We start from the raw sequence: 57,671 nt of genomic DNA, 5'->3' as shown, positions 1-57,671 counted from the left end.
TCATCAACATGTGAATGTCCATCGACCAGCAGCCCGTCGACCGGAATGTGGGCACCGGGTTTGACGCGCAGCAGATCGCCGACCTGAACTTTGTCGAGTGGGATTTCAGTTTCGTTGCCATCGGCGGCAATGCGTATGGCTGTTGCCGGAGTCAGTGCCAGCAAAGATTTGATGGCCTGATTTGTTTGCGAGCGAGCGCGTAACTCCAGCACCTGGCCCAGAATAACGAGACAGATAATGACGGCGGCGGCTTCAAAATACAGTGGTGCCATGCCATCCATCTTGAATGCATCTGGCAAGGCCTGCGGAAACAGCAGCGCAAACAGGCTGAACAGATACGCCGCCGCAGTGCCGACGCCGATCAGGCTGAACATATTCAGATTGCCGCTTTTGAACGAGGCGATCGCCCGTTCAAAAAATGGCCGCCCCAGCCATACGACAACAGGTGTTGCCAATGCAAACTGCAGCCAGTAGAAGATACGCATTCCCAGTAAATCATGGAAAGAAATACCGGGCAGCATGTCGCCCATCGTCAGCAGTAACAAGGGCAGGCTGAGGGCAACGCTGATTTTCAGGCGCCTGCTCATATCGAGAAGTTCGCTGTTATCTTCCTCGATAATGGCTTCTTTCGGTTCTAGTGCCATACCGCAGATAGGGCAGATACCAGGGCCGATTTGCTCAATTTCCGGGTCCATCGGACAGATGTAAATCGCATCTTTGGCAACCGGTTTTGCCGCAGGTGCCTGCTCCGGATTTAAATATGTCTGCGGATTTTTACTAAACTTCTGTTTGCACGAGTCGCAGCAGAAATAATAGGTTTGACCAGCGTGCACTAACTGATGCTGGCTATTCTCATTGACCGTCATTCCGCAGACCGGATCTTTATGCGCGCCTTGCGGAGCCGCGTGGCTGCCGCCGCAACAGGAATTGCCAGTCGTTGGTTTAACACGGCTGACCTCACGTACCACCGGGTCTGACGCCGCCGCAACATTTGCAGTAGTTACAGACGCAGATGTGGAAGCAGCAGATGCTGCCGGAACGCTGCCCATACCGATGACGCGTTTGGCTTTGACATAATTTTCAGGTGCAGCCGTGAATTTGCTCACGCATGACTGACTGCAGAAATAATAGGCGACGCCCTGGAAGCGCGCAGTTTTTTCAGTATTCTTCGCCACCTGCATGCCACATACGGGATCGGTATATTTTTTTTCTTCCGGCGCTGGTGCTGACGACGGTGACGACGCAGGCGTTGATGCAGATTGTCCGCAGCAATTGCCGCTATGTTGATGTTTGTCGGTCATGACTATTCTCCTTAATCGACTATCCGCTGTATCATAGACTCCGTACCTGAGAACAGAGTCAAGGACTTTTTATTTATGTCTGCTTCAGATCAATTCACCATAGGACAATTGGCCAAAGCCGCCAGCGTGGGCGTCGAGACTATACGCTACTACCAGCGCCGGGGCTTGCTGGCAGTACCCGATGTGAGCTCTGGATTTCGCACCTATCCTGTGGCGGATGCCGAGCGCATCCGCTTCATCAAACGGGCGCAGGAACTGGGATTTTCTCTGGAGGAAATTTCGCATTTGCTGATGCTGGAAGACAGTAACGATAAACCAGCGATACGGGATATTGCCAGTGAGCGCCTTGATCAGGTACGCGCCAAGCTGGCGGATTTGCAAAAAATGGAAACGATGCTGGCGCAACTGATTGATGCCTGTGCGTCGGCACCGCAGCAGGCTCAGTGCCCGATTATCAAGGCTTTGGGTCATTCCAGTCATTGCCATAAAACTTCAGGTACATAAGCAGCCTGAATGTCCACAAGGTGTCCGGTCACTTTATTTTATTGTCCGGACTATCACTTTTATTCAGGTCCGTTGAATTAAATCTGAATAAAATCAAGGGCTTAAAGTTTTCTGTTTTGTGGCACGCTTTCTGCAATACCTCTGGCAACACAGAGGAGGAAGGTGATCATGAGAGACGCAGCGAAAACAAATGTCAGGCCGCAACGCTGGCTCTGGTTGTGCCAGAGATCGACAGAGTTGGTGTGCGCGATCGCTTTGTTATTGTTGTCGCTGGTATTGCTGAGCCCCGATCAGCGAGAGAGTATCCGCCGCGTCGAATTTAAAGAGATCACCAGTCTGCATACCGCAGACGTTTGCCGTGGTTGCGGTGTGCAAGCCGAGTTGTCGTTGGATCACTTTCAATTTCAAATTCAATTTCAAATTCGTATACAGCCGTGGGCCGGACTGACCTTGGATTACCGCACCAGCGGACTCTGGTCATTCGGTCTGCTGGATTGGGTGAAGACACTGTCCGCGCTGCCGCTGCCGGACAAACAATGGACAGTCGCCGGACACTTCCCAGACACTCAGTATTTTTCCGCTTCATGCAGGCACTTGCCGCTACTGCAAACGGCCGACAACCGCCGCGCGATAGACCGTGAAATCTTCAGCAAGACAATAAGCTGATTCCTCGCTGAGGAGATGCGCGTCATTTACTTGATATTCACATTCGTTTTAACGTTGTTCATCCGTTGTTTGTTCACGTTTCACTCTTCAAAAATATACCGACTATGTCTATACGCGACACATCACAACAAGACACACCGATTGCTGCCTTACCGTTCTGGCGGCAGTCCAGATGGCTCTGGCGCATTCTTGCCGCGCTATTGCTGATCATTGTCGCTGTTTATGCATTATTGCTGTGGATGGGAAGCAGCCAGTCTGTATCGATGTCCAGATTGAGCATGGCGACGGTTGCCAAAGGAACGCTGGTGCGGGATGCGGCAGTGAATGGCAGGCTGGTGGCCGCCAACAGCCCCAGCCTGTATTCGAGCACCGCCAGCACCGTCAGTTTTCTGGTGAAAGCCGGAGATAAAGTAAAAAAGGGCGATGTCGTCGCTGAGCTGGATTCACCCGATCTGGTGTCAGAGTTGAAGCGTGAACAAGCCTTGCTTGAGCAATTGGAAGCGGAAATTGCCAGGCAAAAAATTCTGGCGCGTAAGCAAAAAATGCTGGCGGTCCGTGATGCCGAGCAAGCTGAAATTGAACGTGTATCAGCCGAACGCGCATACCAACGCATAGAAAAAGCTGGCGTCAGCGGCGTGGTGCAGAAAAACGAATTCTTACGTGTTCAGGATGCATTGAAAAGCGCCGAGATACGCGCCCGTCATGCTTTACAGGCCAGTTCTCTGGAAAGCGAAGATGTTGATCTGGGATTGAAATCGAAGTTGGCGCAACTGCAGCAACAACGTCTGCTCAAAGATAATTTGCAAAGACGAGTGGATGAGTTGCGTTTGCGCGCACCGGTAGATGGTGTCGTTGGCACACTGGCAGTAGCGAACCGTACGGTGGTTGCACCGAATACGGCACTGATGACACTGGTCGATTTATCGCAACTGGAAGTCGAGCTGGAAATTCCGGAAAGTTATGTCGCAGAGCTGGGATTGGGAATGGCGGTTGATCTGGAAATCAATGGCGTCAAGGCACGCGGTATTTTGTCAGCGATGTCGCCTGAAGTCGTCAGAAATCAAGTGCTGGCACGGGTGCGCTTTGATGGCAAGGTGCCCGCTGGATTGCGGCAGAGCCAGCGTGTCTCAGCGCGTATGCTGATCGAAGAAAAGCCGGATGTTTTGCTGGTGCAGCGTGGCCCCTTTGTTGAAAGCGATGGCGGTCATGTCGCTTACCTTCTGCGCGACGGCATCGCTGTGCGCACACCTATCGTCCTTGGCGCAACAAGTTTACATGCAGTTGAAATCAGAAGTGGCTTAAAAGCCGGAGACAAAATCATTATCTCTGGGACTGAACTGTTTGAAAAAAACGAACGGATCACCATCAATCAATAGGAGTTTGTGATGTTAAGAATGCAGAATTTAAATAAAGTCTACCGCACACATTTAATCGAAACCCATGCATTGCGCGGCTTTGAAATTCACGTCAGAGAAGGTGAATTCGTGACGGTGACAGGCCCGTCTGGTTCAGGTAAAACCACATTTCTGAATATCGCCGGTTTGCTTGAAGAACTGACTGATGGTGATTATTTTCTTGATGGCGTGAATGTCAAAGGACTGGATGACAACGCCCGCACGCGTTTGCGCAATGAAAAGCTGGGTTTTATTTTTCAGGGATTTAATCTGATTCCAGATTTGAATCTGTTTGATAACGTTGATGTTCCACTGCGTTATCGTGGCTTGCCTGCGAAAGAACGCAAGGAGCGGATTGAAGATGCGCTGGCTCAGGTTGGGCTGGCCGCACGCATGAAACATTATCCTGCTGAACTATCTGGCGGACAACAACAGCGGGTCGCGATTGCGCGCGCGCTGGCAGGCTCGCCCAAGTTGTTGCTGGCGGATGAACCGACCGGGAATCTCGATACCCAGATGGCGCGCAGCGTCATGGAATTGCTGGAAGAAATCAATGCACGAGGCACGACGATTTTAATGGTGACACATGATCCTGAACTGGCAATCCGCGCACAGCGCAACGTGCACATCATCGACGGACAAGTGGCGGATCTGGTGCGTCAGACACCATCGCTGGCGACGACGACAGCTCATTACGCCTGAACGGGAGCGCTTATGTTTTCTTACTATTCATGGCTGGGCTTTCGCAGCCTGCGCAGAAATCCATGGCTGACGGGACTGATGATATTGATTTTATCGGTCGGCGTGGCCGCAAGTGTGTCCACACTGACGATACTGCACATGATGTCCGCAGATCCTATACCTGAAAAGAGTACGAAACTTTTTATTCCTATTTTGGATAATGGCCCGGCCAATGACTATAAGCCTGGTGACCGCTATATCGACGAGCAGATGAGTTACCGCGATGTGCATGCCTTACTCAATAGCGCGATAGGAAAGTACCGTACCGGCTTGTATGGCATTTCTGCACTGATAGAAATGCCGCGTAAAGACCTGGGTGTGATAGAGGTGGAGGGCATGGCTGCGTCACGCGACTTTTTCCCTATGATGCAGGTGCCGATGTTATATGGCGAACGCTGGTCTGTCGCAGATGAAAAAAACGGGACCGATGTGGTTGTTCTGAGCCGCAAAACATCAGAAAAAATGTTTGGCAAAGAAAATCCGGTAGGTCGCATGGCAACGATGTGGGGACGCAGTTATCTGATCGCCGGGGTGATGGACACCTGGCGCCCGCTACCGCGGTTTTATCGCTTCAATGGACGTGGCGGCGCATTCATGAGCGAAGAGAGTTTTATCGTTCCATTTGAAAGCGCGATACGCAATCAGACACCGCATTCCGGCGGAATGAGCTGCACTGAACGAAGCGGCCCCGGCTGGCAGGCGCTGCTTGATTCCGAATGTACCTGGCTGACTTTCTGGGTTGAGATGAACAGCGCTTCAGAACGCGCACAGTTAGCGTCGTATCTGGATGCATACGTGAGCGAGCAGCAAAAAATGGGACGTTTTCAGCGGCGCGCTCCTAATCTTTTGTTTGATGTACATGGCTGGTTGCAGGAACTGAAGATCGTCGGAAATGACGAAAAAATGTCGGTCTGGCTGGCGTTGGGATTCCTGATGCTTTGTATGGTGAATACGATAGGTTTACTACTGGCAAAATTTTCCGGGCGGGCGGCAGAAATCGGTGTGCGCCGCGCACTGGGCGCTTCGCGTCGGCAGATTTTCTTTCAAGCCTTGGTCGAAACTGGCGTTGTCGGTATGGTCGGTGCGTTCAGCGGTATCTTGCTGTCGGTACTGTTTCTGAAGCTGATCAGTTTGCAGGCGGGCTATCTGAAAGCGGTTGCCCGCATGGATTGGGAAATGCTGTTGCTGACCGTTGTCATGTCGGTTGTCGCAGCGTTGTTGGCCGGCTTATTGCCGACCTGGCGCGCCTGCCAGATTACGCCTGCTATACAGTTGAAATCACAGTGAGGATGTATGACACAGCTATTTCCTTTTAAGCCGGTGTTACTGGCGATGTTGAAAAATAAAACGGGGCCTTTGCTGGTGGCTTTGCAAATTGCCCTGAGCCTGGCGATATTGTCGAACGCCGTCTATCTGGTGAATCAGCGACTCAGCAGCTCGGAGCGTTCCAGTGGCATCGGACACGAAGAGCAGGTGTTCAGCCTGTTTGTAAAAAATCAAAAATCCGGCGGGCATGAAGAGCAGCTTGCTGCACAAAAGAGACAAGAGCAGGTGATGAAATCGGTGCCGGGTCTGGTGAGTCTGGCGCGGGTGAATTCGATACCGATGTCGCAGTCTGGCTGGAACCGAAGCATTGCTGCAGATCGAAAACAAATATCGCCAACCGGCAACGCTGCGATTTATATTTCTGCCGGTTCGCTGGTGAGGGTCTGGGAGCTGCAATTGCTTGAGGGGCGCGATTTTACGCCCGAGGAGTTTCTGGAAATAGATCAGAGCACGGCACGGAATAGCCCTGATGTTGCGATCGTTAGTAAAGCCACGGCGCGTGCTTTGTTTCCCGATGCCAGCAGTTATGCCGGACGCGAGTTTTACTTTGGTACTGGGGACGGTGCGGAGTCGGTACGTATTGTTGGTGTCGTCGATACTTTGCAGACCGCCGGCGCGCAGGACGGAGTGCGTGGCGAGATGTCAGTAATGCAGCCAGCACGGATGACGAATGATGCTTATTCCGGATACACCCTGCGTGCCGCTGCCGGTAAGCGCGAGCAGGTGATGCAGGACGTGGAAAAAGCCTTGCGCGCGGCTTCTCCTGAGCCTTTAAACATCCGGATGCAGGCGCAGACAAGTATCCGGGAAGATCGCTACCGCAATGACAAAGGCTTGTCCTGGATGTTGCTGACGGTGTGCGGATTGCTGATCATGATTACGGCCAGCGGCATCGTCGGCATGTGTAGCCTGTGGGTGACACAACGTACCAAGCAAGTCGGCATACGCCGCGCGTTAGGGGCGACACGACTGCATATTCTGATGCATTTTCTGACTGAAAATCTGTTGATTTCCACGCTGGGTATTGTGTTGGGATGCGTGCTCGCGCTGGGCTTGAATCAATTGCTCGTGACGCAGTTTGATATGCGCAAATTGCCGCTGTCTTATTTGTTGTGGTCGCCGTTGTTGTTCTGTTTGCTGGGTATGGTGGCCGCGCTGGCACCTGCATGGCGGGCGGCCAGAATTGCTCCGGCAACTGCGACCCGCAGCGTCTGATGAAATGGTTTGCCGCAGGATGTCTGTTTATCTGATAATGCAGGCACCCTGTCTTTGGCCAATACCGACGATGCTTTTGCACCTGATCGCCAACAGCCTTGAATTGATTGGCCTGCAGCCCTGTGACCCAGAATGAAAAATTAATACGGACATGCCTAAAGTTTTAATCATTGACGATAATCCCGCTGTTGCTTTGGCACTCGAAGTGCTGTTGTCGCTGCATGATATTGAGAGTGTGACCGCGACTACACCGGACATCGGGCTGACGTTGTTATCGCAGCAGGTGATTGATCTGGTGATACAGGATATGAATTTCAGTGCGGATACGACTTCTGGTGAAGAGGGCATGGAATTGTTTCGTCAGATTCGCCAGCGTTGTCCTGATATGCCGGTGATTTTGCTGACTGCGTGGACACATCTGGACGCTGCCGTCGGTTTGATCAAAGCCGGGGCGGCAGATTACATGGGAAAACCCTGGAATGACCAGCGTCTGCTTACTGTGGTGCGTAACCTGATCGAATTAGGGCAGGCCAATCGTGCACTGCAACGCCGCCTGCAGCGCGAGCGTCAGCGTAAGCAAGCACTGGAAACACAATTTAATCTGTGTGGACTGGTGTGGCAGGATAGTGCGACTGAAAAAGTGTTGGAAATTGCATGCCAGGTTGCGCGTTCGGATGCGTCAGTCCTGATCACAGGCCCCAATGGCGCGGGCAAAGAACGTATCGCAGAAATTGTACAAAAAAATTCCAGCGTAAAAGAGGGACCTTTCATCGTCCTCAATTGCGGCGCGATTCCGGCCGAGCTGATCGAGGCTGAATTATTCGGCGCTGAGGCCGGTGCCTATACCGGCGCCGGAAAATCGCGCGAAGGTAAATTTGAAGCGGCCGATGGCGGCACCTTATTTTTGGATGAAATCGGCAATCTGCCATTGGCCGGGCAGGTGAAGCTGTTACGCGTGCTGGAGACCGGGCGTTTTCAGCGACTGGGATCAAACCGCGAAAAACAGGTGAAGGTGCGCATCATCAGCGCGACCAATGCCGATCTTCCGGCCATGATACGGGTTGGGCAGTTCCGCGAAGATTTGTATTACCGGCTGAATGTCATACAACTGAATTTGCCAGCGCTGGCAGAACGCCCGGAAGATATTTTGCCGCTGGCGCAGGCGTTTCTGGATAAGGACAAACAACTGGATGCAAACGCCAAAGCCACATTGCTGGCGCATACCTGGCCGGGTAACGTCCGCGAATTGAAAAACCTGATGCACAGGGCACAGTTGCTCGCGCGTGGTGAGCAGATCGGTGTCGGTGATCTTGGGTTGCCTGCAGCACCGGCTTTGCGTCTGAGCAGCGATGCGGAGCCGGATAAAGCAGCAGTCGAGTCGGCGTTGCTGCGGGCGCATGGCGTTATCGCGCAGGCCGCATCGGCATTGGGCCTGAGCCGCCAGTCACTGTACCGGCGCATGGACAGGTTTGGCATTGCCAGACCGGGTCAGGAATGAGCGTGCCGGCAAGCAGGCGCATTTCTTTGCTATGGCGATTCTGCCTGCTGGCAGGGGCGCTTATCTTGGGCAGTGTGCTCGGCAGTGTGTGGCTGATGCGCTTGCCGGGCGCTTATCGTGCGTGGGCGTTGGTGGCATTCACGTTGATGATGCTATTGCTGAGTGCATGGCTGATGTATCGCCAACTGGCACCCATGCTGGCCTTATTCCGCGCCGTGAACGGTACCGTCATCGGTTATCAGGATGGTGATTATTCTTTTAGTCTGCACTGGCCATACAAGGATGAGCTGGCCGAACTGGCTGAGGTACACAATGCACTCGGCAATACGTTGCGTGAACAGCGACTGAATCTGGTACAGCGCGAGCTCTTGCTCGATACCATGGTGCAAAACACACCGGTGGCAATGTTACTGGTCGCCGATAATAAAACCATCGTGTTCGCGAATATCGCGGCCCGCCAGCTTCTGCATCATGGGCGTCAACTCGAAGGTTTCAGCTTGCAGGACATTTTGCAAGGCCTGTCACCGGCAGTAAAGGAAGCGATAGAAAAAGGTGGCGACGGATTGTTCACTGTTGCTGCGGGCAGCCAAAGGCAAGCCGCCGTTGCTGACATCTGTGTCGAGACGGCGCAGATCCAGCCTGAGGAGGATGATGACGGTGACGAGGTTTATCATCTGGCGCGGCGCAGTTTCAGCCTGAACGGGAAATTGCACACCTTATTTTTATTGCGGCATCTGACAACCGAGCTGCGCAGGCAGGAAGTGCAGACCTGGAAGAAGGTGATACGTGTCATCAGCCACGAGCTGAATAATTCACTGGCACCACTGACCTCGCTGGCGCATTCCGGTCAGGAACTACTCAGGCGCGGAGATGCCACACGTCTGCCGCAAATTCTGGAAACAATCGCGGATCGCAGTCGTCATCTTGAAACTTTTATTCACGGTTACGCACGTTTTGCCAAATTGCCTGCTCCTCTTTACACCACAGTAAGCTGGCACGATTTGCTGACCGCTTTACAAGCGCAGATACCGTTTCAACTCGCGGTGTCAGAACATGACACGGTGTTGCAGAAAGAGGCGCGGATGGATCGCGCGCAAATGGAACAGGCCTTACTGAATTTACTCAAAAATGCGCATGAATCCGGTGCCAGTGAGGATGGCGTCAGCTTGCAGGTGCGGGCAATTCATGATGGCTGGCGTCTGGACATAACCGATAATGGTAGCGGGATGAGCGATACCGTGATGGCGAACGCGCTGGTACCTTTTTATTCGACGAAACGACACGGTACCGGACTTGGGTTGGCGCTGACCAGAGAAATTATTGAAGCGCACGGCGGACGTATTTTGCTGAGCAACCGTCAGGAAGGCGGCCTGCAAGTGACACTGATCTTACCCGCGTGAAGAGTGGCTTGATATCGTAAGCATCTGATATAAAAAGCGGAGTAAAGAGACAAAAAAAAGGCAGACGAAGGTCTGCCTTTTTTGATGAGTCACTGAAGCCCTCGGTCACCATCCGGATACGATGGCAACTGATCTGGTATAGCAATATTACAAAGTCGGATAATCGGTATAACCTTTTTCTTCGCCACCGTAGAATGTGCTGCGGTCTGGTGTGTTCAATTCTGCGCCAGCAGCAAAGCGTTCAACCAGATCCGGGTTAGCGATATAAGGACGGCCAAATGCCACCGCATCTGCCAGACCGCTGTTGATCAGTGCTTCTGCTTCCGCTGCACTGTAGCCGCCGCAACAAATCAGCGTTCCCGGGAAAGCTGCGCGTAATTCTTCGCGGAAGCTTTGTGTCAGTTCGGCGCCACCGACCCAGTCTGGCTCTGCAATATGCAGATAAGCAATACCACGGGCGGTAAATGCTTTCGCTAAATACAGTGCCGTTGCTTCCGCTTCGGTATCCGCAATCCCATGTGCCACAAAATTTGGTGAGATACGAACACCGACACGATCCGCACCCATTTCAGCGATGGCCGCATCGACTGCTTCCAGTGTCAGGCGAGCGCGGTTTTCCAGGCTGCCGCCGTAAGCATCGGTACGCAGATTGCTATTGGTGGACATGAACTGTTGCAGCAAATAGCCGTTTGCCGCATGCACTTCGACCAGGTCAAAGCCCGCGCGTTTGGCGCGTATGCTGGCTTGACGATACTGATCGACGATGCCGGGAATTTCTTCGGTGCTCAATGCGCGTGGTTCTGCTGTCGGTACATTCGCAGGAGTGCCATCCGGCTGGACAACGAAACACTGGCTGTTGGCGGCTTGCAGTGCTGACGCTGATACTGGCGCTGCGCCGTTTTCCTGCAACAGATTATGCGAGATGCGGCCAACATGCCACAGTTGCAGGGAAATTTTTCCATTCTTCGCATGTACTGCATCGACGACATTTTTCCAACCGGCTTCCTGCGCATCGGTATAAATTCCCGGTGTCCATGCATAGCCCTGACCCTGGCGTGAAATCTGGCTCGCTTCGGTCACGATCAGTCCGGCACTGGCGCGCTGCGCATAGTATTCGACGTTGAGTGCGCGTGGCACGTCACCGGGTTGGCCTGCACGCGAACGAGTCAGCGGCGCCATGACGACGCGATTTTTCAGTAAGGCGCTACCTGCCTGTACGGGGGAGAGCAATTTTTCCAGCATACGATTTCCTTTTAAGATTAGACCGGTCGTCTAGTTGTTGCTTCAAAAAAATGGGCAAATGCCCACGTTAAGAATCTAATAATCAGGACTTACTCAATTTGCCCCAGCAAGGCACGGCAACGAAGGCAGTAGAATAGTGCAGCCATGAGCCATAACGCCGCTGGGGCAGTTTTGCGTAAGTTCTACTAATGTCTGCATTACCTTGTTGCTGGCAGCAGAAGTTCAGTTTGTTTCATTGCCTGTGTCAGCGGTTGTAACTCGTGATGCACTTTCGCCAGTAATGAAGCACCCACCCACATGCTATACAAGGATGTGGCAGACTCCTCTGCATTGAGTGCAGCAGAGACACTGCCTTCTGCCTGCGCCAGCCGTATCGTGTCGGCAATCTGCGCGCAGATGCCGCGCATGCCGACCGACAGCACAGCACGCATCGGTTCCGATAAATCGGATACCTCTGCCGCCAGCTTGACTGCGAGACAAAATTTATGACATCCGCCATTTTCTGCGGTTTCTTGCCAACTGGCGAAATACCTCAGCAAGCGCTCACGTGCTGAATGACTCTGATCAGAGAACTGCGATGTCAGCCGCTGCTGATAGTCGGTGAAGTAGCGTTCCAGCATCGCAACGCCAAAACCTTCTTTCGATTGAAAATAATGATAGAACGAGCCTTTCGGTACGGCCGCAACTGCCAGAATTTCACTTAATCCCAAAGCGCTGAAACCCCGACCCAGTATCAATTGCTCGCCAGTCGCCAGAATGCGCTCGCGGGTATCTTGATAGGTATGTGGACGTTCTTCATATTTTTGCATGGAATGGATTCTAATAGACCAGTCGTCTAATGTCAATTAAGTGGAAAGCGCAAGGCGACAGCAAGGTCAATGTGTTTCTTTTGTGAAATAATTGTAACAGTTGCTGTTGAGTAAGTTTGGATTATGAGAAAATCACTGTTTGCGCTTGAAAATTTATTTTCATTTTTCTTGATTTATCCTTACTTTCCAGATTGTTGACGATGATGTTTCGCTGGCTGTTCCCAAATGAGAATGCTCTCACGCCCGCTGAAAACGCCGCCTGGAAACTGAGCGCATTACGCATCATTCTGGTTTCGGGCTTTTTGCTCGAAATCTGGATAGCCGTACACACTTCCGCGTCCGCTTTCGCCAGCGGTAACTACAAAGTCATTTGGGCGGTCGGTCTGTTGTATGTGATCAAGTCAGTTGCCATTTATTATTCCACCCGTTCCGTCAGAGCCAGTGCAGGTTTGCTGATTCTGAATATTTACGGCGTCACCCTGGCGGTTGTCACTCTCATTCAGGATCATCAGATCGCCGCGCTCGGTTATATTCTGGTCTATGCCGCGCCCCTGATTGCCCGATTATTTCTGGGACTGAGGCTGGCTTTGTGGCTGATGTTCTTTAATATTTTCCCGTTTTTATTTCTGATTTCCCGGCCTGATCAATACGGCTGGCTCGATCTGCAGGTTTCTCTGTCAAGTGTGCAGACAGATGTACATGCATTAATTTTTCTGTTTTTCAATTTTTGCCTGCCTCTCGCCGTGTTCCGGGTGTTGCATGAGCTTGATTCGACGCTGACCCAGTTCACCCGCGCCAGCAAGGCGCTGAAGTTAAGTCATGCGCAATATCAGGAAATTTTCGAAAATGCGGGAACCGCATTGATACTGACAGATCCTGCCGGACAAATATTACAAGCGAACAATCAGGCAAACACCTTACTTGGCCGGCACTTGCACGGCGAGCAATCTCGCGATCTGTTCAGTTGGTTGTTGATGGAAAATAGTGTTCGCTTGCAAGACAAATACGGTCAGGATACAGATGAACTGCGCCTGTCCGCGTACCAGACCCGCGACGGGAAAATGGTTGTGATGAACAATATTTCGCAGACTTCAACCGGCGAATTTATTGTTGCGCTGAGCGATGTTTCATCTTTTTACGCAATGCACAATGCACTGCAACTCAGTATTGAACGTGAAGATTACCTGAGTAGTCATGATTTGCTGACCAATCTTCCTAACCGGGACATGTTGCGCCAGCATCTGACTTCTGTGCTGGCGAATCAGGACGGGATTCATGTGACGGCACTGGTATCGTTCCGGCTCAACAGCATACGTCACGCCAACCAGCAATTTGGCGCACCTGCCGGCGATACCTTATTGCGGCGCTTTGCGGACGAACTAGGTGCTGTTCTGCCGGAAAACAGTTTTTGCACACGGTTGCGGAGCATCGTATTTTCGTTTGTACTCGAACGCTTCCAGACGCCGGGCGATGTGGTGCTGTTTGTTGAGCAGATCCGCGAAAAAATGCCGAAGGAAATCGAGATTAATGGCGAAATGCTGCAGGTGCAGTTCTCTGCCGGAATTGCTCTGCTGCGCAACGGCGAAAGCGAGCCGGACGATCTGATCCGCCGCAGTGAAATGGCGCTAGATGCCGCCCGGAAATCGAGTGACCAGAGCACCAGCTTGTTTGATGACGCTGAAGCCCAGGAAATCCGGCGGAATATTGAAATTGAGGTCGGTATTATCAGTGGCCTCAAACACAACGAATTTCATTTGATGTATCAGCCCAAGATTTGCCATCAAGGCAAGCTCGCAGGCGTTGAGGCGCTGTTGCGCTGGGATTCAGCGAGCCTGGGCAGAGTCTCTCCGGCAGAGTTTATTCCGGTGGCCGAACATTCGGGTCTGATACACCATATCAGCGATTTTGTCCTCGACGCGGTGTGCGCACAAATCCGCTTATGGCTGGATACCCATGGCGAAAGCCCGGTGGTCGCGCTGAACCTGTCAGTGATTGATCTTGCCCGTACCGATCTGATTGAACTGATTGAAGAGCGTTGCCAGCACTACCGGATCGAAACCCGTTATCTGGAGTTGGAAATCACAGAAACAGGTCTGATCGCGAACGAGGCAATATCGATTCAGCATTTGAATGCACTCAAAAAGCGTGGCTTCAGTATTGCGATTGATGATTTCGGCACGGGTTATTCCTCATTGTCCAAGCTCAGTCATTTCCCTGCACATACGGTCAAAATTGATCGCTCATTTGTCGCCCAGATAGGCTACAACCCCAAGAGTGAAATGATCATCAAAGCGATCATTTCACTGGCAGAGATTTTGTCCTGTAAAACAGTCGCGGAAGGTGTAGAAAACGAAGACCAGGAAAGTTTCCTGAAGCAGGTCGGCTGTGATTTCTTTCAGGGATATTATTTCTACCATCCGCTGAACCGGCGCGATATGAGTGATTTGCTGGTCAGTAATCTACCGTTGTTGCAACAGGCAAGTTAGTCGTCACTCGTCATGCAAATACCATGTCGTCAATGGTTTTTGCGGCAAACTGTCGTGCGGGGCGGACTGCCGGAGGGAAAAGCGTAGCCGCGCTATCCGGCTTCAGATAGAATCAAATGAAGACTACCCTGATGGAGACTGCATATGTATCTGGATCACCCAAAAATTTCTGCAACGAACAGCGAAACCGAACCAGACCGGATCGAGCGTCTGAGCCGTGTCTACGGCTATGCGATGGGGCTGGCGGACATCGACCGTAATACTGCCTGCATTACCAAGCTGGCAAAAATCCATGACCACAAAGGAACCCTGATGGTGATCTGGCACGAAACGCCAACGCCGACAGAGAAAAATTACTTTATGCGTGCCTGGCAAAGCCGCATCGGTGACGAATCCGATCAGGTTGAGCACGCATTGATACTCAATGAGCCAGTCGGCGAGACAGCTCAGACATCTTTACCTGCATAACGGGATAGCCGCACACCATTGAGCACCACCAGCAGGCTGGTGCCGGTGTCGGCAAAGACCGCCATCCATAAACTCGCATGTCCGCTCAGCGCGAGTGCAAAAAATATCAGTTTGACTGCCAGTGCAAAGCCGATGTTTTGCCATAAAACCTGACTGGTTTTGTGCGAAATACGGATGAATTCCGGCAATTTGCGTAAATCATTCTGCATTAAAGCGACGTCTGCGGTTTCTAATGCGGTGTCGCTGCCGGCGGCCATCGCAAATCCTATATGCGCCGTGGCGATGGCCGGTGCGTCGTTAATACCGTCGCCAGTCATGCCAGTGACGCCTTGTGCACGCAGAGTTCTGATCACATCGAGTTTATCTTCCGGCAGCAACTGGCTGCGTACATCGCTGATGCCGGTTTGTGCCGCAATTGCCTGTGCGGTCGCGGCATTGTCTCCGGTCAGCATCAGGGTGGTAACGCCAAGTGCGTGTAACTCGGCAATCGCCGCCTGACTGCTTGCCCGAACCTGATCTGAGATTGCAATCAATCCGAGCAATTGCTGTTGGCGGCACAGAAAAATCACGGTATTTCCCTGTTGTTCGAGCGCCTGCACTTGCGCATCCAGATTTTGCCAGCCAACGCCAGGTGCAACGATGCTCAGTGCCTCAAGCATCGCGCGGTTGCCGAGGTAGCAGCGCTGGCCATCGATTTCGCCGCTGACACCGCGGCCACGCTGTACTTCGTATAACTGGGCATTCGTGACGCCGGATAATGCTTCGTTGCAGGCAGCGGTGAGCGCCATTGCCAGCGGATGGCTGGAACCTGCATCCAGACTGGCGGCGAGCCGCAGAATTTCTTTCTCATCCAGATCACTGACACTGCGTATCAGATTGACGCCAGGTTTTCCTTCCGTGAGCGTGCCGGTCTTGTCGAAGGCCAGTGATTTCAGCAGTTTGCCTTGCTCCAGAAACAGCCCGCCTTTGACGACGATACCGTGGCGCGCAGCCAGCGCCAGGCCACTGACGACAGTGACGGGAGTTGAGATCACCAGCGCACAAGGGCAGGCAATCACCAGCAGCACCAACGCCCGATACAAGCTTTCATGCCAGTCTTGTTGTAGAAACAGCGGCGGCAGGATCGCTGTCAGCAAGGCCAGCACAAACACCACTGGTGTGTAGATGGCGGCAAAGCGATCAACGAAACTTTGCGTCGGCGCGCGCTGGCTTTGTGCTTCCTGTACCGAATGGGCAATGCGTGCCAGCATGCTCGCGTTCGCCGGAGCCGAAACGCGTATCTGCAAAGTGCCGGATTGATTCAGCGTGCCGGCATAAACGACGTCGCCTTGCTGTTTGTCGACCGGCATGCTTTCGCCGGTGATGGCTGCCTGATTGACGCTCGATTGTCCGGATTCAATGATCCCATCCAGCGCAATTCTGTCACCCGGACGACACTGCACCAATGCGCCGATGGCGATGTCACGGGTACTGACTGCCAGCCAGCTGCCATCGGCCTGCTGCACCTGTGCCGTTTCTGGCGCTTGTTCCAGCAAACTGCTGATCGCATTGCGGGCATGAATCAGGCTGGCTGCTTCTATCATTTCTGCGACGGCGAACAGAAAAATCACCATCGCTGCTTCCGGCCACTGACCGATGGCGATTGCACCGGCCACAGCCGCCGTCATCAGCAGATGAATGTTGAGGGTGAAATGGCGCAGCGCGATCCAGCCTTTTTTCAGGGTAGGGATGCCGCAGATCAGTATCGCAAACAGTGCCAGTACGCCTATCATTACAGAGTTTTCTTTGCCGCTGATCCAGGCGATGACTTCGGCACTGAAAGCGGCGATTCCGCCCAGCGCCATTTTCCAGTATTGGCTGCGTGACGGTTTTTCAGTCAGCGCCGCATGTGATTGCCCGACATCCAGCTGCGTGCCGGACATGCCGACGGCTTTCAGTTTGCTGTGAATATCGGCAATATTTTGCTGGCGGTGATGGACGGTCAGAATCCGGTTCAGTAAATCAAAATCCAGTCGCAATACATCAGGCAAGCCTGACAGCGAACGACGGATCAGCGCTTCTTCGGTCGGGCAATCCATCTGTGCGATATGCAAACGCAGACGTTGCGCATCCTCCGGCAGATCTGGCTGAGGTTCTTGTGCTGCTACTGATTCCGCCGCTGCTGTACATTTTTCATGCCCATGCCCGCACTCACTTTGCTTGCCTTCATGGGCGTGCGCGTGTGCATGCGGCTCTGGCTGAGCGGATTTTTCCGGTGTGTGGTCGTGGCCACAACAAGCAATTTTCTCTGCCATATCACATCCTGATGTTTTCATTTATGTTTAGTGTAGACTCTGGAGTGGCTACGGGGTCAAGAATTTTTTTGAGGATATTTTTCCGCACTTGTTCCGATAGGGATATTGCCCGGAAAACATGGTGGCAGCGACTTAAAAGCAGCATCAGAAAAGACGTCAATACAGGCAAATATTCATATACTCCCCCCTGTTTTTAGAAAAATCGCCTTATTCTCAGCAGAAACAAAGGGGCTTTTTATATACCCGGGGGAGTATTAATTAATCATGAATACATCTTCATCAATCCATCATCATTCAGCGTGAGTGAAAAAATGCGTATCAGTGAACTGGCGAGAGCGACGGGAGTGGATCTGGAAACCATCCGGTATTACGAAAAACAAGGCTTGTTACCGGCGCCAGAGCGAGAGGAAAACGGTTACCGCAGCTACACCGGCGAGCATCTGGAGCGGCTGTCGTTTATCCGTCATTGCCGGGCGCTGGATATTCCGCTGGCCGATGTGCGCAGGCTGGTGGCCTTCATCGCAAGTCCGGCGGAAGATTGTGGCGATATTAATCTGCTCATCGATCAGCAGATTACACGCCTCAAAGCCAGGTTGAAAAGCATGCGGGCGCTGGAGAAGCAACTCAGTCAGTTACGTGCGCGTTGTGACGACCGACATCATGGAAAAGAGTGCGGTATCTTGCACGAGCTGGTGGCAGCAGCGCATGGCGAAGCGTGTGCCTGCCATGCGGAGAATCAATAAAATAGATGTCGCCTGAAGAATCAGCGCAGACGTACATCCGCAATCAGATCGGATACACCTGCCCAGCCGATTTCAATACCGATACAGACCAGAATAAACGCGGATAATCGCATGAGTACCGTGGCGCCGATATCGCCGAGGAAACGTTCCATATTCCGCGCAAAGCGATAACACAGATACACCACAATGGTTGTCAGTAACACGCCCATCGCAGAGGCGATACTGGTCAGCAGCCAGTCGATAGGCTTGTGCGGCATTTGCGTACCCAGTGTGACGGATGCTGCAATCGTGCCGGGGCCGACGGTTAATGGAAAGCTGAAAGGGTAAAAACTGCGGCGGCGTAATTCTTCGCGGCTCCATTGTCCGCCGTGCGAGGCGGCAACCGAATTCAGCAATTTATCCTGACTCTGGTCATTCAGTAATTTCCAGCCGGCCATACCGACCACGATGCCACCGGCAACGCGCACGATAGGCAGCGAAATGCCGAAAAAATCCAGCACATACGAGCCAATAAAAATCGCGCCCATCAGCAGGAAAAAACAATTGATCGCAATGCGTTTCGCCAGCCGGTTAGCGATTTCCGGTTCTATCGGCCCTGTCATCGACAGAAAGATAGGCGCAATCGCAATCGGATTTAAAATTGGCAATAAAGTGATAGGCACCACCAGCAACGCCTTGAAGAAGACGATCATCGCCATACTCATAAAAACTCCTGAAAAAATAGAGTGCCCGATTATGCAACAGAATATCTAGGAAATATCCGGTTTCTGGTTTTAAATGAAGCAACTTTGTTGCCGTATGTTAAATGTGGATTAATAATTTTAATTATGTCAGAAAAATCCCCGTTCCCTTTGATTCAGACACAGCAGTTTTTGCTAAGGCAAATTGTGGCGGCTGACCTGCCCCACATTTTTCGCGGCATGTCTGATCCGCGTGTCACCGAGTATTACGGTATCAGTTATGAGACGCTGGAATTAACGCAGGCGCAACTCGATTGGTTTGAATTGATTTACGAAACCGGCACCGGAATCTGGTGGGGCATCTGCCGTCGCGACGAACCGCAGCATTTGATCGGCACTTGCGGTATCAATGAGTGGGAACAGGATGATCATTGCGCCGAAGCCGGATTCTGGATTTTTCCTGAACACTGGGGTAAAGGCGTGATGCTTGAATGTCTGTCGGCCATGCTCGATTACTGTTTTACGAAACTCAGTCTGCATCGCATGCAATCGATGGTCGAACCCGATAATCCGGCAAGCTGGAAGCTGATTGAAAAACTCGGCTTTCAACTCGAAGGAATTTTGCGCGAATGTGAACGCAAGGACGATCGCTATGTCGATCTGCGATGCTATTCCTTACTCGCGCGCGAATGGCGGAACAGAGCGCAGCCGCAAGCGGCCATCGTTCATTTTCCCACATCCACTTAGTGGTACGAAATATACTCTGTGAAATGGTGTTTTACACACAGCAGTGCACCCAAATTTTTACTTCCTCCCTATCCTGATATGACTATTTTTTCTTATGCCGTAACGCTGGCCTTACTCGGACTGACTACTTTCAATGTGAGTGCGCAGACAGCGACACCTGCTAACGTGATCAGCGAGCCTGTGCTGCGCTCACATCTTTCTTTTCTCGCCGATGATCTGTTGGAAGGGCGTGGCACCGGACAGCGCGGTGGTGATCTGGCGGTTCGTTATCTCGAAACCCAGGCCGCCATTATTGGCTTACAGCCGCTGAAGTCGGCGGCGGTAGTTGGTTATCGGCAGTCAGTGCGGATTATCGGTAGCCAAACGCTGCCTGAGAGTCGCATCAGTTTTCAGACAAACGGTCGTACGATAACGCCGACGCTGGGCAGCGAGATCGTGTTCGGCTCTTCCGGTGGCAAGGAGAAAGTTGCACTGGATACGCCCGTGGTATTTGTTGGCTACGGTATCCGCGCACCGGAAGAACAATGGGATGATTTTAAGGGCATTGATGTCAAAGGCAAGCTGCTCATCATGATGGTGAATGATCCCCATCCGACGAAAGAAGAACCGCAGCGCTTTGCCGGTGAGGCGCTGACGTATTACGGTCGCTGGACATACAAGTTTGAAGAAGCGATGAGGCAGGGAGCCGCAGGTGTCTTGCTGATCCACACCACGCCATCGGCCAGTTATGGATGGAATGTGCCGCAAACCAGTTTCAGCCACGAACGCTTCAGTTTGCCGGGAATGGGAAATGCAGTCGAGGGTTGGTTACAGGAAGAAAACGCTCGCACTTTGTTTGCCGCCGCCGGTTTTGATCTTGATCGCTTGCGTGCGAGCGCCGAACAGCGTGATTTCAAACCTGTTGATTTGCACATCAAGGCTCAGGTCAATATACAGAATCAGGTAAGACAGGTCGAGCAGTTTAATGTGCTGGGGATGGTGCCTGGAACCGATCCCAAACTGGCGACAGAGGCCGTGATTTATTCTGCGCACTGGGATCATCTTGGCATGGAAAAAACTGCTGATGGCAAAACCCATATCTGGAACGGTGCGGTGGATAACGCTTCTGGCAGCGCAGCCTTGCTGGCAATGGCACAGGCTGCAGTCAGACAACCGGCAAAACGCACGCAGATATTTTTATGGCCTTGTGCAGAAGAACAGTATTTACTGGGCAGCCAGAGTTACGTCAGCAATCCACCTTGGCCGTTGGCGAAAACGGCCGCCGACCTGAATCTCGACAGCATGAATTTTGTTGCAGCCACACATGATATCGGCGTGGCCGGCAGCGAACGCAGCAGTTTGTACGAAAGTGCGGCAAAAGTCGCCGCGCAAATGCATTTGCAACTCGCGCCGGCGGTACCCGATCTGGGTGGCGCGTATTTCCGCGCAGATCATTTCAATTTTGCGCGGGCAGGCGTGCCTGCATTCAATGTTGGTTCGGCCGTTTTTTCCGGTGATGGGCATTTCCATTTTGCGAAACAGCCAGAACAGGCGCTGAAAGAACAGATGAAGAGTTTCAAAGCGGACTATCACACCGAACGCGATATATATCATGTGCAATGGGATTTAAGTGGTATGGTGCAGCAGGCACAGTTTACGTTGAACCTCGGATATGAGGTCGCGAATGCAAAAGCGATGCCGGTCTGGAAAAAAGGTGAGGCGTTTGCGAATGTGAAGCGTCATTAGTATTTTTCTGTGCCTTCCATCATCTCTGATGATCCGCCCGTGATTGCATCTGAATAATGGCGTTTGTCTGATCAGAAGCAATAATCCGTCACAAAGCGATACACACGTATCGCTTTGTGAACGCCGACGTAGCGCTACAATTTGTGCTGAAATTACTATCAGGTTTGATGGCTTAATGAAACACAAGAAAAATGCTATGAAGCGCAAAATTTGCCTGCTGTTCCTGCTGTCACCTCTGGCTGCATGCGTCTCTTCCGGCGCACCGCCATCGACAAGCACGATCACCGGCGTTGAGGTTCCTGCCGCGTGGTCTGATGGCATGCGGGTTGTCAGTGCAAAAGGCACTGTGCCATCGGCGAGTGTGCCGCACACCGATATCTCCGTCTGGTGGCAGCGCTTTCAGGATCCGCTGTTAAATCAGCTGATCTCACAATCACTGCAAGCCAACACCAGTGTTCAGAGCGCACAAGCGGCTTTACGTCAGGCGCGTGCTTTGCGTGATGTCAGTGCGGCGGCTTTATCTCCCAAAATCAATGCCTCTGCTTCGGGGCAGCGCAGTAAAGCGGGCGATATCGCGCCTGCAAATTCGTTCTCGACGGGATTTGATGCCAGCTGGGAGCCAGATGTTTTTGGTGCTAACCATCAGGCACTGGCTGCTAGTGAAGCAACTGCCCGCGCCAGTGCCGCCAGTCTGGGCGACGTGCAGATATCCGTTGCTGCTGAAGTCGCGGTGAACTACATACAATTGCGGACGACTCAGGTTCGTCTGGCAATCGCGAGGGCGAACGTCGCGAGTCAGGCTGAGACTTTGCAAATTACGAATTGGCGCGTACAGGCAGGCTTGTTGACCTCGCTTGAAGGTGAACAGGGGCGCGCCGCCAGCGAACAGGCGCAGGCACAAATTCCGTTACTGGAAACCACGGAAGCGCAGAATCTGCACAGCCTCGAGGTGTTGTGTGGGCAGACACCTGAATCTCTGCGTCAACAACTGCAGAGCCGCGCTGCGAAGACTGGCGACATGATGAGCACTGCCAATATTCCTCAGGCCGACGACAATCTGGCGCTGAGCCTGCCTGCGGAAACTTTGCGCCAACGCCCCGATATCCGCGCGGCTGAACATCAGATCAATGCCGCGCTGGCGCGGGTGCGGCAGGCCGACGTCGCGAATTATCCCAGCTTTAATCTGAGTGGCTCTCTCGGTCTGCGCGCGCTGACGGTCGGTGCGCTTGGCGGCAGTGGCACTTTGCTCAGCAGCGTATTGGCGAGTGTTTCGTTACCAGTGTTGGATGGTGGTGCGAACCGGGCGCAGTTGCAGGCGCAGCAGGCCGCACTTGAGCAGACGCAGCTCACGTATAAAGCCGCTGTGCTGACGGCCTTACAAGATGTGGAAAATGCGCTGGTCGCACTGAAGAACGACAGGGAACGTCTGCAACGTCTGCGCAACGCTGCCGATGCTGCCAACAATGCAGCTTTGTTGGCTCGTCAACGCTTTGCCAGCGGTCTCATCGATTTCCAGACCATCCTTGAAACACAGCGTACTTTGTATAGCGCGCAGGATGCCGTGGCCAGTACCAGCAACGATCTGGCCGCAGATTACGTGCGCCTGTATAAAGCGCTGGGCGGCGGCTGGCAGGCCGATCAGGATGAATCCGGCAGCACGCGCGACAGCCGTAACCAGAGCTAACCAGAACAGTAATTAAACTGAAAAAATGATGACTACACCTCCCGTGATGACGACGAAAACCGGAGCGGAAGCGCTCAATTTGCTTGACGACCCGCATGCCCGCGTCTGGTGGCGCCGGCCTGCGTTTTGGCTGATTGTTGTGCTGACGACTGTGCTGCTGGCAGCCTGGTTTTTCTGGAGTAAAAATCAGGCGAATCAGGCCGCGCCCGTGTTTGTTACCACGCCGCTGGCACGTGGCAACCTGACCTTATCCGTGATGGCGAATGGTACTCTGCAACCGACACGCTCGGTCAGCATAGGCAGTGAATTGTCCGGTACAGTCAGCCGTGTACTGGTCGATGTGAATGACAAAGTCAAAAAAGGGCAGGTGCTGGTGGAGCTTGATACTGCCAAGTTAAACGATCAGATTGTCCGTTCGCGGGCGGCGCTGGATGCCGCCAGAGCCGCTTTGGCACAGGCCAATGCGACGGTTAAAGAGTCGCAGGCGAATTTCGATCGTTTGCAGGAAGTAGCCCGTTTATCCGGCGGCAAAGTCCCATCGAAAGCCGAACTCGACACCGCTGCTGCGACGCTGGATAGGGCGAAAGCCACGGTTCTCAGTGCAGATGCGAATGTGCTCAGCGCGAAGGCAAGCTTATCGACCGATGAAACCAACTTAGCGCGCGCCTCTATCCGCTCACCTATCGACGGCGTGATACTGACGCGCTCGGTTGATCCCGGGAATGCGGTGGCGGCATCACTGCAAGCTGTCACCTTATTTACGATAGCAGAAGATTTGACGCATTTGCGTTTGCAGGTGAATGTCGACGAGGCCGATGTCGGTGCCGTGCAGCTCGGGCAGAAATCCAGTTTTACCGTCAGCGCTTATGCAAATCGCCAGTATCCGGCCACGATTACCCGCGTCGCGTATGGCTCTACGATTACCGACAATGTGGTGACGTACATCACCTATCTGGATGTGGATAACAGCGATCTTAGTCTGCGTCCCGGAATGACGGCGTCGGCCACGATCACTGCGAAGGAAAGAAACGATGTGTTGATCGTACCGAACACGGCTTTACGTTTCACTCCATCGCACGGCGGCACAGCTGCGGCGCCGGGTAAGAGCGGTCTGATGACGAGTCTGATGCCACGCCCGCCTGGTCAGGCAGCGCGGAAGTCGGCCACAGAATCGGCGAATGGCAAAAAAGTGCAGCAGATATGGATATTACGTGACAATGCGCCGGTCGCGATTGCGGTGACGCGCGGCATCAGCGACGGCAAAATGACAGAAGTCAGTGCGCCGGAATTGCAGGCGGGGGTGCAGGTCATTACTGAACAACGTCAGATTGCCGCAAAATGAGTTCTGAAATGAGTTCGGATATCCCAGCTATAACGAAGGCGGCACCAGTGCCTGAGACGAAGATCACCGATGCGGACGCTGATGCTGCACTGCCCTTGATACGCTTGCGTGGCGTCACGAAACAATATGGCAGCGGGCAAGCGGCATTGATGGCGCTCAAAGGCGTCGATATTGACATCCATGCCGGTGAATTTGTCGCGATTATGGGGCCCAGCGGATCGGGTAAATCGACTGCGATGAATATCATTGGTTGTCTCGATACTCCATCCGGCGGTGAGTATTTATTTCAGGGCATGCATGTTGAAGCCTTGTCGCGCGATCAGCGCGCCCGCTTACGGCGGCGTTATCTCGGCTTCGTGTTTCAGGGATTTAATTTGCTGGCGCGTACCTCGGCGCAGGAAAATGTTGAATTACCGTTGTTGTATCGCGGCGAGAGCCCCGCGAATCGTCATCGGTTCGCAGCGAAGGCCTTGGCATCAGTTGGTCTGGCGGGCTGGGAACATCACACGCCGGCAGAATTATCGGGTGGTCAGCAGCAGCGTGTCGCTATCGCGCGTGCGATTGTGACCGAACCGGCAGTGTTGCTGGCGGACGAACCGACCGGTAATCTCGATTCTCAGCGCAGTCGTGAAATCATGGAGCTGCTGTCGCGCCTGAATCAGGAACATGGCATCACCATCATGATGGTCACACATGAACCGGATATGGCTTTATATGCCAAACGTATTGTCCGTTTCGTTGATGGTCTGCTCGATACCGATACCATCAATCCGCATCCGGTCGCGATATTGTCAGCAGACGCAGCAGATACAGTAGCCAATGCGGCAGCAGCGGTGGCAGAAGGAGGCGCGGCATGTTCCTGAATACGATATTGCTGGCGCTGCGTTCGATACGCCGTAATCTGCTGCGTTCATTTCTGACCATCCTCGGGATTGTGATCGGTGTCAGCGCTGTGATCACCATGGTGACCTTAGGCAACGGTGCGACCGCTGCGGTACAGGCGCAGATCTCCAGTCTTGGGACGAATTTATTACAGATTCGCCCCGGACAGCGTATGAGCTTTGGCGGTGGTGGCGGTGCCGGCACTGCTTCGTTTAAAGAAGCCGATGCCGAAGCTATCGCCTCGCAAATCGGTGGTGTTCAGGCCGTTGCGCCCGAAGGCCGCGCCAGTGCTGTCGTCGTGGCGAATGGCCGTAATTGGTCGAGTAGCGTGACTGGCAGCACGAATGCGTGGCTGCGTACGAATAACTGGACGCTGGCGGCAGGACGTCAGTTTGAAGAAGGTGAATTGCAGGCTGGTTCAGCCGTCTGCATTATCGGTGAAACAGTCAGAAGGGAATTGTTCGACACACGCAATGCGGTTGGAGAACATTTGCGCGTCAAGCAGTTTTCCTGCGAAGTTGTCGGTGTACTGGCGTCGAAAGGTCAGGCGGCCATGGGCAATGATCAGGATGATGTGGTGCTGATTCCTTTGCATACATTGCAGCGTCGTGTGACCGGCAACCGTCGCGTTGCCACTTTGCTGGTCTCGATGAAAGACGACGCCGATAGTGAAACCCTGAAAGCCAGTCTGACACAATTGCTGCGTGAGCGTCGCAAACTGGCCGATACCGATGAAGACAACTTCAATGTGCTTGATACCAAACAACTGGCGGAAACTATGTCTGGTACGACCAAGGTCATGACAACCTTGCTTGGTGCGGTCGCTGCTGTGAGTTTGCTGGTCGGCGGCATCGGCATCATGAATATCATGCTGGTCAGCGTCACAGAACGCACCCGCGAGATCGGCTTGCGACTGGCGATAGGTGCATTGGAGCGAGAAGTGCTATTGCAGTTTCTGATTGAAGCGACAGTCTTATCGACCCTCGGCGGCATCATTGGTATCGTGCTGGCAGCGGGTGCCTCGATCTTGCTCGCGCAGATCATGCAGGTGCCTTATATGTTCAATACGTCGATTAACCTGATGTCGTTTTTCTTTTCAGCTGGCATCGGCATGTTGTTCGGTTATTTCCCGGCGCGTCGTGCCGCCCAGCTTGATCCGATTGAAGCCTTGCGACACGAGTAAGCTCACAATAATCGTGGTGATGGATGTTGGTCTGTGACCACGATTATTGATGATGCCGATGATTTTGTTCTTCAAGCCTGTTTATCGTCATTCTTGCGAGTCTTACCTCCTTATTCCATAAGCCCTGCAAGTGAGAATTGCTCCAGAAGGCGCATCAATACTGAGAGATTGATTTTCAGTTATTTGCTAAATACGTCTATTTGACTTATCTCTGCGTTGTAGCCCGGATGTGTGCTTGTAATTTCTATCACGTGATCGTACTGCACTGATTGATTAAACAATGCGGCAAATCCTGTGCAATTCTTGTCTTTGAAGTTTGATGGTTTTTTGTAAACTATGTAGCGTATCAGCAGAGAATAAACCGTCATTTCATTCAGCAGGAGAGACATACCATGAATATTCAAGGCATCAGCGGCGCGAGTGCATGGTTTGACGTAGCGAAGAAAACGGGTACTTTTTCCACTACCGTTCCGGCTCAAATACCCACTTCGGCACGTAGCAGTGATACGGCCAGCATTTCCGGGGCAGCGCGCGACAGACTGATGCAAGAAATAGCATCGCAGAGTGCCAGATCTGCTACGGCAGCAGCAACGCCATCAACCCCTGCGGTCGCCAGCTTCGATACCGACAAAGGAAGTGTGGAGCTGAACATCGACGATTATTTTTCCGCCAGCCCGCAAAAGCCGTTTGCTGAATTACCACCCTTACTCATGCCTTCACAGCGAAATATTGATGCGTTGAGTACGCATATTTCGAATGTGTTTCCGAAATTTTTGTCTGACCACGGGATATCGTCAGCGCCTGCAAGTATCTCGTATGACAGCATGGGACAGGCGGTATTTCCGGCAGACTACCCTTATACTGAGCAATTAAAAAAGGCACTCGATGAGACACCATCGATGGCGCGAAAACTCATGACCGTGGTTGGCATGACCGATGCAAAAAATGCGCTGGATGAAGGAGTGAAATTCCAGCAGGAGTATACAAATGCTCAGAGCCAGAACGCGTTGGGAGCCGTGATTGCAAAATATGGCAGCCTGCTTTCAGGGCAGTCCTCTACGTCTCCGGTTTCTTTGTTTTTTTCCGATGACGGACACTTGAGAAGCACAAGCAGAGTCTAATTGACTTGTTGAAATGTGCTGCCCGCTGAGATAAGCCGGGCAGCATGGCGTTAAGGCGTAAGCCCGAAGGCCGCCTTTGATATGCGTTACTGCATCAGAACTTCAGCGTGACACCTGCATACACCGAGCGTCCACTACCCGGAACCTGCGTATCATGCGCGACGCCAGCACCCATCGTAGCGCCTTGTCCCAGATACGCGCCACCCAGCGGTAAGCGGTAAAAGCGGTTCAGCATGTTGTCGATACCGACATCAAAACGCGCCTGTTTCCAGGTATAGCTGCTGCGCAGATTGAGTAAGGTGTAGCCAGCGGTACGCAGTTCTTTGCGAATGTCCGAAAGATCGGTTTTCGCATCGACCATCTGTACTTCCAGCGTATTTTCCCAGTGTTCCTTTTTCTGCGTCAGCGACAGGCGCGCATTCAGCGGCATGATGTTATACAAGCCGCTGTCGGTCACGGTGTTTTTAGCGTTCACATAATTCAGTAAACCATGAATGGAAACGCTGCCAATTTCACTGGTTTTGATGAGCTGCTTGTGGCCAGAAATATCGAGTCCGTACAGCCTTGCTTTCTGGTTGCTGAGGCTCAGATTCTGAAAGCCATCTTTGCGTGTGCCACAGGTTTTACCGACCGACGCACAGCTGGTGGCGTCAATGTAGTCGCGTACTTGCGTGTAGTACGGCGATACTTTGAATTCCCAGTCGGATTGCTCCGCATCATGCCAGTTCAGCGTCGCACTCAGGGTATGCGCAACTTCAGGGTTTAACTGGAGATTTCCGACATAGCCATTGCCATCGCCAAACCAGTTGTTCATGTTCATGACCATGGTGTTGTTGCTGGCCCAGGTGTAACGCTCATACAGATTCGGCGAGCGCGATTTCATCGCATAGCCACCATCCATACTGAACGTTGCATTGGGCGTGTAGCGGGCGGTGGCAGTGAGGTCGATGTTGTTATCTTTACGCTGACGGTCTGCGGCATTGAATGCGCCAGGGACAGAGCTTGGCAGCGCCGGATTGCCATACATGCTGCTATAGCCAGCGACATTGCCGCTATTCATTTTCACGCTTTCGTAGCGCAAGCCCAGTTGCGTCACCCATTGTGGCGTCCAGCTGGCATACCACTCAGCAAACACGCCCAGACGATCACGCTGACCATCCGCGATATTCACAAACGTATTTGGTGCCATCATCATGCCGGTGCCGGAAGCGATCCACCAGTCATTCATACGGTAACGCTGATATTCCGTGCCGACGCTGAGCTTGTCGCGCTCTGATAACATCAGATCAGCCTTGATCAGTGCGCCGGTATTTTTACCTTCGGTGTCCATAGGCATGCCGGGGGCGTTACCGTACCAGAACTGTTTATCGTCGCCGAAATTCATACGGTGACGTGTGTGTTCGTTGTACAGGCGTGCTTCCAGCATCCCCCAGTCATACTGGCTCTTGTAGCGCAGATTGACCTGTTCACTGTTATTGCCTGTCATATCCATGCGCTGATTCGGAAAGCCCTGATAGGGAATATTCTGCGTGCCGATACGCAGTTCCAGCAGTTGACCCGCATTGCGCATCGCGACAGACAGCGATTGATTTTCAGATTTGTAACGTGATGAACCAACCTCGTCACCGGCGATCCAGGCTTTGTCTGCCGCCGCTAATTTTGCTGCCTTGAAATCGTTGGCGGCATGATAGTTACCGCTTTCGGCAATCGCGCCAGTGTAATTCAGGCTCCATATTTCTGTGGCATAAGTCGCTGCAAAATTGACGCCTTTGGCATTGCCATTACTGCGATAAAAGCTGCCTGCCTGACCTTTGAGCAGGGTGCTTTGGCCAGCTGCCGCGAATTCTGGCTCGGGCGAATTCACCTTAATAGTGCCGCCTATGCTGTCGCCGCCAGTACTGACGGGGGCGATACCAGTCAATACCTGAATACTGCCAACCTGCGTAGGATCGATATAGGACAACGGCGGATTCATATGATTGGCACATGCTGAGATCAGATTCATGCCGTCAACCTGTATCCGCAAGCGGTCATCGGCGAGGCCGTGGATCGCCGGCAGACTTGAGACGCCTCCCGCGAAATACAGGCTGACACCGGGAACGTCGCGCAACAGCGTTGCGACATCGCTGGTAGCAGCGAGTGCTGACTTCTGAGTGACCCCATCGATGTTCGGCGCCGGAATTTTTTCGGCATGAATGACGACTTCAGATGGTTTTTGTAATGGTAATTCCTGCGCCTGAACCGCCGCGCAAGGAAGCAGAGCAGCGATGGACGTCGCCAGAATATGTTGTTTGAATTGGGTTTGCATGAAATATGGTCTCTCGTATGTGGTGCGTTGCCGCAGCCGGGAACAAGACTGCAGCAGCCATGCTCAGAAATGATGAGGTTCCGGCGATGGTCGGTGATCGTATGGTGCGCAGAAAGTTGCTGCACCAAGGCTGAAAGGCGTATCCGGTCAGTTATCGCAAGTTTCCGCGCGCGTAATTCAACGCAACTCAACGCAATTAAACGTAACTAACGTAATTAACGTAATCAATGGCCGCGTGCATGTAGCACACACATGTCGGTCAGGCGCGTACAGGAGAAAACAGAACCGGATAGGGTCTTCAGATTACCGGCGGACCCCGTGCGGGGAGAGGGGCTGAGACGGTAGCCGCAAGCCGTGCAGCCGGAATCGACTGCGTGGCATACGACAAAGCATGTGGAGGTTCGCAAACACTATTTGACGCAACAGCAGGAGGGAGTGTCGTCGCAACACATAAAGGGCAATCGAGTAAATGCGTCTGCGCGCTGCTTTTGCCCTGGCCCGCATCCGAGGTGTTACCGACCAGTTTATATCCGGTGCTGGTACAGATCAGATTCATGGCATCTGGCTTCATCAGTGGCGAGGCCATCGCAACGCCGAGCGTCAGTACGTACATCAGTAATACTGTGCGCACCAGATGGTGAAATGTCAGCAGGGAAATTCTTGGCATAGGCATAAGTTTGGAATGCTAACATCACCAGTGGTTTTTACCATGATGTATCACAAACTCTGCAAATTACGGTAGTTGACGTTGTGCCGGAGGGATTTGCCGCTATCATTGCGTTTTTCGTGTAATCGTCATGAAACAAACGGAATTGAGTTGGTCCGCCTACCCGGATGTTATGTGCGTACAGTTTTTGCTTATAGACATTGTCCGTAGCTGACCGGCGAGTTCTGCGTTCAACTGCACTTTTACACGCCGTGCCAGATCTGAGTGTCTGGTCTTTGCTATTTCATCAGATGCGCAGCAGTTTCTGAAAACAAGGAATGATCTTGAGCTTTATATCATTAGCCCGCCAATTAACACGCACGAAACCTATCGATGCTCACGAAGTGATCATTGAGGAACAGCATCAGCATAGCCTGCATCGCTCTTTGGGATTGTTTTCGCTGACGATGATCGGTGTCGGTGCCACCATAGGAACAGGCATCTTTTTCACTATGGTCGAAGCGGTACCTAAAGCCGGGCCATCGGTTATTTTATCGTTTCTGATTGCGGCACTGACTGCCGGGCTGACGGCGCTTTGCTATTCTGAATTATCGGCGCGGATTCCGGCTTCCGGTTCTTCGTATTCATTTGCATATGCTACTGTCGGTGAATTCGCAGCGTTTGTGGTTGCAGCCTGTCTGTTACTGGAATATGGACTTGCGGCTAGTGCGACAGCAATAGGATGGTCGGCTTATCTGAACAATTTTCTGCACAATGCGCTGGGTTGGCAAATTCCCGAGATGCTACGCACGCCGATGATCGTTGCCGGTGCCAATGGTGTTGAAATTCATCCCGGGCAATTTAATCTGCCGCCAGTGGTGCTGGTGATCATTTGTTGTTTCTTGTTGTTGCGCGGCGCGAAAGAGTCGGCGACCGTCAATGCGATTATGGTCATGATCAAACTGGCGATATTGGTATTTTTTGCAGTGATTGCCTTTTCCGGTTTTCACGCTGAACATTTCACGCCGTTTTTTAATACCGACAATAGCAAAGGGCTGGCGGGCATGGCGGGTGTGACTGCCGCTGCCGGCACGGTCTTTTTCTCTTTTATCGGGCTCGATACGGTGGCGACCGCAGGTGCGGAAGTCAAAAATCCCAAGCGGAATGTACCGTTGGGAATCATGGCAGCGCTGATTGTTGTCACCGTGTTTTACATGCTGGTCGCGATTGCCGCCGTCGGCGCTCAACCTGCACATATGTTTGAGGGGCAAGAGGCTGGTCTGGCCGTGATTTTGCAGAATGTGACAGGCAAGGCATGGCCGGCTTTGGTGCTTTCTGCAGGGGCAGTGATTTCTGTATTCAGTGTCACATTGGTGACGATTTATGGACAAAGCCGGATTTTGTATGCGATCAGTAAAGATGGTCTGATTCCTGCTTCATTTCAGAAAGTGCATCAACGCACACGCGCTCCGGTGATTAATACCGTGCTGGTTTGTCTGCTGGTCGGTATCGTCGCAGGTCTGGTAGACGCGACATTTTTGTGGGATATGGTCAGCATGGGAACGCTGGTGGCTTTCATCGTCGTTTCCGCATCCATTCCTGTGATACGTAAAAAAGGAATCGGGCATGGCGTGCAGGGTTTCCGTGTGCCGTTTGGTCCGTACCTGATTCCGGCGCTGAGTATTTTTGCCTGTTTATATATTCTGAAAGACCTGTCTGGAACGACATTTAAAGTATTTTTTATCTGGATGTTCATTGCGATCAGTATCTATTTCGCATATAGCAAGCGGCACTCGGCGTTGAATAAATGATGTCTGGCAGCGGATGCCATATATGAATGAAAAATGAATGAAAGGCGAACAACATGAAACATCAGATTCTGGCATGTGCAGCACTGGCTTTATTTTCAACAACGGTCTGCGCTGAACATATCGGCAGCGTGGATACGGCATTTAAGCTGATAGGTCCCGATCATAAGGTGGTGGTGGAAGCCTATGATGATCCTAAAGTTGCGGGCGTAACTTGTTACGTATCCCGCGCCAAGACTGGCGGCATTTCAGGTGGCTTGGGATTGGCAGAAGATAAGGCTGAAGCGTCGATTGCCTGTCGTCAGGTCGGGCCGGTCAGTTTTCCGGCGCCGTTAAAGCAACAGGAAGAAGTGTTCAATCAGAGTTTATCTATTCTTTTCAAAAAATTACGTATTGTCCGTATGGTCGATCAGAAAAGAAATGCTCTGGTTTACCTGACCTATTCGGATAAGCTGATTGAAGGTTCGCCGCAGAATAGTGTCACAGCTGTGCCGGTGGACAGAAATACCCCGATTCCTGTAAAGAAATAAATAAGTAAATGACCGCTGGGATAAGAGCAGAAACTCACGTCACTCAGTTCTTTCTCAACGGTAATATGCGTTAAAATGCTCCCTGCACAATATTATTCAACTGTTGTTTTGATATGACCCCTCCAAGCACTGCACACGTCGCCAGCGATCAATCCGTTGACGCCCTGATCAAGACCATACGCATACCGCCACGTCCCAGCATGCTATTGGATCTGCAGACGGAGTTGGCCAGCAAAGAGCCTGATCCAGAACGGCTGGCAGTCATCATCTCGAATGATGTCTCGTTGTCTGCATCTTTACTCAAAGTGACCAATTCATCTTTTTTTGGTTTGCGCTTGAAGGCGACTTCGGTTGCGCATGCGGTGAAATTATTGGGTATGCAGCAATGCGGTTTGCTGATGGCGGGAATTATTGCGCGTCAGGCAGTACAGACAGAAAAAATTTCCCTCGCCAAGTTTTGGGATTTCTCATCTAAACGTGCGCAGGCAATGTCGCATCTGGCGAGCCGTATGCGTATTTGCCCTGCAGACATTGCACATACATTTGGCTTGTTTTGTGACATCGGTATTCCCTTACTGCTTGAACGTTTTCCTGATTATCAGGAAACACTGGTGTTAGCTGGTAACGATGTCAACGAAAAATTTACAGTGATAGAACAACAGAGGCACAGCACCAGTCACACATCTATCGGTGCTTTAATGGCACGTACCTGGGGCTTGCCCGAAGAGGTGTCGAACGCAATTTTGTTGCACCACGATTATGTTGTGTTAGCGGATTCTTCAACCGATGATCGCGTGCGGGCATTGGTGGCGCTGGCGCTGGTGTCTGAATATGGCATACACCGTTACCACGGCCAGGAGAACTGGGCTGAGTGGGACAAAGGCGGGCAATTAGCCTGCGATTTTCTTGGTCTGGCGAACGATGAAGTTGAAGATCGTTTTGAAGAGTTGCACGATTTATTCAACAGCGTACATTAATTCTCGCGGCGCTTGTTCAGCGCCCACCCAGCAAACGTGCTGGCAACATAACGATCGCCCGCAGTAATTCGAAAATCCCGTCAACGGCTATCCCGAGTATTCTGAATGGCAGTAACAGCAGCCAGAATAAGGGATACAGCAACAGCGCCATGATTGCCAGCGGCCAGCACAATACAAACAAAATGATCCAGATCAGCAGGGTCAGCATGATGCTCAGGCCAGTAACTGGTGAATCAGATTGCTCAGCATGACCAGCGCGATCGCGGCGATGACGATACCATCCATATTTGCAGTGAGTTTCATACCATTTCCTTTCCATATCGTGTGGGAGTAATGCCACTGTAATTGGCACGATAAGGGAAGGCGAACCGTTTGCGACAAAGTGTCATTTGGCGGGAACAGAGTGTTTTTATCCGCGACGAACATCCCTGTTATCAGACTGAAACCGATATTGCGATATTGTGATTTCAGCCTCAGGTCTGACGTGGTTCAGCGTTGGAAACACCAGTGCCATGGTTCGTATTGATATCCACTGTGATTCCCTGGAGGGTAAGACATGTCAAAACCAAATTCGTGGGCATGTTGTTGCAGCCACCGGAATGCTGTTGTGGTGTCAAATGAAATTTCCAGTTCAGGATCTTCCGGCGTGGCGATGTCGATAGCCCGGCCAGTGTGATGTTCGCTATATCCCGGCGGGGCACACACTTGCAAGATGTCATGAATTTCCTGCCCTGCCGCAAGTTTGGCCTGGATGATTTCAGCTTGACGGGCGACGCTGCGAAAGGCTGAAATCATCAGCAGGGCAATACCGTCACCAGCCGCGGTATTTTTCATCGCTTGCCAGGCCTGATTGGTGGAAGGTGTCAGCCAATACTCGCGCCCATCCTCTCCCACCTCAGCAAGCACCAGAGACGTCGCTTCAGATACCGCAACGAAGCCGCGCTGCTGCAGTATCTCCGGGCTTATTCCCAGTGCGTCCAGCATTTATCGTGTCTTCGTGTTTGCCGTCAGGACATCGAGCATGGCCGCTGTCTGAGCATCGGGGATGCCATCAAATTTTTCCTGACGATATTTACTTTGAAATGCGATCAGCACATTTTTGGTTGCTTCATCCAACACGCCGGTTTGCGGTGTGTTGTAGCCATGTTGTGCCAGTTTTTTCTGATACCAGCTGACATCTGGTAATTGCGCTTCATAGAGCGGCATACGTTGGGCCACTTGTGTTGCGTCTGGCCAAGGAATCAGGCCTGCATCAGCTAATTGTTTCCACGGAAACAGCGGGCCCGGATCAGACTTACGTTGTGGGGCGATATCGGAATGGCCAAGAATGTATTCTGGACGTATCTGATGGCGTGCAACGATGTCCTTCACCAGCGCAATGACACGGTCGATCTGTGCCTGTGGGAACGGGAAGTAGGTGCGGCCTTCCGGCGCATCGCGGAAACCCAGATTCACAATTTCGATGCCGATAGAGCTGGCGTTCAGGCGGCTATAGCCTTTCCAGTCGCTGAGTCCTGCGTGATACGACATTTTACTTTCATCAACGAGTTGCCAGACCTTGACCGGCATCTGATCGCCGACCAGATAATGGCTGCTGACTCCCTGTTGGCTCAATACCTTGAGTGAAGTCGGCTCATCAATCGCGGTGTAATGCAGAATCAGAAATTGTACGCGGTCTTCCTGACTTTTCGCCGAGATGCTGGAATCGATGCGTGATGTAGCGCAGCCGGTGAGGAAGGCGGCGAGGAATCCGAGTAAGAGTAATTTTTTCATGAGAGTAATGTAAGTTGTCTGGCAGCGAGCCGGGCTGCCGAAAAATGTGCCTGGCAAATACTAGTACGTAAGCTGATGTCTGAAGGTAAATGGGTACGACAAGATGCTGCAATCAATGGATGGAGTTCAAGTACCCGCCCGCTGAGAACCACAGGCTTGTTGCCGAAGCGTTTGCACATTGCCATTCCCAGTCGCGCCAGTTCTTGTCCGGCTCTTTTTAAAATATCGGCTGCGACTTCATCCGTATTCGCGCAGGCTGCTACAGCCAACGCCAGTTTACCGATGTCGCCCCGACTGCGGTGATACATAAAATCTTTGGAACTGTCCCAGTCATCGCCACCGATGGCTTTGAATATTTCTTGCGCAAGCAGCGAATTGCGCGATGCTCCCGGGCATTCGTCTTCTGCACGCCAGATATGGCGTACTGCTTCGCGGGCGATCCAGAAGCCGCTGCCGCCATCGTCAAGCAAATAGCCGCGTCCACCAGCGCGATGAAATTGTCCGGCTTCGTCAATATAGGCGGCGATAGAACCAGTACCCGCATAAACCAGATAGCCTGTTCCCGGCTTGAAACTATCCAGATACGCAATTTCGATGTCAGTACCGAGGCGAATGCATGGTTCCGGCATCTGCAGAATACCAGTCAACATCTCCAGAATGACGACACGCATATCGTCACTGAAACCGGTAATGCCGACTCTGACTGTTTGTAATTTGCCGTGGCTGCGTGCAGCAGCAGCGAGGTCGGAAAACACTTGTGCGAATTCCTGTTTTCCCTGCTGCGTCTTCAGTTGCAGAGCCGTCAATCCTGCCGCGGTGCCGCTGGCGATGATGTCTTCGTTGGCCGTTGCCAGCGCCCAGCGCGTCTGCGTTCCGCCCGTATCTATCCCTAAAGCCAGCGCTGATGCGTTGTCTTTGATACCGGGGAAAACGAAATCTGCTGGGTTCATATAGGGATGATCTGTTCTGTCATATTTTCGGATAAAACCCGCTGCCTTGCTGTCACTCCAATTCTTTACGAAACATCAGAGTTTTTTAACGACTATGCTCTATCCGTGTTTGCTTCGTTTATCATAGGTCGCTTTTGCGACACGCAGAAAATGAAAAGATAGCGTCAGCGTATAACTTTACTCTATGAGCAAAGCGTAAAAATTCAATCGTCTTCCGGTGTTTTTGCTGGGAAGATGTATTCGTAGAACTCATCTCTATTAATGAAATGAGTTCTGGCATTTCACCAAGAAAAACTCACACGATGACAAGAGACGTCACAACTTCCCACAGTCCTGAACAAACGCCTGCAACCGGTGCATGGCGTTGGATACCATCATTGTATTTCAGTCAGGGCATTCCCTATGTGGTCGTGATGACACTGTCCGTCATTATGTACAAGAATATGGGTATTTCCAATGAAGATATTGCTCTGTACACCAGCTGGTTGTATCTGCCATTTGTGATCAAGCCCTTATGGTCGCCGTTTGTTGACATGTTTAAGACCAAACGCTTTTGGGTGATTACGCTGGAACTGGTGATCGGCGCGTTATTTGGTCTGGTCGCATTCACGATTCCCATGAGCAGTTTTTTTCAGATGACCTTGCTGGTGTTCTGGCTGCTGGCATTCGGTGCCGCCACGCATGACATCAGCAGTGATGGTTTTTATATGCTGGCGCTGGAGCAGCATCAGCAGGCCGCGTTTGTCGGTGTGCGCAGCATGTTTTTCAGGATGTCGATGCTGACAGGGCAGGGGGCGTTGGTCTATCTTGCTGGAACGCTGAAAGATCTGACCGGTAATGTGGCATTTGGCTGGATGGTTGTGTTTGGTGTGCTGGCGGCAATGTTTGTAAGCCTGTCGCTGTATCACAAATGGGCTTTGCCCAGACCCGATAGCGATCACGCGCAAGGTGATCCAAATCAGGTCGTCGCGACGTTTTTTACGATCTTCGGCAAATTCATTAAGAAAAAAAATATTCTGCTGACGATTGCTTTTCTGTTGCTGTATCGCTTTGGCGAAGCGCAGTTAGTCAAAATGGCGCCACCATTTTTGCTGGATAGTCTGGATAAAGGCGGGCTGGGTTTATCGACGCAGGCGGTTGGCATTGTCTACGGTACCGGTGGCATGATTGCACTGACGCTGGGCGGCCTCGCTGGCGGTGCGTTGATTTCAATTTATGGTCTGAAGCGTTGTCTTTGGCCGATGGCGTTGGCGATTAATGTGCCGCACATCGTGTATGTGTATCTGGCATTCGTACAACCGCAAAATATTTACCTGGTTGGTGCCGCCGTGGCGATTGAGCAGATGGGATATGGCTTCGGCTTCACGGCTTACGTGCTGTACATGATCATGACCGCCGATGGTGAACACAAGACTGCGCATTATGCGATCTGCACCGGTTTCATGGCGATGAGCATGATGCTGCCCGGTATGTTCAGCGGCTGGTTGCAGGCAACGCTGGGATACGCGCATTTCTTTGTATGGATTTGCCTCGCCGCGATCCCGACCTTTATTGTGACAGCCTTGATTACGGTCGATCCCGAGTTTGGCAAGAAGTGATAAGTGAGGGACTGACGCAAAACCGCCCCGGCGGCGTTATGGCTCCTGGCCGTACTATTCGTACTGTCTTCGTCGCCATGCCTTGCCGGGACAATTTTGCGTCAGTCCTATAAGTAAGAAGTGATCAACAAGAGGTCGGTTACGTTTTAGTCTGGAATGAGTATAAGTATGAGTTCGCAAAATTTATTTTTTAACAGCCAGCGCTATCAGTCAAAGTTTGCCGGGCCGCGCATCATCATTACCGGTGCGGTGCATGGCAACGAGATTTGCGGCACGCAGGCGATACGGCGTGTGATTGCTGAGATCGACGCCGGCATCATCCAGATACTATCCGGTAGTGTGACTTTCGTTCCTGTGACCAATCCGCTTGCCTATCAGCGTGGCGAGAGACAAGGTGACAGAAACCTGAACCGCCGCTTGTTGCCGACCAGTACACCGACAGAATTTGAAGATCACGTCGCCAACTGGCTGTGTCCGTTATTGGCTGAACACGATGTTTTGCTGGATCTGCACTCTTTCCGTGGCGAAGGCGAGGCCTTCGTTCTGGTCGGGCCGGAAAATAACGATGGCGATATCGAACCCTTCAGCCATGCAGAAGCAGAGCTGGCGATGGCGCGGCGTCTGGGTGTGCATCGCATGGTGGATGGCTGGCTGAGCACGTACGCGCGTGGCGTCACCCGCCGTCAGCAGCGCCTGGGGCCGGATGCAGATGCCAGAATGCTGGCGAATGCGAATACCCAGTTCGGTGTCGGTACTACAGAGTACATGCGTTCCGTCGGCGGCTATGCAGTCACGCTGGAATGTGGCCAGCATCTCGACCCGCAGGCACCGGAAGTTGCTTACCGCGCGATCATCAATACACTGACCCATCTCGGCATCATTGCCGGAACAGCACCTGCTGCCGTCAAAGAAATTGAAACCCTGCGTATCTATGATGTGATCGACAAACTGCACGACGACGATCAGTTCGTCCGCGAATGGCGCAGTTTTGACGAAGTAAAAAAAGGTGATCTGATCGGCTTGCGCCACGATGGCAGCGAGGTCAGGGCAGAAATGGATGGTCGTATGATATTCCCCGATGCAGGTGCGCATTGTGGCGAGGAATGGTTTTATATCACCCGTTACAGCGACAGAATTCAAGAGGGAAACGCATGAAGCAAGCAATGCCATGGCTGCATCGTTTCTGTGCCTTGCTGGCGCTGTCGCTATTTGCGTTGAGTGTTCAGGCAGGCACAGGCAAAACCTTGAATGTTTTGCTGACGACGCCCGAAAGCGCTCTCGATCCGGCGGTGGCATCCGATATCGCAACGCTCAGCATTAATGAGAATATTTTTGAACCTATGCTGCGCTACGATTATCTGGCGCGTCCGGTCAAATTGAAGCCGAATACCCTGAAGGCGATGCCAGAGATCAGCGATGGTGGCAAGACTTATACACTGCATTTGCAACCCGGCATCCATTTCACACCTGACCCTGCGTTCAAAGGAAAAGTACGTGAATTAACCGCTGACGATTATGTGTACAGCATACGGCGCTTATACGATCCCGCGCTGAAATCACCGTGGTTATTCATGTTTGAAGGTAAGTTGCTGGGTGATGAAAAACTGCGCAATGTACAAGCGGCACCCGGCTGGAAATTCGACAGCGCTTCTGCCATTCCCGGTCTGCAGGCATTGGATCGTTACACCTTACGCATACGGCTGAATGCGCCGGATAACAATTTTTTGTTTATTCTGGCAACCACGGCCACCTCTGCCGTTGCCAGAGAAGTGATAGAGAGCTACGGCAATCAGGCTGGCAATCATCCTGTCGGCACCGGGCCATTTATGCTGGGCGAATGGCAACGCAGTTTTCGTCTGGTGCTGAATGCGAATCCTGATTATCGCAAAGTGGTGTTTGATGGCGAGGCTGGGAAAGATGCCGTCTCACAGCAGATCGCGGCAGACTTGAAAGGCCGGACGCTACCCCTGGTGTCACGCGTCACGATTGCGATTGTCGAAGAGCAGCAGGCGAGCGTTCTGGGTTTCCTGAACCGGGAATTTGATACGCTGGAACAAGTGCCGCCGCCATTGGCGGATATGGTCATGAAAAACGGCAAACTGAAGCCCGATCTGCAACAGCAAGGTGTGCAGCTGTCCTTATTTTCTCCGCTGCAGACCTATTATGTCTGGATGAATATGGATGATCCTGTCATTGGTGGATATAGTCAGGAAAAAATTGCCTTACGCCGCGCAATTGCGATGAGTTATGACAGCCGCGAAGATATCAGCCTGATGGAAAAAGGTCTGGCGATTCCGGCGCAGTCACCGTTACCACCAAATGTGCTTGGCTACGATGCAGGTTTCAGAAGCCCGGTGCCTTACAATCCTGCGCTGGCGAATGCTTTGCTTGATCGCTTTTCTTATCTGCGTGGTGCAGACGGTTATCGTCGCTTACCGGATGGACAGCCCTTGCATCTGGTGATGCACAGTAAAACCAATACCATCGGGCGTCTGCGGGATGAAGTCTGGCGTAAAACGATGAATGCGATCGGCATACGCATCAGTTTTAAAACCGATAAACATTCAGAGATTTTGCGCGCATCACGTCTTGGTCAGGTGCAGATGACAGAAGCAAACTGGGTTGCTGATTTTCCTGATGGCGAGAATTTTTACCAGTTACTGTACGGCGCAAATATCGGGCGGGCGAATTATGCTCGTTTTAATTTGCCTGCATTTAATCAGTTATATGAAAAGTCACTGACGATGACAGACACGCCTGAACGGCGCGCTTTGTATCGTCAAATGGCATTGCTGATGCATGCTTATAACCCGTGGATACCGCGGGTGCATCCCTTGTCTGCGGATATTCGCCAGCCCTGGGTGCTGCATTATCAGCGGCATCCGGTGGATTTCACGAACTGGCGCTATCTCGATATCGCGCCGGATGCAAAGCAAAACGCGAAGCGATAAAAATAAGTGGATGCGCCACTGTTCAACATCGCGCATCAAATAATGAGTTACGGTTATACGTGACAAGTAAAGTTTCATTGGAAGACAGCAAGAGCAAACTCTATTCTGACAAGCTGAAATGAGTTCTGGTTGTTTTCTGATTTATCTGGAGAAGTCGTACATGCGTTGTGAATTCATTGCTGATCACCCTGACTTCCGTCGCCTTGCCGCGATTGATGGCATTACTGTTGATCTGCGTTATGTCGGTACCGATAATTTTGTCGGTCGCGACTTGTATGGCGATCTCGATTGCGCATGGTTGCACAGAGAAGCCGCAGAGGCGCTGGAGCAGGCGGCGCACTATCTCGCAGAGCAGCATCCGGGTTATCGCATCATTGTGCTGGATGCCTTGCGCCCGCACCGCGTACAGGAAATGCTGTGGGCGCATCTGGATGGCACACCTTTACAAATGTATGTGGCTGACCCTGCGCGTGGTTCTATTCATTCGTTTGGCATGGCGGTGGATGTGACAGTCATTGATCCGCAAGGCGTAGAAATCGATATGGGTAGCGGCTTCGATGAAATGGCAGAGAAATCACATCCTGCGCTGGAAGAAAAAATGCTGGCTGCCGGACAAATTACCGCGCAGCAGCGCAGCAATCGCGAGATATTGCGGCAAGCGATGTTTCATGCGGGTTTCAGAGGGATTAACAGCGAATGGTGGCATTTCAATTTCGGTGATCCTGCTGTCGTTCGCCAGACCTATCTGCGGATAGACTGAATATGTTAATACAGCGCGTTTCCTTCGCAGCAGTAAGTATGTCGGCGGCGTTATTTTTCTCTGGTATTTTCGCTGGTATTGTAGAGGCAGCAAGCCCGCCTGCTGAAGTAAAAACGTCAGACGTAAAAACGGCAGAGACGACAGTTTCGATGACACGCGCATCAATGAAAACGACCACAGATCAGCAATTGCAGGCCATCGTCAGCCAGCCGCAACGGCCATTGGCGAGTTTGTCCGTGATCGCGATACGCGCTGGTGAGATCGTCTATGAACAGCAGTTCGGCGATCGCTTTATCCCGACGACTGCCGCCGTTGGTTTGCCAGCGAATGCAGATACCTTATTCCGTATTGCATCTGTCTCTAAAATGGTGACGGCGCTTGGCGTAATGCGTCTGGTTGAACAGGGCAAACTCGCGCTCGATACCGATATCAGCCGCTATCTCGGCTATACCCTCAGAAATCCTTACTATCCTGATGTCGCGATCACCCTGCGCATGCTGCTGAGTCATACCTCGTCGTTGCGCGATGACGGTGGCTATAATTTTCCGGCGAATACGTCGCTGCAAAGTGTTTTGCAAGCGTCGGAAAAAAACGCAGTATCTGCATTGATCTGGGCCAGACCGGATGCCAGCAACAAAAACTATGCACCGGGAAAATACTTCAGTTACGTGAATCTGAACTGGGGTGTGATCGGTGCCGTGATGGAATCCGTATCAGGAAAACGTTTTGATGTGCTGATGCAGGAATTGATTTTCCAACCGTTGCAGATCAGCGGCAGTTTTCATCCGGAAAATCTGAGTCCGGCAGAACTGAATAATCTGGCCACCTTGTACCGCAAACAGAAAAACGATGTCTGGGATACAGCAGGCGCTTGGCAGCCACAGGTCGATGATTATCACCAGCAAGGCGTGCCGAAACGGCCATATTTGGCGACGTATCAGCCAGGCTGGAATGCCACCTTGTTCAGTCCGCAGGGTGGTTTGCGTATCAGCGCGCGCGGCCTCAGCCGTATGATGCAGATGCTGATGCGCGAGGGCGAGCTTGATGGCGTGCGCCTGTTGCAGCCAGCCAGTGTGCGGACTTTGTTAACGCCTCAGTGGCGTTACGACGCAGCGCTGCAGAATGGCGATGATTATCAGGGTATGTTTCAATCATGGGCACTGGGGTTTCAGGTATTCACTGATATCAGCGCCGCCCATCATGGCGATCGCCTGACGCCACCTGTGATGCCCGGCGGACATGGATTTACCGGCGTCGGTCATCTGGGATTTGCGTATGGTCTGGAGTCGGGTTTTGTATTCGATCCGCAGACACGCAATGGCATGATCTATCTGATTGGCGGCACTGGTGCCGACCCGGATAAAAATACCGGCGAGTATTCCAGCCTGAGTATATGGCAAGAGCAAATCATGACCGCGCTGGCCGCACAATTACGTTAAGGACTTGCGCAGAACTGCCCCAGCGTTGTTGTTGTCGCCTAGCCGTGCTAAAGCACTGTCTTCGGCGACACGGTGTAGTCGGGGGTTCAGACAACATGTTGTCTGCCGACGCAACGAACCTTCTTTACAAAGGAGGTTACCTTCGGCTGCAAGCCTGGCTGTAACAATTCTGCGTAAGTCCTAATGCTGAACTATTGCTGAACTATTCCTTGCTGGTTCTGGCAATAAATTCGGCAGCCGCTGTCTGTACGCATTCGACAAATGCACGTGCTGAGCGTGACAGTGGTGTCGATTTTTTTGTCAGCAAATATAAGTCCACTGGCACATTTGGTAACAAGGGGCGGCACTGCACTTTGTCGTGATTGGCTGTGGCCGCCGTAAACGGGTCGATCACCGCAGCACCCGCGCCGAATTCAACCAGCGTGCGCGCCAGCACATAGGTCTGGACTTCGGTGTAAGAAGTAAAGCTGATACCGAGTTCTTCGCAGGCATCCATGACGCGGCTGACCAGATGATCATCCAGATCCAGTGCGATCAGATTTTTTGGTAAATCAGCGACGGACAAGGGCGTGTTGTCGAGTTTTTTTGTCCAGCTGCCTATCGGCGCAATCGCCGTCATACTGCCGCGCACCAGCGGCTCGGATGCCAGATTCGGATGGCAGGGGTCATATAAAGATAAAGCGAAATCAACGTCGCCGAGCAACAAGGCATTCACCATATCGCTGGTATGGTGCGTCGATAAAGTGCAGTGAACTTGCGGAAATTTCTTGCGCCAGGCGGCCAGTGCGGCTGGTACGACCGTGATCGATAAGGTGGGAGTTGAAGCCAGCCTGACGGCTTCATCCGGATGATTTTTCAGATTATTTGCGAGGCGGCGTACCGATTGCAGGTCGCGGTTCAGTTTGTCGACTTCGGAAAACAGCTTGTGCGCTTCCGGTGTCGGATGCAGTTTTCCTTTGATGCGCTCGAACAATTTCAGGCCGAGCTGCAATTCGCAATGTTGCAAGACTTTGGTGGCGGCTGGCTGGGAAATGCTGAGTAATTGTGCGGCACCGCTGATCGTGCCGGCCTGCATAATCGCATGAAAAACTTCTATGTGACGCAATCGCATGAGTGTTACCTGTTACCGTTACTCGTTTGTACCCTGCGATTGTAACCGCAGAAGGAGTTTATTCGACAGCTTCCAGGGCTTTTCGTACATCGCCCTGATATAAGGTCAGCAGTTTTTCAGCCGTAACGACGCTGATGTTGTTTTGTAGTGCCACGATCGCTGTCTTCACGTGGAAGTCGCATTCTTCCAGCACTTTGCGGCAAGTCTGTTCGTCCTTGCCGGTCGCATGCATGGTCAGGCTGACCGTACGCCGCAGCAATTTGATATTGGTGGGTTTCACATCCACCATCAGATTGCCGTAGACCTTATGCAGTTTCACCATCAGTGCGCTGGAAAAAGTATTCAGCGCAATCTTTTGCGAGGTGCCTGCTTTCAGGCGTGTGCTGCCCGAAATAATTTCACTGCCGGTGTTGAGGGTGATACCGATGTCTGCACATCGGGTTACCGGTGCATCGGGATTATTCGCGAAGCCCACCGTTAACGCGCCGCTGGCACGTGCCGCTTGCAACGCACCCAGCACATACGGTGTGGCGCCGGAGGCAGCAATCAATAACACAACATCATCTTTATTCAGATGCAGCTCACGAATGTCGATCGCGCCTTGTTCGGTATCATCTTCAGCACCTTCGACGGCGACGAACATCGCCTGTTTGCCACCGGCAATCAGCGAAATTGCCCGTTCATTCGGCCACGAAAAGGTCGGTAATAATTCGACACCATCGAGTACACCCAGCCGCCCCGACGTGCCTGCACCGACATACACCAGACGCCCGCCAGCTTCTATGCGTGGCAGCGCCGCATCAATCGCAGCCGCAATTTGTGGTGCGGCTGCCCGCACCGCTTGCACTGCGATGAACTGATCATCGATCAATGCGGCTGCCAGCTTTGCCGTCGCATAGGTATCGAGCTCGGTATGTAAGACATTCGGTGTTTCGGTGTTCAACATGATCATTTCTCCGCGATGCTACTGAACTTACAGAGGAGTCGTGCCACTCACAAATGAAAGCTGATCGCGCAGTCATAACCGCAGGTAATGTGTCGCTGGTGAACAAGCATTTGCCATCATCGCTGGCTGTGCTTATTCTGCCATTGATGCTATCTGTTCCCTGCGCCATGATCGGGTTCCTTTGCAAGCTGCCGTAACACCACATCTGACTCTTTCTGCCACATGAAAAATCGACTTTTCGCCCTCTTTTTTTTGCTGCTGACTTTTTGCTTATCTGGCTGTCAGTCTGCGCTGACTCCCGCATTCGTGCCCAAAGATACGCAGCACCGCATCGTGGTGTCTGTGCCGGAACAGAAAATGCGCTTATTCGACAACGGCAACCTCATCGCCACTTATACCATTTCAACTGCGAAGCGGGGCATTGGCGATTTGCCCGATAGTTATATGACACCCGGCGGAAAAATGGAAATTGCCGAGAAATTCGGCGCCGGTATGCCGGTCGGCACCGCGTTCAAAGATCGTGTGCCGACTGGCGAAATCGTTGCGATTGATGCGCCGGGGCGCGATCCGGTGGTGACCCGCATACTCTGGCTACGCGGCACCGAAGAGCGCAATCAGCATGCGTATCAGCGCTACATCTACATTCACGGCACACCGCAGGAAAGCCTGCTCGGCAATCCCGCCAGTTATGGTTGCATACGCATGCGTTCTGCCGATATCGTCGAATTGTTCGACAAGGTGGGTATAGGTGCGGAAGTATTTGTCGCTGAAACTGAAGCGGACTTACCGCTGCAACAATAAGCACAGACGCGGAATATGAATCTGGTTGGAAGTCGGTTGGTAAAGAGGCTGAAAAAGTCGATTTTCGTGCTTCTGAGGGCATAAATATACTGGGGGGAGTATTTTTTAAAGCCCTTTATTTATAAAGAGATAAAGGCAAAATCGCCAGATACTCCCCGAAAAATACTTATTTTAGGGCCGTTTTCACGGTTTTTTTAAAGGTGGATATTGGCTACGTTGGCCGATACGTACCAATGTTGACTGATCTGTCGGTTTTGCACACGCAGGACATGAGGAATCACAAATTTCTGTTGCCAAAATTCCGCTTTCATTTCTATAATTCGATAATTGTCGAATTATAGAAATAAGCCTTAGCCGGAGTCTGCACATGGAAAACAAACAAGCAATCAGCGCATTAGCGGCGTTGGCGCAAGAGTCGCGGCTGGCGGTGTTTCGTCTGCTGGTGCGGGTCGGCCCCGAAGGGTTGGCGGCCAGCAAAATCGCGGAAGAGCTGGCGATTCCGGCTTCTTCATTGTCATTTCATCTCAAAGAACTCAGTAATGCCGATCTGATTTCGGCGCGTCAGGATGGGCGTTTTATTATTTACGCCGCTAATTTCAGCACCATGAATGATTTGCTGGCATTTCTGAGTGACAGTTGCTGCAACGGTCAGGCCTGTCTGCCCGCGCTGCAGGCGAGTAATCTGCTAACGAATAAAGCTGCCGATAAAGTTACTGATAAAGCTGAAATTTAACGCGCAGCATAGGCTGATGCAAACCGCATAGTTTCGTTGTAATTCCTTACCCTTCTAATCCCTTACCCTGAAATGAATCGAGAGAAAAATGACTGAAAAAGTTTTCAACGTACTGTTTCTTTGCACTGGCAACTCTGCGCGTAGCATCATGGCGGAAGCCCTGATCACGACCATGGGGCAGGGGCGTTTTAAAGGTTTTTCTGCCGGTAGTTTTCCCGCTGGTACGGTCAATCCGTTGGCGATAGAGCAGATTCAGACGACCGCGTATCCGCTGACTGCTTTGCGCAGCAAAAGCTGGGACGAGTTCGCAGCGGCAGATGCGCCGGTGATGGATTTCATCATTACCGTCTGCGATAACGCCGCAGGTGAAGTCTGCCCGGTCTGGCCCGGTCATCCGGTGACGACGCATTGGGGTTTTGAAGATCCGGCTGCGGTGACTGGCAGCGATGAAGCAAAACGGGCGGCATTTCATAAGGTGTTCCGCGAAATTATGTCTTGCGTCAATAGCTTCGTTTCGCTGCCTGCGCACATCCTGGAAAAAAATACCATTCATCAGGAACTTAAAGCGATCAGAGAGCAGCTCAACTGATGCGTTCACCTGATGATCTCGCTGTACATCAAATTCATTTCTGAAATGGGGCGCATGTCGTGCTGATTGCTATCCTGATTTTTTTGCTGACGCTGACCTTTGTCATCTGGCAGCCGCGCGGTCTGGGCATAGGCTGGAGCGCGGCTGGCGGCGCGTTGCTGGCCTTACTGGCCGGGGTCATACAGTTATCGGATATTCCGCTGGTGTGGCATATAGTCTGGAATGCAACGGCCACATTTATCGCTGTCATCATCATCAGTCTGTTGCTGGATAAAGCGGGCTTCTTTGAATGGGCGGCATTGCATGTGGCGCGCTGGGGCGGTGGCAGCGGCCGCAAATTATTCGTGTTGTTGCTGTTGCTGGGTGCCGTGGTCGCCGCTTTGTTTGCGAATGATGGCGCAGCGCTGATCCTGACGCCGATCGTGATTGCGATGCTGCTGGAACTACGGTTTTCACCGAAAGCGACGCTGGCCTTCGTGATGGCGGCGGGCTTCATCGCTGATACCGGCAGCCTGCCGCTGGTGGTATCGAATCTGGTGAACATTGTCTCGGCTGATTATTTCAAGCTGGGCTTTGCTGCCTATTCATCGGTGATGCTGCCGGTGAATCTGGTGTCGGTCGCGGCTACGATAGCGGTGTTGCTGCTGTTTTTCCGGCGCGATTTGCCCGCCGATTATGAGGTGCAACAACTGCGCCAACCTGCGCTGGCGATTCGTGACCGCGCCACATTCAATACGGGTTGGTGGGTGCTGGGTTGGCTGTTGCTCGGTTTTTTCTGGCTGGACGGCATGGGTGTTCCCGTCAGCGTTGTAGCGGCAGCGGGGGCGGCGGTGTTGCTGGCAGTCGCTACGCGCGCCGGGGTGATCAACACGCGTGACGTCGTCAGAAATGCGCCATGGCAGATCGTGATTTTTTCGCTGGGCATGTATCTGGTAGTGTACGGCTTGCGCAATGCCGGATTGACGAATCAACTCAGCGGCGTGCTCAATCGTTTTGCCGAACATGGTGTCTGGGGTGCGGCGCTGGGTACAGGATTACTCAGCGCATTTCTGTCGTCCATCATGAACAATATGCCGACCGTACTGATCGGCGCTTTATCGATTGATGCCGCCGTGGCAAACAATGCAGTGCGTGAAGCCATGATTTATGCGAACGTGATCGGCTGCGATCTCGGCCCGAAAATCACGCCTATCGGCAGCCTCGCAACATTGTTGTGGCTGCACGTGCTGGCAAACAAAAATATCACGATTTCCTGGGGCTATTATTTCAGGCTGGGTATCGTTCTGACCTTGCCGGTGCTGTTGCTGACACTGGCCGCGCTGGCATTACGTTTAAGCTGACACCGGCGTTATCAACTAAAGGAGTTACGCATGACTGATGTGGCAGGAAAAATCATCCATAACTCAGCCCCCGATCTGCCGAACGTAAAGATGGAATACATGGATATTCCTGATGCCGCGAAACTCGCGCCGGTGGCAGGCTTTGAGCATCCGCCACGGATATTGCTGATGTATGGCTCGCTGCGTGAACGCTCGTTCAGCCGCTTGCTGGTCGAGGAAGCGGCGCGCCTGCTGCAACACATGGGCGCGGAAGTCAGGATTTTTAATCCGCATGATTTGCCGATGGTTGGCAGTGTGCCGGAAACGCATCCCAAGGTGGTTGAATTGCGCGAGAGCTGTTTGTGGTCGGAAGGGCAGGTCTGGTGCAGCCCTGAACGTCATGGCGCGATCACGGCCGTCTTGAAAAATCAGATCGACTGGATTCCTCTCGAACAAGGTGCGATACGCCCCAGCCAGGGGCGTACACTGGCAGTGATGCAGGTATGTGGCGGCTCGCAGTCGTTTAATACCGTCAACACGCTGCGTCTGCTAGGGCGCTGGATGCGCATGTTCACGATACCGAATCAGTCATCGGTGCCGAAAGCCTATGAAGAATTTGATGAGGCCGGACGCATGAAACCATCACCGTATTACGACCGACTGGTGGATGTGATGGAAGAATTATTTAAATTTACTTTGCTGCTACGTGGTCGCAGCGATTATCTGACCAGCCGTTACAGCGAACGCAAACAGGATGCATTGAACGCCGCCAACAAGATCATCGCCAAAGCCTGATTCGTGCTTAACTGAGTCGTTGCCGGGTGACAGCCTTACACCGTTTTTATAAGAGGAATGAATATGCTTTTTCTGGACAATACGCCGAAATTTTTATTCTTCACCGGTAAAGGCGGCGTCGGCAAAACCTCCGTCGCTTGCGCCACCGCCGTCTGGCTTGCCGATCAGGGACGACGCGTATTGCTGGTCAGCACCGACCCGGCATCGAATGTCGGTCAGGTATTCGGTATCCGCATCGGTAACAGCATCAAAGCGGTGGAGTCGGTTGCCAATTTGTTTGCACTGGAAATTGATCCGCAAGCGGCAGCACAACTGTACCGCGACCGCATCGTCACACCGGCGCGCGGCACCTTGCCCGAGGTGGTGATCAAAGCGATGGAGGAGCAATTATCCGGTGCCTGCACCACAGAAATCGCCGCATTTGATGAGTTCACCGGGCTGCTGACCAATCCGCAGATGCTGCAGGATTACGATCACATTATTTTTGATACCGCGCCGACCGGTCACACGATACGCATGTTACAACTGCCCGGTGCCTGGTCGGGCTTTCTGGAAGAGGGTAAAGGCGATGCCTCTTGCCTCGGGCCGCTGGCAGGTCTTGGCAAGCAGCGTGAGAAATATCATGAAGCCGTGCAAACCTTAGCCGACCCCGCACGTACCCGCATGGTGCTGGTGGCACGTGCTCAGCATTCCAGCCTGAAGGAAGCCGCACGCACACATGACGAGCTGGCTGCCATCGGTTTTCATCAACAATATCTGATCATCAATGGCGTGTTGCCGGAACAAGAAACACAACATGATGCCCTGGCGCGCGCCGTCTGGAAACGCGAGCAGGCGGCATTGGCTGCTATGCCCGAAGTATTACGCGGCTTGCCGACCGATCATATTCCGTTACGGGCATTCAATCTGGTTGGCCTTGATTCCTTGCGTCATTTGCTGACGGTCTCTACCGCGGTTGATGGTGCTAATGCCGCTGATCCATCCGCAACACAAACATTGCCCGCCCTGACTGATGCGCCATCGCTGGCGACGCTGGTCGATGGTCTGGCTGGCAGTGGGCATGGCCTGATCATGACCATGGGCAAAGGCGGCGTCGGTAAAACCACGGTGGCTGCGGCGATCGCCATCGCCCTCGCGCAACGCGGCTTTCCGGTTCATCTGACGACCTCTGACCCCGCTGCACATCTGCTTGAAACACTGGAAGGCAACTTGCCGAATCTGAGCGTCAGCCGGATTGATCCTGTTGCCGAAACAGCGCGTTATCGTCAGGAAGTGATGGCGAGCAAAGGCAAGCACCTTGATGCACAGGGAAAAGCCTTGCTGGAAGAAGATTTGCGCTCGCCATGCACCGAAGAGATTGCCGTGTTCCAGGCATTCTCACGCGTCATCCGCGAAGCCGGGAAAAAGTTTGTGGTGATGGATACCGCACCGACCGGCCACACCTTATTGCTGCTCGATACCACCGGTGCCTATCATCGTGAAATCGAACGGCAGATGGCACATACCGGCGTTCATTACACGACACCGATGATGCAATTGCAGGACCCGCAACAAACGAAAATCGTGATCGTGACGCTGGCAGAAACCACGCCGGTGCTGGAAGCCGCTGGCCTGCAAAATGACTTACGCCGCGCCGGTATCGAGCCGTGGGCGTGGGTCATCAACAACAGCCTGGCGATGGCGCAGCCACAATCGCGCTTGTTGCAGCAAAGGGCAAAAAATGAATTGCAACAAATCCGCCTGGTCGCAGATCAACACAGCCAGCGCTGGGCCATCATTCCTTTGCAAGCAGAAGAGCCGGTCGGCATCGACAAACTGACAAAGCTGTTGAATGCAAAGTGATTCATTTGTCTTTGAGTAACGCGGATTCGTTCCTATTCGCGCATTGCTGTGCGTTCTGGGGCGGGCGCCTTACGGCATACCCTGATCAATTGTTGAAGAGTGGGGAGCGCAATAGAGAAACAAGCGAACCAGCTCATCTTCAAATGCTGCTGTACCCAAGTGGGCCGACTGTTCCATTACAGCAGAACGGATTGTGCCAATCAATGCACGGGTCGTGACATACAAACTTATGGGCGTCAACGTCTGAAAGTATTCGTTATGTGAATGGTGAGCAAGCATGCTCTCGATAACCTTCTCGATCGGCCGGGTCAACTCATCTGACAACCCGTTGGCAATCAATGCTTCAAGCAATACTTTGCGCATACGCTGTCTACCTCCGAAGGCTTTTAACAATGCACGAACGATGGTTCGGGCCAGTTCTCTATCGTCAACAGCTGAATTCGAATCGATTTTCTGGATGATTGTTTGGCTGACCTTATTCAGTTCTCGCTGCGCCATAGCGATCAAAATTGCATTTTTATTCGGAAAATATTGATAAAGCGTGCCGATACTGACGCCAGCCAACTTTGCAACGGCGTTAGTGTTGAATGCGGCTAATTCTTGCGTCTGAAGAATCCGAGCACCTGCCTCAAAAATGGCGTCAATTGTTACTTCAGATCGAGACTGCAATGGTTTTTTTCTATATGGATCAATGTGTTGCATACACTTCCCGAGGTTTTCTCTAGGTATAAGAAAGCGAGTATTCAAATATGAGCATTGCTCATATTATTACGTACTAGTCGAGGACGCAATTATTCGAGCATTCATATTAATCTAAGGAAAATCAACGTGAACATCGCATTCTTATCTGAAATTGAGCTTCTATGGAGGCTATTAAAATGAAAGTATTAGTGGTATTTAACCACCCTTATGATCAGAGCTACTGCGCTGCAATTCTTGAAGCGGTGAGATCAGGGCTTGCCGCAGGCAATCACTATCTTGACTTGATTCATCTTGACCGGGATGAATTTGATCCCGTCATGCGTAGCAAGGATCTCAAAGCATTTGCGATGGCACGCAGCGATCCAGACGCTGCGTTCGCCCTTCTTGATCCACGGGTGCTGGAATACAAAGAGCGTATTCAAAGAGCGGAGCACATTGTCTTCATATTTCCAATCTGGTGGGAGTTAATGCCCGCAATGATGAAAGGCTTTATTGATAAGGTGATTTTTCCAGGGATCGCATATGAATATTCCAAAGGGGCAAGCGCTGGAATGAGTAACGTAATGAAGAAGCTCAATGGCATTACCCTCATTACCACAATGAATACCCCTTCGTTACTCTATCGCCTCATTTTTGGAAATGCGATTCAACGTGCGTTTATGAGAGGTACTTTCTGGAAGATCGGTGTGAAAAACCGGAAATGGATTTCACTGACCAACGTAAAATCAACGACGCAGGATAAGCGTGAAAAGTGGCTCACTCAGATTGCGGATCGTATGTGCAGTTTAAAAAACAAATAAGCACAGCAAAACTAATCTGTAGAGTGAGATGCATATCACCTTTTTCATTCAAATAGCATACGCCCAGTTGCGCCTTGCCATTCGAAATCTCGCCAAGAGCAAGGCGCACAGTGATTACGCGTCTCAAGAGGGGGATAGTTAATTCCGGGCGAGAATTGTGGCCTAGGTAAATTGAAGAACGGCTGAACGCAAAGCGCCTCATTTCTGACGCTGAATAAAAAAATCCCCGACATCGCTGCCGGGGATTTTTTTTGTCATTACAAGCGGAATTACTTGAACTTGTAATTCGCCAGCAAGGTGAATGAGCGGCCGCGTGGGTCGGCGACGCGTGGTTCCCATGAGCTGCCAGCACCAGAGTTGCTGTCGTAAGTGATAGCAAATGGTGGATCGGTGTTCAGGATGTTTTTGATCCCTGCGGTCAGCGTCATGTTTTTGATGCCGCTGTAAGTCGCGCTCAGATTAAAGGTGGAATAGCTTTTCACATCAGGATTGTAATCTGATGGGGAAACCAGACCATTGAGCACGCCAGGCAAGACTTGATCTTTATAACCAGAGCGGAAGATTTGCGAGAACATGGTTGTCCAGTTGCCTTCTGTGTAGGTCACATAAGCAGTGTGCTTCCAACGCAGGCCTAAATCACCGGTGTAAGTGAAACGGCCGACTTCGCTTTCGCCATAAGGTGCATTGGCAGTTGGGCGGGATTTTTTCTCCAGCAGATAAGAGCCGTCAATCGCTGCCGTCCATTTACCGTTCCAGATGCTGCCATTCGCATTGGCACCGACTTCCAGGCCACGGGTGATACTTGAACCTGCATTCACCCAGCGTTGGTCGATCTGGACAATCGCACCGCTCGCATCACGAATAAATTGCGCGCTGAACAGATTGTAGTTTTGCAGCATAGTGGTTAAATCCAGCGAGGTAATGGTGTTTTCCTTGCGGATTTCCCACAAATCCATATTCGCGCTGAAATTTTTACTTGGTGCCCAGACTACGCCGACAGTCGCTTGTTTTGCTGTTTCCGGTCCCAGATTGGCTTTGCCGCCAGTCAGGGTATTTGGTGTGATGATGCCGCAGCCGGATTTAGTGCTGTCTGCTTTCAGGCCAGGGCACGTCGCTGGATCGACCAGATCTTTACCTGCATATGGTGACTCGGTAATGCCGTTAAATAACTGGTTGAACGAAGGTGCGCGGAAGCCGGTGTTATACGAACCACGGAACAATACCTGTTCGACCGGTGTGTAACGGAAAGCGACTTTAGGGTTGAAGGTATTGCCGAAACCCGTGTAGTGATCCTGACGACCAGCGAGCGTGACTTCCATGTTTTTAAACACCGGCACCAGGAACTCTGCATAGATCGCGCGGATATCACGGCTGACTTTAGGCAAGGCATTTGCATCATCAAACGGTGCATTCAGAATCGCAGGGCGGGTATTGGCGGCGCGGGCATCGCCGTTAAACGTATATTCTTCTTTACGCAGATCAGTACCAACCGCTGCCATGACCGCACCGGCAGGGAGCTTGAAAATTTCACCAGAGATTGCCGCATCAGCTTGCGTCAACGTGGTTTTACCGCCGTACAGCACCACGCCTTTGGCTGAAGTGCTGGCGATCAGATCCAGCGCTGCCTGCGATTGCTTCTGGCCTGGCAACAGGAAAGGATTAATGATGCCGGTGCCGAGTGCATTCGCCAGCGCGACCGTGTAGTTATAACCGTTGCCCAGTGTTGATTGTGATTCGCTGTAGGCACGTGACAGACCGACGCGGTAATCCCAGTTACCGATCTGACCATCGGCGCCGATTTGCAGGCGGGCGGCATCGGTGCGGGTGCTGATTTCACGGTTGCCGCATTCCATACAACGCCAGCGATAAGCGATAGGCGCGCCGTAGTTGGATTTGATGCTAGGCAAAACCGCAGCGATGGAATTGAATACCATGTCATACGCAGCACCGGTCTTAGGATAGAAAGACGAGACCGGGAAATTGCTACCCGGCGACACCTGATTCGGAGAGAAGCTCTTCGACACATCAACGCGGGAACCGACCAGTTCAGCGAACACCTGATGTTCACCGACTTTGAATGTGGCACGAGAAACGAAATTATCGTTGGTCACCGGTTGTTGTAAAACAGCGGCGCGACCGGTATCCCAGGCGCACGCATATTTGGAAGAAGCGACATCCCAGATTTTGTAATCATAAGCAGCCATACCGTCGATGGAGTTACAACCCGCGCCACCCGGCAGATTCAGCACGTTGACCGCGTTCATCGATTGGTTTGTGCCAGGCAGGATAGGGCCGGTGTTGCTCTTGTTACTCATGATGGTGTTGGCCAGTGAAGTGGCAAACACGGTCGCAAACGGGGTGCCGCGTGTATCGACCGACAAACCACGATTCGGCTGGAAGGTATTCACAAACGAACGCTGATCGCCGCGCAATGCCTGATTCTCGCTGTGGGTGCCGGTAATCAGCACGTTGTAGCCATCGGTATCGAGATTGCCGAAACCGCCGACCATCGATACACGATGGATGTCGGCACCGCCTTGTTGTGTCAGATCAGTGAACGCCTGTGCTTCGATGCCGTTGTAATTTTTGCGCAGGATGAAGTTAATCACACCGCCGATCGCATCGGTACCGTAAGTCGCGGACGCGCCGTCTTTCAGAATTTCAACGCGTTCAACCGCCGCCATAGGAATCGAATTCAGATCGACTGCGGAACCTTTCATGCCGTGTGTGGCGATACGGCGGCCATTCAGCAAGACCAGCGTGCTATCGGAACCCTGACCACGCAAGTTGGCGGAAGTGGCACCGTTATTACCGCGCTGCGCACCAGAGGTGACATCGGCATTACTTGCCAGATTATCTGAGCCATTGCCATTGATATTGAGCGTTGAGATCAACTGCTCGGCCGTCACGATGCCTGAGGCTTCGAGCTGTTTGCGGGTGATGATTTCGACGGGTAACGCACCTTCGGCGGCGATACGCTTGATGCTACTACCGGTAATTTCGATACGTTGCGTGACATCGGCAGGTTTTTCCTGCGCCACCGCAGATGTCGCAGAAACGCCAGTCACGCCAATAATGGCGATGCAATGGGCAATGGTTTTCAATTTCACGGGTCTCTCCTCAAATAATTCTGTTCAATGTGCGGTCAGGATGTGGGGCAATCGTCACGGGTTCAGAATGACAAATACCTTTAGCTGCAACATCCGGAAACAAGGCTCTTTTCTTTTTGCACCAATTTGGCTTCATGGTGTCAGGCAAAATCGTTATAACGATATACGCGTTGAGATTCAGACTAGGGTTTCCACTTTGTCGGTGACAAATGAAAAATTCTACTCGGGCGATAACTAAAAGATATAGATCAAAATGGCGTTCTTCCAGCCTGCATGGCGCAGGCTGGGCGGGGTGACTTGATATCGCAAATAAATTTTTTATGTGCGTAAAAAAACAGCAGTCAGAACATCAAAAAAACCACATTCCACGCTGTTTTTTTCTGCTGTATCAGGGGAACTGCACACTCGATTGCAGACTTTCTTGCCCTGTACGGCTGATCGCCATCACGGTAATTTGGCGGATTGCACCAGCCTGGGGATCGGCGCTGGTGCCTATGCTCAGTTTTGTTGCGGGTTGGACTGAGAATAGCCATTGCTGATCGGTGCGTTTCCAGATCGCCAGCAGGTGGGTGTTGGCGACATCGGCGAGCGCGACTTGCAGCGTTTTTCTGTCATCGGATAATTGCAACTGCGGCGCGGTGATATTGCTGCTGTTGAGCCACGGCATCGCCGGGATCAGCGCCTGCGAGGTGTATTTCTCAGCCATCAGGCGCTTGCGTATGTCTTTGCGGTTCTGGTTCAGACTGATGACGCTGAAATGAATATGGCCGTTACCGCCGCGCTCACGCACAGCATCGATCTGATTCAGAATTTCTTCGGCAGGCCAGGATTTCTCGCTGTGATCAATGCGGCTGGTATATAAGCCAGGCCAGATCTGACGGCGTTGTACGTTCTGTGCAATCCAGTAGTCATGCAACACCTTGAATGCCTGTGGCGTCTGATTGATAGGCCAGTACAACTGCGGCGCCAGATAATCAAACCAGCCTTTTGCCATCCAGAGTTCCACGTCGGCGTACAGTTTGTCGTACTGACTGAAACCGGCGATGCCGGCTGGTAAACGATCAGGGCGGCCGATACCGAAAGGGCTGATGCCGAATTTCACCCAGCTTTTTTCCTGATGCACGGTGGTGTAAATCGCTTCCACCAGATGATTGACGTTGGCGCGACGCCAGTCAGCGCGCATCAGATTGCCGCCGCTTTGCAAATACTTGATCCAGGCTTTGTCATCCGGGAATTCGACTTCGCTGCCATTCGCGGCTTTGATCGGATACGGATAAAAATAATCATCAATATGAACGCCATCCACATCGTAGCGCCGCACGACATCGCTGATCACATTCAGCGTTTGCTGCATGGCGATGGGTTCCGCCGGGTCCATCCATAACTGATCGCCATACTGTTTCACGGCGTCAGGCGCGGTTTTGCTGATATGGTTTTTTGCGGCGATGGTTTTCGCTTGCGCGGTGCGGGCGCGGTAAGGATTAAACCAGGCGTGCAGTTCCAGCCCGCGTTCATGCGCCTGTTCTATCCAGAATTGCAGCGGATCGTAATACGGTGACGGTGGGCGGCCTTGTTCTCCGGTCAGAAATTCTGACCACGGTTCTATGGCCGATGGGTAAATTGCATCAGCGGCCGGGCGCACTTGCAGCACGATGGCATTGAGTTTCATCTGCACCGCGTTGTCGAGGATGGTGATGATCTCGGCCTTTTGTTTATCGCTGCTGAGGTCGCG

At 52.3% G+C, this 57,671-nt stretch carries 49 protein-coding genes (2 of these 49 only partly in view); 33 read left to right on the top strand and 16 right to left on the bottom strand.

The window, feature by feature from the left end:
• On the bottom strand, positions 1–1,301 hold the 5' end (the start) of the coding sequence (locus tag Undi14_RS06555; protein ID WP_200178792.1) for a heavy metal translocating P-type ATPase. It extends 1,396 nt beyond the left edge of the window; the window shows 1,301 of its 2,697 coding nt (coding positions 1–1,301); the start codon lies at positions 1,299–1,301; its stop codon lies off the left edge, out of view.
• Positions 1,302–1,376: 75 nt separating this feature from the next.
• On the opposite strand from Undi14_RS06555, the gene Undi14_RS06550 reads away from it, so the two are divergent.
• The 8 genes from Undi14_RS06550 to Undi14_RS06515 all read left to right on the top strand — a co-directional run bounded on the left by Undi14_RS06550 (position 1,377) and on the right by Undi14_RS06515 (position 10,045).
• Positions 1,377–1,805, top strand: a complete 429-nt coding sequence (locus tag Undi14_RS06550) for a MerR family transcriptional regulator (protein ID WP_200178790.1) — start codon at positions 1,377–1,379, stop codon at positions 1,803–1,805.
• 168 nt (positions 1,806–1,973) lie between these two features.
• Complete coding sequence (locus tag Undi14_RS06545) at positions 1,974–2,471, top strand: hypothetical protein (protein WP_200178788.1); 498 nt, start codon at positions 1,974–1,976, stop codon at positions 2,469–2,471.
• A 104-nt stretch (positions 2,472–2,575) separates the two neighbouring features.
• The gene (locus Undi14_RS06540) at positions 2,576–3,847 is read left to right on the top strand and encodes an efflux RND transporter periplasmic adaptor subunit (RefSeq protein ID WP_200178786.1); all 1,272 of its coding nucleotides are present in this window, start codon (positions 2,576–2,578) and stop codon (positions 3,845–3,847) included.
• A gap of 9 nt (positions 3,848–3,856) precedes the next feature.
• On the top strand, positions 3,857–4,567 hold the full coding sequence (locus tag Undi14_RS06535) for an ABC transporter ATP-binding protein (RefSeq protein ID WP_200178785.1): 711 nt from the start codon (positions 3,857–3,859) through the stop codon (positions 4,565–4,567).
• A gap of 12 nt (positions 4,568–4,579) precedes the next feature.
• Positions 4,580–5,893, top strand: coding sequence for an ABC transporter permease (locus Undi14_RS06530; RefSeq protein ID WP_200178784.1), 1,314 nt, complete (start codon positions 4,580–4,582; stop codon positions 5,891–5,893).
• A 6-nt stretch (positions 5,894–5,899) separates the two neighbouring features.
• On the top strand, positions 5,900–7,147 hold the full coding sequence (locus Undi14_RS06525) for an ABC transporter permease (RefSeq protein ID WP_200178783.1): 1,248 nt from the start codon (positions 5,900–5,902) through the stop codon (positions 7,145–7,147).
• A gap of 151 nt (positions 7,148–7,298) precedes the next feature.
• Complete coding sequence (locus Undi14_RS06520) at positions 7,299–8,645, top strand: sigma-54 dependent transcriptional regulator (RefSeq protein WP_200178782.1); 1,347 nt, start codon at positions 7,299–7,301, stop codon at positions 8,643–8,645.
• A 26-nt stretch (positions 8,646–8,671) separates the two neighbouring features.
• Complete coding sequence (locus Undi14_RS06515; RefSeq protein ID WP_234030449.1) at positions 8,672–10,045, top strand: PAS domain-containing sensor histidine kinase; 1,374 nt, start codon at positions 8,672–8,674, stop codon at positions 10,043–10,045.
• 147 nt (positions 10,046–10,192) lie between these two features.
• Here the strand turns inward: Undi14_RS06515 and Undi14_RS06510 are convergent, their stop codons facing one another.
• Positions 10,193–11,287, bottom strand: coding sequence for an alkene reductase (locus tag Undi14_RS06510; RefSeq protein ID WP_200178779.1), 1,095 nt, complete (start codon positions 11,285–11,287; stop codon positions 10,193–10,195).
• 197 nt (positions 11,288–11,484) lie between these two features.
• Positions 11,485–12,096 (bottom strand): TetR/AcrR family transcriptional regulator, encoded by a 612-nt coding sequence (locus Undi14_RS06505; protein WP_200178777.1) that lies wholly within the window; start codon positions 12,094–12,096, stop codon positions 11,485–11,487.
• Between the two features lie 200 nt (positions 12,097–12,296).
• Here Undi14_RS06505 and Undi14_RS06500 point away from each other — a divergent pair, with 200 nt between their 5' ends.
• The gene (locus Undi14_RS06500) at positions 12,297–14,582 is read left to right on the top strand and encodes a bifunctional diguanylate cyclase/phosphodiesterase (protein WP_200178775.1); all 2,286 of its coding nucleotides are present in this window, start codon (positions 12,297–12,299) and stop codon (positions 14,580–14,582) included.
• Positions 14,583–14,726: 144 nt separating this feature from the next.
• Positions 14,727–15,050 carry a hypothetical protein gene (locus Undi14_RS06495; protein WP_186882985.1) on the top strand — a complete coding sequence of 108 codons (324 nt, stop codon included), beginning with the start codon at positions 14,727–14,729 and terminating at the stop codon, positions 15,048–15,050.
• On the opposite strand, the gene Undi14_RS06490 is transcribed toward Undi14_RS06495, so the two are convergent.
• Positions 15,029–17,344, bottom strand: coding sequence for a cation-translocating P-type ATPase (locus Undi14_RS06490; protein ID WP_200178773.1), 2,316 nt, complete (start codon positions 17,342–17,344; stop codon positions 15,029–15,031). The two genes, Undi14_RS06495 and Undi14_RS06490, sit on opposite strands and share 22 nt — an antisense overlap.
• 311 nt (positions 17,345–17,655) lie before the next feature.
• Here Undi14_RS06490 and cadR point away from each other — a divergent pair, with 311 nt between their 5' ends.
• Positions 17,656–18,087: a Cd(II)/Pb(II)-responsive transcriptional regulator gene (gene cadR / locus Undi14_RS06485; protein ID WP_200178772.1), complete on the top strand. Its 432-nt coding sequence runs from the start codon at positions 17,656–17,658 to the stop codon at positions 18,085–18,087.
• A 20-nt stretch (positions 18,088–18,107) separates the two neighbouring features.
• Here cadR and Undi14_RS06480 read toward each other — a convergent pair whose 3' ends face one another.
• Positions 18,108–18,791 (bottom strand): MarC family protein, encoded by a 684-nt coding sequence (locus Undi14_RS06480; RefSeq protein WP_234030448.1) that lies wholly within the window; start codon positions 18,789–18,791, stop codon positions 18,108–18,110.
• 123 nt (positions 18,792–18,914) lie between these two features.
• Between Undi14_RS06480 and Undi14_RS06475 the strand changes: the two genes are divergently transcribed.
• The 7 genes from Undi14_RS06475 (at position 18,915) to Undi14_RS06445 (ending at position 27,451) form a co-directional block, all read left to right on the top strand.
• Positions 18,915–19,514 carry a GNAT family N-acetyltransferase gene (locus tag Undi14_RS06475; protein ID WP_200178770.1) on the top strand — a complete coding sequence of 200 codons (600 nt, stop codon included), beginning with the start codon at positions 18,915–18,917 and terminating at the stop codon, positions 19,512–19,514.
• A 78-nt stretch (positions 19,515–19,592) separates the two neighbouring features.
• Positions 19,593–21,239 carry a M28 family peptidase gene (locus Undi14_RS06470; RefSeq protein ID WP_200178768.1) on the top strand — a complete coding sequence of 549 codons (1,647 nt, stop codon included), beginning with the start codon at positions 19,593–19,595 and terminating at the stop codon, positions 21,237–21,239.
• Between the two features lie 196 nt (positions 21,240–21,435).
• Positions 21,436–22,923: an efflux transporter outer membrane subunit gene (locus tag Undi14_RS06465; RefSeq protein ID WP_200178766.1), complete on the top strand. Its 1,488-nt coding sequence runs from the start codon at positions 21,436–21,438 to the stop codon at positions 22,921–22,923.
• A 25-nt stretch (positions 22,924–22,948) separates the two neighbouring features.
• Complete coding sequence (locus Undi14_RS06460) at positions 22,949–24,265, top strand: efflux RND transporter periplasmic adaptor subunit (RefSeq protein ID WP_234030447.1); 1,317 nt, start codon at positions 22,949–22,951, stop codon at positions 24,263–24,265.
• A gap of 8 nt (positions 24,266–24,273) precedes the next feature.
• Positions 24,274–25,128 carry an ABC transporter ATP-binding protein gene (locus tag Undi14_RS06455; protein ID WP_200178765.1) on the top strand — a complete coding sequence of 285 codons (855 nt, stop codon included), beginning with the start codon at positions 24,274–24,276 and terminating at the stop codon, positions 25,126–25,128.
• Entirely contained in the window at positions 25,119–26,330 is a 1,212-nt protein-coding gene (locus tag Undi14_RS06450) for an ABC transporter permease (protein WP_200178762.1), read from the top strand. Before Undi14_RS06455 ends, Undi14_RS06450 begins: the two co-directional genes overlap by 10 nt.
• A gap of 392 nt (positions 26,331–26,722) precedes the next feature.
• On the top strand, positions 26,723–27,451 hold the full coding sequence (locus tag Undi14_RS06445) for a hypothetical protein (protein WP_200178760.1): 729 nt from the start codon (positions 26,723–26,725) through the stop codon (positions 27,449–27,451).
• Between the two features lie 94 nt (positions 27,452–27,545).
• On the opposite strand, the gene Undi14_RS06440 is transcribed toward Undi14_RS06445, so the two are convergent.
• On the bottom strand, positions 27,546–29,759 hold the full coding sequence (locus Undi14_RS06440) for a TonB-dependent receptor (RefSeq protein ID WP_200178759.1): 2,214 nt from the start codon (positions 29,757–29,759) through the stop codon (positions 27,546–27,548).
• 298 nt (positions 29,760–30,057) lie between these two features.
• Positions 30,058–30,426 carry a DUF2946 family protein gene (locus tag Undi14_RS06435; protein ID WP_186882996.1) on the bottom strand — a complete coding sequence of 123 codons (369 nt, stop codon included), beginning with the start codon at positions 30,424–30,426 and terminating at the stop codon, positions 30,058–30,060.
• Between the two features lie 323 nt (positions 30,427–30,749).
• On the opposite strand from Undi14_RS06435, the gene Undi14_RS06430 reads away from it, so the two are divergent.
• The 3 genes from Undi14_RS06430 (at position 30,750) to Undi14_RS06420 (ending at position 33,720) form a co-directional block, all read left to right on the top strand.
• Positions 30,750–32,216, top strand: a complete 1,467-nt coding sequence (locus Undi14_RS06430; protein ID WP_234030446.1) for an APC family permease — start codon at positions 30,750–30,752, stop codon at positions 32,214–32,216.
• Between the two features lie 53 nt (positions 32,217–32,269).
• Entirely contained in the window at positions 32,270–32,743 is a 474-nt protein-coding gene (locus Undi14_RS06425) for a CreA family protein (protein ID WP_200178758.1), read from the top strand.
• Positions 32,744–32,856: 113 nt separating this feature from the next.
• Positions 32,857–33,720, top strand: coding sequence for an HDOD domain-containing protein (locus tag Undi14_RS06420; protein WP_200178757.1), 864 nt, complete (start codon positions 32,857–32,859; stop codon positions 33,718–33,720).
• 16 nt (positions 33,721–33,736) lie between these two features.
• Here the strand turns inward: Undi14_RS06420 and Undi14_RS06415 are convergent, their stop codons facing one another.
• The 4 genes from Undi14_RS06415 to Undi14_RS06400 all read right to left on the bottom strand — a co-directional run bounded on the left by Undi14_RS06415 (position 33,737) and on the right by Undi14_RS06400 (position 36,443).
• Complete coding sequence (locus Undi14_RS06415) at positions 33,737–33,928, bottom strand: hypothetical protein (protein WP_200178756.1); 192 nt, start codon at positions 33,926–33,928, stop codon at positions 33,737–33,739.
• A 281-nt stretch (positions 33,929–34,209) separates the two neighbouring features.
• Positions 34,210–34,704, bottom strand: coding sequence for a D-alanyl-D-alanine carboxypeptidase family protein (locus tag Undi14_RS06410; RefSeq protein ID WP_200178755.1), 495 nt, complete (start codon positions 34,702–34,704; stop codon positions 34,210–34,212).
• Entirely contained in the window at positions 34,705–35,493 is a 789-nt protein-coding gene (locus tag Undi14_RS06405; protein WP_186883002.1) for an N-acetylmuramoyl-L-alanine amidase, read from the bottom strand.
• Positions 35,490–36,443: an N-acetylglucosamine kinase gene (locus tag Undi14_RS06400; protein ID WP_200178754.1), complete on the bottom strand. Its 954-nt coding sequence runs from the start codon at positions 36,441–36,443 to the stop codon at positions 35,490–35,492. The genes Undi14_RS06405 and Undi14_RS06400 overlap by 4 nt, the downstream gene beginning before the upstream one ends.
• A gap of 302 nt (positions 36,444–36,745) precedes the next feature.
• Between Undi14_RS06400 and Undi14_RS06395 the strand changes: the two genes are divergently transcribed.
• From Undi14_RS06395 to Undi14_RS06375, 5 genes are all read left to right on the top strand, one after another.
• A complete protein-coding gene (locus tag Undi14_RS06395; protein WP_200178752.1) occupies positions 36,746–38,041 on the top strand; it encodes an AmpG family muropeptide MFS transporter in 1,296 nt (431 codons plus the stop codon).
• 168 nt (positions 38,042–38,209) lie between these two features.
• Positions 38,210–39,196: a succinylglutamate desuccinylase/aspartoacylase family protein gene (locus Undi14_RS06390; protein ID WP_200178750.1), complete on the top strand. Its 987-nt coding sequence runs from the start codon at positions 38,210–38,212 to the stop codon at positions 39,194–39,196.
• Positions 39,193–40,992: an ABC transporter substrate-binding protein gene (locus tag Undi14_RS06385; protein ID WP_234030445.1), complete on the top strand. Its 1,800-nt coding sequence runs from the start codon at positions 39,193–39,195 to the stop codon at positions 40,990–40,992. The genes Undi14_RS06390 and Undi14_RS06385 overlap by 4 nt, the downstream gene beginning before the upstream one ends.
• A gap of 118 nt (positions 40,993–41,110) precedes the next feature.
• A complete protein-coding gene (locus Undi14_RS06380; RefSeq protein ID WP_234030444.1) occupies positions 41,111–41,752 on the top strand; it encodes a M15 family metallopeptidase in 642 nt (213 codons plus the stop codon).
• A gap of 164 nt (positions 41,753–41,916) precedes the next feature.
• On the top strand, positions 41,917–43,191 hold the full coding sequence (locus Undi14_RS06375) for a serine hydrolase (protein WP_234030443.1): 1,275 nt from the start codon (positions 41,917–41,919) through the stop codon (positions 43,189–43,191).
• Between the two features lie 202 nt (positions 43,192–43,393).
• Here Undi14_RS06375 and Undi14_RS06370 read toward each other — a convergent pair whose 3' ends face one another.
• Entirely contained in the window at positions 43,394–44,302 is a 909-nt protein-coding gene (locus tag Undi14_RS06370) for a LysR family transcriptional regulator (protein ID WP_186883007.1), read from the bottom strand.
• Positions 44,303–44,360: 58 nt separating this feature from the next.
• The gene (murQ, locus tag Undi14_RS06365) at positions 44,361–45,248 is read right to left on the bottom strand and encodes an N-acetylmuramic acid 6-phosphate etherase (RefSeq protein ID WP_200178749.1); all 888 of its coding nucleotides are present in this window, start codon (positions 45,246–45,248) and stop codon (positions 44,361–44,363) included.
• 222 nt (positions 45,249–45,470) lie between these two features.
• Between murQ and Undi14_RS06360 the strand changes: the two genes are divergently transcribed.
• The 6 genes from Undi14_RS06360 to arsA all read left to right on the top strand — a co-directional run bounded on the left by Undi14_RS06360 (position 45,471) and on the right by arsA (position 51,327).
• Positions 45,471–46,049 (top strand): L,D-transpeptidase, encoded by a 579-nt coding sequence (locus tag Undi14_RS06360; protein ID WP_200178748.1) that lies wholly within the window; start codon positions 45,471–45,473, stop codon positions 46,047–46,049.
• Positions 46,050–46,416: 367 nt separating this feature from the next.
• On the top strand, positions 46,417–46,782 hold the full coding sequence (locus Undi14_RS06355; protein ID WP_200178747.1) for a helix-turn-helix transcriptional regulator: 366 nt from the start codon (positions 46,417–46,419) through the stop codon (positions 46,780–46,782).
• Between the two features lie 88 nt (positions 46,783–46,870).
• Entirely contained in the window at positions 46,871–47,371 is a 501-nt protein-coding gene (locus Undi14_RS06350; protein ID WP_200178746.1) for an arsenate reductase ArsC, read from the top strand.
• Between the two features lie 59 nt (positions 47,372–47,430).
• On the top strand, positions 47,431–48,711 hold the full coding sequence (locus tag Undi14_RS06345; RefSeq protein WP_200178745.1) for an arsenic transporter: 1,281 nt from the start codon (positions 47,431–47,433) through the stop codon (positions 48,709–48,711).
• Positions 48,712–48,741: 30 nt separating this feature from the next.
• Positions 48,742–49,485 (top strand): arsenical resistance protein ArsH, encoded by a 744-nt coding sequence (gene arsH, locus Undi14_RS06340; protein WP_255520374.1) that lies wholly within the window; start codon positions 48,742–48,744, stop codon positions 49,483–49,485.
• A 63-nt stretch (positions 49,486–49,548) separates the two neighbouring features.
• Positions 49,549–51,327: an arsenical pump-driving ATPase gene (gene arsA / locus Undi14_RS06335; RefSeq protein WP_200178744.1), complete on the top strand. Its 1,779-nt coding sequence runs from the start codon at positions 49,549–49,551 to the stop codon at positions 51,325–51,327.
• 69 nt (positions 51,328–51,396) lie between these two features.
• Here the strand turns inward: arsA and Undi14_RS06330 are convergent, their stop codons facing one another.
• A complete protein-coding gene (locus Undi14_RS06330) occupies positions 51,397–52,029 on the bottom strand; it encodes a TetR/AcrR family transcriptional regulator (protein ID WP_200178742.1) in 633 nt (210 codons plus the stop codon).
• 161 nt (positions 52,030–52,190) lie between these two features.
• Here Undi14_RS06330 and Undi14_RS06325 point away from each other — a divergent pair, with 161 nt between their 5' ends.
• Positions 52,191–52,829 carry an NAD(P)H-dependent oxidoreductase gene (locus Undi14_RS06325; RefSeq protein WP_200178741.1) on the top strand — a complete coding sequence of 213 codons (639 nt, stop codon included), beginning with the start codon at positions 52,191–52,193 and terminating at the stop codon, positions 52,827–52,829.
• A 269-nt stretch (positions 52,830–53,098) separates the two neighbouring features.
• Here the strand turns inward: Undi14_RS06325 and Undi14_RS06320 are convergent, their stop codons facing one another.
• A complete protein-coding gene (locus Undi14_RS06320) occupies positions 53,099–55,939 on the bottom strand; it encodes a TonB-dependent receptor domain-containing protein (RefSeq protein ID WP_200178740.1) in 2,841 nt (946 codons plus the stop codon).
• Between the two features lie 388 nt (positions 55,940–56,327).
• Positions 56,328–57,671: the 3' portion of a glycoside hydrolase family 10 protein gene (locus Undi14_RS06315; RefSeq protein WP_200178737.1), read on the bottom strand. The gene runs 264 nt beyond the window's last position; the window shows 1,344 of its 1,608 coding nt (coding positions 265–1,608); its start codon lies off the right edge, out of view; the stop codon is at positions 56,328–56,330.

Origin of the sequence: Undibacterium sp. 14-3-2 (assembly GCF_016595265.1) — a bacterium.
Taxonomy (GTDB): Bacteria; Pseudomonadota; Gammaproteobacteria; order Burkholderiales; family Burkholderiaceae_D; genus Undibacterium; species Undibacterium aquatile.
Note: the sequence above shows the minus strand (reverse complement) of the source record. Positions and strands in the feature narration are given on the sequence as shown.

Bases quoted from the DNA above. Each gene is read 5' to 3' on its own strand.
- Undi14_RS06550 (WP_200178790.1), top strand. From the start codon at position 1,377: ATGTCTGCTTCAGATCAATTCACCATAGGACAATTGGCCAAAGCCGCC.
- Undi14_RS06545 (WP_200178788.1), top strand. From the start codon at position 1,974: ATGAGAGACGCAGCGAAAACAAATGTCAGGCCGCAACGCTGGCTCTGG.
- Undi14_RS06540 (WP_200178786.1), top strand. From the start codon at position 2,576: ATGTCTATACGCGACACATCACAACAAGACACACCGATTGCTGCCTTA.
- Undi14_RS06535 (WP_200178785.1), top strand. From the start codon at position 3,857: ATGTTAAGAATGCAGAATTTAAATAAAGTCTACCGCACACATTTAATC.
- Undi14_RS06530 (WP_200178784.1), top strand. From the start codon at position 4,580: ATGTTTTCTTACTATTCATGGCTGGGCTTTCGCAGCCTGCGCAGAAAT.
- Undi14_RS06525 (WP_200178783.1), top strand. From the start codon at position 5,900: ATGACACAGCTATTTCCTTTTAAGCCGGTGTTACTGGCGATGTTGAAA.
- Undi14_RS06520 (WP_200178782.1), top strand. From the start codon at position 7,299: ATGCCTAAAGTTTTAATCATTGACGATAATCCCGCTGTTGCTTTGGCA.
- Undi14_RS06510 (WP_200178779.1), bottom strand. From the start codon at position 11,287: ATGCTGGAAAAATTGCTCTCCCCCGTACAGGCAGGTAGCGCCTTACTG.
- Undi14_RS06505 (WP_200178777.1), bottom strand. From the start codon at position 12,096: ATGCAAAAATATGAAGAACGTCCACATACCTATCAAGATACCCGCGAG.
- Undi14_RS06500 (WP_200178775.1), top strand. From the start codon at position 12,297: ATGATGTTTCGCTGGCTGTTCCCAAATGAGAATGCTCTCACGCCCGCT.
- Undi14_RS06495 (WP_186882985.1), top strand. From the start codon at position 14,727: ATGTATCTGGATCACCCAAAAATTTCTGCAACGAACAGCGAAACCGAA.
- Undi14_RS06490 (WP_200178773.1), bottom strand. From the start codon at position 17,344: ATGGCAGAGAAAATTGCTTGTTGTGGCCACGACCACACACCGGAAAAA.
- cadR (WP_200178772.1), top strand. From the start codon at position 17,656: ATGCGTATCAGTGAACTGGCGAGAGCGACGGGAGTGGATCTGGAAACC.
- Undi14_RS06480 (WP_234030448.1), bottom strand. From the start codon at position 18,791: ATGAGTATGGCGATGATCGTCTTCTTCAAGGCGTTGCTGGTGGTGCCT.
- Undi14_RS06475 (WP_200178770.1), top strand. From the start codon at position 18,915: ATGTCAGAAAAATCCCCGTTCCCTTTGATTCAGACACAGCAGTTTTTG.
- Undi14_RS06470 (WP_200178768.1), top strand. From the start codon at position 19,593: ATGACTATTTTTTCTTATGCCGTAACGCTGGCCTTACTCGGACTGACT.
- Undi14_RS06465 (WP_200178766.1), top strand. From the start codon at position 21,436: ATGAAGCGCAAAATTTGCCTGCTGTTCCTGCTGTCACCTCTGGCTGCA.
- Undi14_RS06460 (WP_234030447.1), top strand. From the start codon at position 22,949: ATGATGACTACACCTCCCGTGATGACGACGAAAACCGGAGCGGAAGCG.
- Undi14_RS06455 (WP_200178765.1), top strand. From the start codon at position 24,274: ATGAGTTCGGATATCCCAGCTATAACGAAGGCGGCACCAGTGCCTGAG.
- Undi14_RS06450 (WP_200178762.1), top strand. From the start codon at position 25,119: ATGTTCCTGAATACGATATTGCTGGCGCTGCGTTCGATACGCCGTAAT.
- Undi14_RS06445 (WP_200178760.1), top strand. From the start codon at position 26,723: ATGAATATTCAAGGCATCAGCGGCGCGAGTGCATGGTTTGACGTAGCG.
- Undi14_RS06440 (WP_200178759.1), bottom strand. From the start codon at position 29,759: ATGCAAACCCAATTCAAACAACATATTCTGGCGACGTCCATCGCTGCT.
- Undi14_RS06435 (WP_186882996.1), bottom strand. From the start codon at position 30,426: ATGCCAAGAATTTCCCTGCTGACATTTCACCATCTGGTGCGCACAGTA.
- Undi14_RS06425 (WP_200178758.1), top strand. From the start codon at position 32,270: ATGAAACATCAGATTCTGGCATGTGCAGCACTGGCTTTATTTTCAACA.
- Undi14_RS06420 (WP_200178757.1), top strand. From the start codon at position 32,857: ATGACCCCTCCAAGCACTGCACACGTCGCCAGCGATCAATCCGTTGAC.
- Undi14_RS06415 (WP_200178756.1), bottom strand. From the start codon at position 33,928: ATGCTGACCCTGCTGATCTGGATCATTTTGTTTGTATTGTGCTGGCCG.
- Undi14_RS06410 (WP_200178755.1), bottom strand. From the start codon at position 34,704: ATGCTGGACGCACTGGGAATAAGCCCGGAGATACTGCAGCAGCGCGGC.
- Undi14_RS06405 (WP_186883002.1), bottom strand. From the start codon at position 35,493: ATGAAAAAATTACTCTTACTCGGATTCCTCGCCGCCTTCCTCACCGGC.
- Undi14_RS06400 (WP_200178754.1), bottom strand. From the start codon at position 36,443: ATGAACCCAGCAGATTTCGTTTTCCCCGGTATCAAAGACAACGCATCA.
- Undi14_RS06395 (WP_200178752.1), top strand. From the start codon at position 36,746: ATGACAAGAGACGTCACAACTTCCCACAGTCCTGAACAAACGCCTGCA.
- Undi14_RS06390 (WP_200178750.1), top strand. From the start codon at position 38,210: ATGAGTTCGCAAAATTTATTTTTTAACAGCCAGCGCTATCAGTCAAAG.
- Undi14_RS06385 (WP_234030445.1), top strand. From the start codon at position 39,193: ATGAAGCAAGCAATGCCATGGCTGCATCGTTTCTGTGCCTTGCTGGCG.
- Undi14_RS06380 (WP_234030444.1), top strand. From the start codon at position 41,111: ATGAGTTCTGGTTGTTTTCTGATTTATCTGGAGAAGTCGTACATGCGT.
- Undi14_RS06375 (WP_234030443.1), top strand. From the start codon at position 41,917: ATGAAAACGACCACAGATCAGCAATTGCAGGCCATCGTCAGCCAGCCG.
- Undi14_RS06370 (WP_186883007.1), bottom strand. From the start codon at position 44,302: ATGCGATTGCGTCACATAGAAGTTTTTCATGCGATTATGCAGGCCGGC.
- murQ (WP_200178749.1), bottom strand. From the start codon at position 45,248: ATGTTGAACACCGAAACACCGAATGTCTTACATACCGAGCTCGATACC.
- Undi14_RS06360 (WP_200178748.1), top strand. From the start codon at position 45,471: ATGAAAAATCGACTTTTCGCCCTCTTTTTTTTGCTGCTGACTTTTTGC.
- Undi14_RS06355 (WP_200178747.1), top strand. From the start codon at position 46,417: ATGGAAAACAAACAAGCAATCAGCGCATTAGCGGCGTTGGCGCAAGAG.
- Undi14_RS06350 (WP_200178746.1), top strand. From the start codon at position 46,871: ATGACTGAAAAAGTTTTCAACGTACTGTTTCTTTGCACTGGCAACTCT.
- arsH (WP_255520374.1), top strand. From the start codon at position 48,742: ATGACTGATGTGGCAGGAAAAATCATCCATAACTCAGCCCCCGATCTG.
- arsA (WP_200178744.1), top strand. From the start codon at position 49,549: ATGCTTTTTCTGGACAATACGCCGAAATTTTTATTCTTCACCGGTAAA.
- Undi14_RS06330 (WP_200178742.1), bottom strand. From the start codon at position 52,029: ATGCAACACATTGATCCATATAGAAAAAAACCATTGCAGTCTCGATCT.
- Undi14_RS06325 (WP_200178741.1), top strand. From the start codon at position 52,191: ATGGAGGCTATTAAAATGAAAGTATTAGTGGTATTTAACCACCCTTAT.